Source organism: Streptomyces sp. NPDC051211, assembly GCF_040689505.1.
GTDB lineage: Bacteria > Actinomycetota > Actinomycetes > Streptomycetales > Streptomycetaceae > Streptomyces.
The window spans coordinates 1-57671 of record NZ_JBFBAV010000043.1 but is presented as its reverse complement, the minus strand read 5'-3'; the positions used below and the strand labels follow the sequence as shown (position 1 = coordinate 57671).

Annotated in this window: 48 protein-coding genes, 2 tRNA genes and 3 pseudogenes (1 of these 53 running past the window's edge); 34 read left to right on the top strand and 19 right to left on the bottom strand. The window is 73.2% G+C overall.

Going from position 1 to position 57671, the window contains the following annotated elements:
* The 8 genes from AB0447_RS29995 to AB0447_RS29960 form a co-directional block, all read left to right on the top strand.
* Positions 1 to 1052 carry the 3' portion of an arginine deiminase gene (locus AB0447_RS29995; protein ID WP_366479969.1) on the top strand. The gene continues 187 nt to the left of window position 1, outside the view, so only the last 1052 of its 1239 coding nucleotides appear in the window; the start codon falls outside the window, past its left edge; its stop codon occupies positions 1050 to 1052.
* 124 nt (positions 1053 to 1176) lie between these two features.
* The gene (gene ddaH, locus AB0447_RS29990) at positions 1177 to 2013 is read left to right on the top strand and encodes a dimethylargininase (protein WP_366479968.1); all 837 of its coding nucleotides are present in this window, start codon (positions 1177 to 1179) and stop codon (positions 2011 to 2013) included.
* A 74-nt stretch (positions 2014 to 2087) separates the two neighbouring features.
* Positions 2088 to 3425: a SidA/IucD/PvdA family monooxygenase gene (locus AB0447_RS29985; RefSeq protein WP_366479967.1), complete on the top strand. Its 1338-nt coding sequence runs from the start codon at positions 2088 to 2090 to the stop codon at positions 3423 to 3425.
* A gap of 177 nt (positions 3426 to 3602) precedes the next feature.
* Positions 3603 to 3821, top strand: a complete 219-nt coding sequence (locus AB0447_RS29980) for a hypothetical protein (protein WP_366479966.1) — start codon at positions 3603 to 3605, stop codon at positions 3819 to 3821.
* A gap of 310 nt (positions 3822 to 4131) precedes the next feature.
* A complete protein-coding gene (locus AB0447_RS29975; protein WP_366479965.1) occupies positions 4132 to 4485 on the top strand; it encodes a phosphopantetheine-binding protein in 354 nt (117 codons plus the stop codon).
* Between the two features lie 59 nt (positions 4486 to 4544).
* Positions 4545 to 5963 (top strand): class II 3-deoxy-7-phosphoheptulonate synthase, encoded by a 1419-nt coding sequence (locus AB0447_RS29970; RefSeq protein ID WP_366479964.1) that lies wholly within the window; start codon positions 4545 to 4547, stop codon positions 5961 to 5963.
* A gap of 39 nt (positions 5964 to 6002) precedes the next feature.
* Positions 6003 to 6734: a response regulator transcription factor gene (locus AB0447_RS29965; RefSeq protein ID WP_366479963.1), complete on the top strand. Its 732-nt coding sequence runs from the start codon at positions 6003 to 6005 to the stop codon at positions 6732 to 6734.
* Positions 6735 to 6981: 247 nt separating this feature from the next.
* Positions 6982 to 7689, top strand: coding sequence for an LmbU family transcriptional regulator (locus tag AB0447_RS29960; RefSeq protein ID WP_366479962.1), 708 nt, complete (start codon positions 6982 to 6984; stop codon positions 7687 to 7689).
* A gap of 51 nt (positions 7690 to 7740) precedes the next feature.
* Here the strand turns inward: AB0447_RS29960 and AB0447_RS29955 are convergent.
* Positions 7741 to 7822, bottom strand: a tRNA-Arg gene (locus tag AB0447_RS29955).
* A 146-nt stretch (positions 7823 to 7968) separates the two neighbouring features.
* On the opposite strand from AB0447_RS29955, the gene AB0447_RS29950 reads away from it, so the two are divergent.
* The 7 genes and pseudogenes from AB0447_RS29950 to AB0447_RS29920 all read left to right on the top strand — a co-directional run.
* The gene (locus AB0447_RS29950; protein ID WP_366479961.1) at positions 7969 to 8742 is read left to right on the top strand and encodes a hypothetical protein; all 774 of its coding nucleotides are present in this window, start codon (positions 7969 to 7971) and stop codon (positions 8740 to 8742) included.
* Between the two features lie 478 nt (positions 8743 to 9220).
* Positions 9221 to 9325: pseudogene (locus AB0447_RS29945) on the top strand (hypothetical protein); the annotation flags it as partial.
* 200 nt (positions 9326 to 9525) lie between these two features.
* Positions 9526 to 9864 carry a hypothetical protein gene (locus AB0447_RS29940; RefSeq protein WP_366479977.1) on the top strand — a complete coding sequence of 113 codons (339 nt, stop codon included), beginning with the start codon at positions 9526 to 9528 and terminating at the stop codon, positions 9862 to 9864.
* Entirely contained in the window at positions 9861 to 10979 is a 1119-nt protein-coding gene (locus AB0447_RS29935; RefSeq protein ID WP_366479960.1) for a hypothetical protein, read from the top strand. Before AB0447_RS29940 ends, AB0447_RS29935 begins: the two co-directional genes overlap by 4 nt.
* Positions 10960 to 11751 (top strand): 3-oxoacyl-ACP reductase FabG, encoded by a 792-nt coding sequence (fabG, locus tag AB0447_RS29930; protein WP_366479959.1) that lies wholly within the window; start codon positions 10960 to 10962, stop codon positions 11749 to 11751. Before AB0447_RS29935 ends, fabG begins: the two co-directional genes overlap by 20 nt.
* Before the next feature lie 30 nt (positions 11752 to 11781).
* Positions 11782 to 12219 (top strand): NUDIX domain-containing protein, encoded by a 438-nt coding sequence (locus tag AB0447_RS29925; RefSeq protein WP_366479958.1) that lies wholly within the window; start codon positions 11782 to 11784, stop codon positions 12217 to 12219.
* Positions 12220 to 12868: 649 nt separating this feature from the next.
* Positions 12869 to 13069 (top strand): annotated as a pseudogene (locus AB0447_RS29920) (site-specific integrase); the annotation flags it as partial.
* A 221-nt stretch (positions 13070 to 13290) separates the two neighbouring features.
* Here the strand turns inward: AB0447_RS29920 and AB0447_RS29915 are convergent.
* A tRNA-Arg gene (locus AB0447_RS29915) sits at positions 13291 to 13363 on the bottom strand.
* Between the two features lie 304 nt (positions 13364 to 13667).
* On the opposite strand from AB0447_RS29915, the gene AB0447_RS29910 reads away from it, so the two are divergent.
* The 8 genes from AB0447_RS29910 (at position 13668) to AB0447_RS29875 (ending at position 23643) form a co-directional block, all read left to right on the top strand.
* Entirely contained in the window at positions 13668 to 15323 is a 1656-nt protein-coding gene (locus AB0447_RS29910; protein ID WP_366479957.1) for a dynamin family protein, read from the top strand.
* A 5-nt stretch (positions 15324 to 15328) separates the two neighbouring features.
* Positions 15329 to 17161: a GTPase gene (locus tag AB0447_RS29905; RefSeq protein WP_366479976.1), complete on the top strand. Its 1833-nt coding sequence runs from the start codon at positions 15329 to 15331 to the stop codon at positions 17159 to 17161.
* Between the two features lie 111 nt (positions 17162 to 17272).
* The gene (locus AB0447_RS29900) at positions 17273 to 17674 is read left to right on the top strand and encodes a single-stranded DNA-binding protein (protein WP_366479956.1); all 402 of its coding nucleotides are present in this window, start codon (positions 17273 to 17275) and stop codon (positions 17672 to 17674) included.
* 158 nt (positions 17675 to 17832) lie between these two features.
* The gene (locus AB0447_RS29895; protein ID WP_366479955.1) at positions 17833 to 19035 is read left to right on the top strand and encodes a TQXA domain-containing protein; all 1203 of its coding nucleotides are present in this window, start codon (positions 17833 to 17835) and stop codon (positions 19033 to 19035) included.
* Between the two features lie 103 nt (positions 19036 to 19138).
* The gene (locus AB0447_RS29890) at positions 19139 to 20650 is read left to right on the top strand and encodes a phosphatase PAP2 family protein (protein ID WP_366479954.1); all 1512 of its coding nucleotides are present in this window, start codon (positions 19139 to 19141) and stop codon (positions 20648 to 20650) included.
* 175 nt (positions 20651 to 20825) lie between these two features.
* The gene (gene ettA, locus AB0447_RS29885) at positions 20826 to 22490 is read left to right on the top strand and encodes an energy-dependent translational throttle protein EttA (protein ID WP_366479953.1); all 1665 of its coding nucleotides are present in this window, start codon (positions 20826 to 20828) and stop codon (positions 22488 to 22490) included.
* A gap of 5 nt (positions 22491 to 22495) precedes the next feature.
* Entirely contained in the window at positions 22496 to 22945 is a 450-nt protein-coding gene (locus tag AB0447_RS29880; RefSeq protein WP_366479952.1) for a thioesterase family protein, read from the top strand.
* Positions 22942 to 23643, top strand: a complete 702-nt coding sequence (locus AB0447_RS29875) for a hypothetical protein (protein WP_366479951.1) — start codon at positions 22942 to 22944, stop codon at positions 23641 to 23643. Before AB0447_RS29880 ends, AB0447_RS29875 begins: the two co-directional genes overlap by 4 nt.
* 31 nt (positions 23644 to 23674) lie before the next feature.
* On the opposite strand, the gene AB0447_RS29870 is transcribed toward AB0447_RS29875, so the two are convergent.
* Complete coding sequence (locus tag AB0447_RS29870; RefSeq protein WP_366479950.1) at positions 23675 to 24079, bottom strand: globin; 405 nt, start codon at positions 24077 to 24079, stop codon at positions 23675 to 23677.
* Positions 24080 to 24164: 85 nt separating this feature from the next.
* Here AB0447_RS29870 and AB0447_RS29865 point away from each other — a divergent pair, with 85 nt between their 5' ends.
* Positions 24165 to 25142, top strand: coding sequence for a methyltransferase domain-containing protein (locus AB0447_RS29865; RefSeq protein ID WP_366479949.1), 978 nt, complete (start codon positions 24165 to 24167; stop codon positions 25140 to 25142).
* 9 nt (positions 25143 to 25151) lie between these two features.
* Here AB0447_RS29865 and AB0447_RS29860 read toward each other — a convergent pair whose 3' ends face one another.
* The 14 genes from AB0447_RS29860 to AB0447_RS29795 all read right to left on the bottom strand — a co-directional run bounded on the left by AB0447_RS29860 (position 25152) and on the right by AB0447_RS29795 (position 43979).
* A complete protein-coding gene (locus AB0447_RS29860) occupies positions 25152 to 26117 on the bottom strand; it encodes an FHA domain-containing protein (RefSeq protein ID WP_366479948.1) in 966 nt (321 codons plus the stop codon).
* A 45-nt stretch (positions 26118 to 26162) separates the two neighbouring features.
* Complete coding sequence (locus tag AB0447_RS29855) at positions 26163 to 27485, bottom strand: VWA domain-containing protein (RefSeq protein WP_366479947.1); 1323 nt, start codon at positions 27483 to 27485, stop codon at positions 26163 to 26165.
* 19 nt (positions 27486 to 27504) lie between these two features.
* Complete coding sequence (locus AB0447_RS29850; RefSeq protein ID WP_366479946.1) at positions 27505 to 29028, bottom strand: protein phosphatase 2C domain-containing protein; 1524 nt, start codon at positions 29026 to 29028, stop codon at positions 27505 to 27507.
* Between the two features lie 3 nt (positions 29029 to 29031).
* Positions 29032 to 32064 carry a tetratricopeptide repeat protein gene (locus AB0447_RS29845; protein WP_366479945.1) on the bottom strand — a complete coding sequence of 1011 codons (3033 nt, stop codon included), beginning with the start codon at positions 32062 to 32064 and terminating at the stop codon, positions 29032 to 29034.
* On the bottom strand, positions 32061 to 33296 hold the full coding sequence (locus AB0447_RS29840; protein ID WP_366479975.1) for a hypothetical protein: 1236 nt from the start codon (positions 33294 to 33296) through the stop codon (positions 32061 to 32063). Before AB0447_RS29840 ends, AB0447_RS29845 begins: the two co-directional genes overlap by 4 nt.
* 26 nt (positions 33297 to 33322) lie before the next feature.
* Positions 33323 to 34273 (bottom strand): glutamate ABC transporter substrate-binding protein, encoded by a 951-nt coding sequence (locus AB0447_RS29835; protein ID WP_366479974.1) that lies wholly within the window; start codon positions 34271 to 34273, stop codon positions 33323 to 33325.
* A 110-nt stretch (positions 34274 to 34383) separates the two neighbouring features.
* On the bottom strand, positions 34384 to 35694 hold the full coding sequence (locus AB0447_RS29830; RefSeq protein WP_366479973.1) for a hypothetical protein: 1311 nt from the start codon (positions 35692 to 35694) through the stop codon (positions 34384 to 34386).
* Between the two features lie 297 nt (positions 35695 to 35991).
* On the bottom strand, positions 35992 to 37011 hold the full coding sequence (locus AB0447_RS29825; RefSeq protein WP_366479944.1) for a BadF/BadG/BcrA/BcrD ATPase family protein: 1020 nt from the start codon (positions 37009 to 37011) through the stop codon (positions 35992 to 35994).
* A complete protein-coding gene (locus AB0447_RS29820; RefSeq protein WP_366479943.1) occupies positions 37002 to 38273 on the bottom strand; it encodes a 6-phospho-beta-glucosidase in 1272 nt (423 codons plus the stop codon). Before AB0447_RS29820 ends, AB0447_RS29825 begins: the two co-directional genes overlap by 10 nt.
* Before the next feature lie 6 nt (positions 38274 to 38279).
* Entirely contained in the window at positions 38280 to 39113 is an 834-nt protein-coding gene (locus AB0447_RS29815; RefSeq protein WP_366479942.1) for a carbohydrate ABC transporter permease, read from the bottom strand.
* Positions 39113 to 40063 (bottom strand): sugar ABC transporter permease, encoded by a 951-nt coding sequence (locus AB0447_RS29810; protein WP_366479941.1) that lies wholly within the window; start codon positions 40061 to 40063, stop codon positions 39113 to 39115. Before AB0447_RS29810 ends, AB0447_RS29815 begins: the two co-directional genes overlap by 1 nt.
* A gap of 9 nt (positions 40064 to 40072) precedes the next feature.
* Complete coding sequence (locus AB0447_RS29805; protein ID WP_366479940.1) at positions 40073 to 41407, bottom strand: ABC transporter substrate-binding protein; 1335 nt, start codon at positions 41405 to 41407, stop codon at positions 40073 to 40075.
* A 111-nt stretch (positions 41408 to 41518) separates the two neighbouring features.
* Positions 41519 to 42700: an ROK family transcriptional regulator gene (locus AB0447_RS29800; protein ID WP_366479972.1), complete on the bottom strand. Its 1182-nt coding sequence runs from the start codon at positions 42698 to 42700 to the stop codon at positions 41519 to 41521.
* Positions 42701 to 42878: 178 nt separating this feature from the next.
* Positions 42879 to 43979 carry a mechanosensitive ion channel domain-containing protein gene (locus tag AB0447_RS29795; protein WP_366479939.1) on the bottom strand — a complete coding sequence of 367 codons (1101 nt, stop codon included), beginning with the start codon at positions 43977 to 43979 and terminating at the stop codon, positions 42879 to 42881.
* A gap of 261 nt (positions 43980 to 44240) precedes the next feature.
* On the opposite strand from AB0447_RS29795, the gene AB0447_RS29790 reads away from it, so the two are divergent.
* Positions 44241 to 44777 (top strand): HNH endonuclease, encoded by a 537-nt coding sequence (locus tag AB0447_RS29790; protein ID WP_366479938.1) that lies wholly within the window; start codon positions 44241 to 44243, stop codon positions 44775 to 44777.
* Positions 44778 to 45078: 301 nt separating this feature from the next.
* Here the strand turns inward: AB0447_RS29790 and AB0447_RS29785 are convergent, their stop codons facing one another.
* Entirely contained in the window at positions 45079 to 48111 is a 3033-nt protein-coding gene (locus tag AB0447_RS29785) for a beta-N-acetylglucosaminidase domain-containing protein (protein ID WP_366479937.1), read from the bottom strand.
* 228 nt (positions 48112 to 48339) lie between these two features.
* Here AB0447_RS29785 and AB0447_RS29780 point away from each other — a divergent pair, with 228 nt between their 5' ends.
* The 3 genes from AB0447_RS29780 to AB0447_RS29770 are packed head-to-tail and all read left to right on the top strand — an operon-like array spanning position 48340 to position 50982.
* Entirely contained in the window at positions 48340 to 48537 is a 198-nt protein-coding gene (locus AB0447_RS29780; protein ID WP_366479936.1) for a hypothetical protein, read from the top strand.
* Between the two features lie 22 nt (positions 48538 to 48559).
* A complete protein-coding gene (malQ, locus tag AB0447_RS29775; protein ID WP_366479935.1) occupies positions 48560 to 50725 on the top strand; it encodes a 4-alpha-glucanotransferase in 2166 nt (721 codons plus the stop codon).
* A 20-nt stretch (positions 50726 to 50745) separates the two neighbouring features.
* Positions 50746 to 50982 (top strand): hypothetical protein, encoded by a 237-nt coding sequence (locus AB0447_RS29770; RefSeq protein WP_366479934.1) that lies wholly within the window; start codon positions 50746 to 50748, stop codon positions 50980 to 50982.
* Between the two features lie 133 nt (positions 50983 to 51115).
* Here the strand turns inward: AB0447_RS29770 and AB0447_RS29765 are convergent, their stop codons facing one another.
* Complete coding sequence (locus tag AB0447_RS29765) at positions 51116 to 51607, bottom strand: MarR family transcriptional regulator (protein ID WP_366479933.1); 492 nt, start codon at positions 51605 to 51607, stop codon at positions 51116 to 51118.
* 94 nt (positions 51608 to 51701) lie between these two features.
* Between AB0447_RS29765 and AB0447_RS29760 the strand changes: the two genes are divergently transcribed.
* The 6 genes and pseudogenes from AB0447_RS29760 to AB0447_RS29735 all read left to right on the top strand — a co-directional run.
* Complete coding sequence (locus AB0447_RS29760) at positions 51702 to 52970, top strand: MFS transporter (protein WP_366479932.1); 1269 nt, start codon at positions 51702 to 51704, stop codon at positions 52968 to 52970.
* A 55-nt stretch (positions 52971 to 53025) separates the two neighbouring features.
* Entirely contained in the window at positions 53026 to 53967 is a 942-nt protein-coding gene (locus tag AB0447_RS29755) for an EamA family transporter (RefSeq protein WP_366479931.1), read from the top strand.
* A 40-nt stretch (positions 53968 to 54007) separates the two neighbouring features.
* Positions 54008 to 54940, top strand: a complete 933-nt coding sequence (locus tag AB0447_RS29750) for a DMT family transporter (RefSeq protein WP_366479930.1) — start codon at positions 54008 to 54010, stop codon at positions 54938 to 54940.
* 9 nt (positions 54941 to 54949) lie between these two features.
* Positions 54950 to 55864, top strand: coding sequence for a LysR family transcriptional regulator (locus AB0447_RS29745; protein ID WP_366479929.1), 915 nt, complete (start codon positions 54950 to 54952; stop codon positions 55862 to 55864).
* 50 nt (positions 55865 to 55914) lie between these two features.
* On the top strand, positions 55915 to 57564 hold the full coding sequence (locus tag AB0447_RS29740) for an FG-GAP-like repeat-containing protein (protein ID WP_366479928.1): 1650 nt from the start codon (positions 55915 to 55917) through the stop codon (positions 57562 to 57564).
* A 14-nt stretch (positions 57565 to 57578) separates the two neighbouring features.
* A pseudogene (locus AB0447_RS29735) lies at positions 57579 to 57671 on the top strand (FAD-dependent monooxygenase); the annotation flags it as partial.

Genomic DNA, 57671 nt, shown 5'->3' with positions numbered 1-57671 from the left:
TCCACCTGCTGCACGACCTGCTCGCGGAAACCGTCAAGGACGAGCAGGCCGTCGCCTTCGTCCTGGAGCGCATCCTGGACGACCGGCAGCCCCACCTGGGCCCCGCCCTCGCCCGGTTGACCGGTCAGGTCCTGACCGCCATGGGCCCGGACGAGCTGGCCGCCCACCTCCTCGGCGGGCTGAACAAGCGGGAGCTGGTCGAGGCCCTGGGAGAGCGCCGGCCGCACGGCGTCCGCTCCCTCGGGCTGGACCTGATGTCCGACGAGGACTTCGTCCTCGCACCGCTGCCCAACTCGCTCTTCACCCGCGACACCAGCTGCTGGGTCTACGACGGAGTCTCCGTCAACCCGATGATGAAGTCCGGGCGCAAGCGCGAGACCGTCAACTACGAGGCGATCTACACCTTCCACCCCATGTTCGCGGAATCCGGCGCGCACCGCTGGATCGACGGCGAGGCGATGGCCCCGGCCGCGATCGAGGGCGGCGACGTCCTGGTCCTAGGCAACGGCACCGTCCTCATCGGACTCGGCGAGCGCACCACCCCCGCCGGCGTGGAGCACCTGGCCCGCCGGCTCTTCCGGACCGGCTCCGCGGACCGGGTGATCGCCCTGGAACTGCCCAAGGCCCGTGCGTTCATGCACCTCGACACCGTGCTGACCATGGTGGACCGGGACGCGTTCACGCTGTTCACCGGACTGGACCGGCGCCAGCTGCGGTCCTGGACGCTGACCCCGGGCAACCACCAGGTCCCGGACGTCACCGAGAACAAGGACCTCTTCGACACGATCGGCGATGCGCTCGGCCTGGCCGGAGTCCGGGTCCTGCAGACCCGGCAGAGCGCATACGCCGCCGAACGCGAGCAGTGGAACGACGGCTGCAACCTGCTGGCCGTCGCCCCCGGCACCGTCATCGCCTACGAGGTCAACGAGAACAGCAACCGGATGCTCCGGGAGAACGGCATCGAGGTGCTGGAGATCAGGGGAGACCAGCTCGGCCGCGGCCGCGGCGGCCCCCGCTGCATGAGCTGCCCCATCGAGCGCGACGCCGCCTGAGCGGCCGAAACAGCGAAAAGCCATCGATAACGAAAGAAAAAGCCCGCCCGATAGCTTCGTGAGAGAGAACGAGAGCCAGCCACCCGGCTTCACGGGAGTCCCCATACCGAGAGGAAGAATTCCCTTGTCCCAGCCCCAGACCGCCCGTCAGGCCACGCCCCGCCACTACCTGATGTGCCGTCCGACGTATTTCGACGTCAACTACGCGATCAACCCGTGGATGGACCCCGACAAGCCGGTCGACACCGACCTGGCCATCGAGCAGTGGGACAACCTGCGCCGGCTGTACCTGGAGCACGGCCACACCGTCGACCTCGTCGAACCCCTCGAAGGGCTGCCGGACATGGTCTTCGCCGCCAACGGCGCGACCGTGGTCGACGACAAGGTGCTGATCGCCAGATTCCGCCACCGGGAGCGCGCCGCCGAGGCCCCGGCCTACCACCGCTGGTACACCTCCCACGGCTACGCCGAGGTGGCCTCCGCCGAGTACGTCAACGAGGCCGAGGGCGACTACATCGTCGTCGGGCGGACCGTGCTGGCGGGCACCGGCTTCCGTACCGATCCGCGGGCCCACGCCGAGGCCGAGAAGGTCCTCGGTGTCCCGGTGGTCAGCCTCACCCTGGTCGACCCCCGCTTCTACCACCTCGACGTGGCGCTGGCCGCGCTCTCCGACACCGAGGTCATGTACTACCCCGGCGCCTTCTCCGAGGAGAGCCTCGCCGTCCTGCGCGAGCTCTACCCCGACGCGATCCTCGTCGGCGACGAGGACGCGGAGGCCTTCGGCCTCAACGCCGTATCCGACGGCCGGCACGTCTACCTGCCGGAGACCGCGACCGGACTGGCCGAGCAGCTGCGCGCCCACGGGTTCGAGCCGGTCGGCATCGACCTGTCCGAACTGCTCAAGGCGGGCGGCAGCGTCAAGTGCACCACGCAGGAGATCCGTCACCGGGCCACGGCCTGATACCGCACCCGGCCGGCGTCACGGACGCCGGAATTCCATCACCCGTCACACTTACGCCAGTGGGAGAGATATCCATGAGTGCTCGCGAACACGAGATCTACGACGTGGTCGGCATCGGCTTCGGTCCGTCCAACCTGTCCCTCGCCATCTCCCTGGAAGAGCATCGCGCGAACGTCCTCACGAACCCGATCACCTCGGCGTTCTTCGAGCGCCAGCCCCGGTTCGGATGGCACCGCAACATGCTGCTGCCGTCGGCGACGATGCAGATCTCCTTCCTCAAGGACCTCGTCACCTTCCGCAACCCCGTGTCGCGGTTCAGCTTCGTCTCCTTCCTGCACGCCTCCGGCCGGCTCGCCCAGTTCGTCAACCGGCAGGACTTCTTCCCGACCCGCGCCGAGTTCCACCAGTACCTGGAATGGGCCGAGTCGAGCCTCAGCAACGTCGTCACCTACAGTTCGGCGGTCACCGGCATCAGGCTCCCGCCGGAAGCCGTCCACGGCTCACCCGAGTACCTCCAGATCGACGTCGGCAACGAGGCCGGCGGGACCCGGACGGTCAACGCGCGCAACGTCGTCATCTCGACCGGCCTCGTCCCACGCATGCCCGACGGCATAGAACGGCACGAACGGGTCTGGCACAGCTCGGAGTTCCTCGCCAAGTACGGCCAGGCGGATCCGGGTGCGCTGAAGCGGGTGGCGGTCGTCGGCGCCGGCCAGAGCGCGGCGGAGATCACCAAGTTCCTGTACGAGCGGCTCCCGCACGCACAGGTCACCGCGATCATGCCCTCGTACGGATACTCGGTCGCCGACGACACCCCCTTCGCCAACGAGGTGTTCGACGCCGGAGCCGTCGACGAGTACTACTTCGGGACCGAGCGGGCCCGGGACGCCTTCTGGCGCTACCACAAGAACACCAACTACGGGGTGGTCGACGACTCCGTCATCCGGGAGCTCTACCAGATCCAGTACGAGGAAGAGGTACGGGACGACAAGCGGCTGCACTTCCGCAACCTGACCAAGGTCAGCTCGGTCTCGCACCACGGGTCCGAGACCCGCGTCCACCTCGTGTCCCAGCTCGAGGGCGAGCCGCCGGAGCTCGACGTCGACGCGATCGTCTTCGCCACCGGCTACGACGCCCTGGACCCCAGCCGCCTGCTCGGCGACCTCGACCGCTTCTGCCTCCGCGACGAGGCGGGACGCCACCGGGTGGAGCGCGACTACCGCCTGGTCACCACCCCGGACCTGCCCATCGGCATCTACCTCCAAGGAGGCACCGAACACACGCACGGCCTGACCTCGTCCCTGCTGTCGAACATCGCCGTTCGCAGCGGTGAGATCGCCGACTCCATCATCCAGCGACGCGCCGAGCGGGAACTCGCCCCGGCGGTCGCCCTCCAGGCGGCCGATAGCTGATCCGTTCCGTCGCAGCCGCGCCCCTCGTGGCGATCCACCTGTGCAACACGGGTCGCCGCGGGGGGCTTTCTGCTGCGGGGCACACCGCACAAGACGGAGGTTTTCCTCCATGGTGCACGCGCGCGCGGGCGCGTAATTTCGGATATACCCCCAGGCATTCAAGGAGAGGGCATCATCATGGATTCCACGGCAGGATCGGTCATCGCCGGCTCGGCGCTCCTGGCCAGCACCACCCTCGTGGTCACGAGCCTCATCTGGCTCTCCAACGGCCTCATGCGGGAACGGCGTACGGCGGACAGCACCGCCGCCAACCTGCAGCGCGAGCTGCGCACCGAGGTCGCCGAGCTGAGCAACCGGGTCGGCGCCATGCAGCGCCTCCTGGAGGGCGTCGACTAAATCCCGCCAGGGATCCCCCGCCCTCCCCGCATTCCTTCTCCCTGTCCCTTTTCCCCTGATCCTTCTCCCTTCCCGACGCACCATCCACGCTGTGAGGGACATCCGCCGGGCCACGCCCGGCGGTCCTTCTGCGCGTCACTCGACGCGCTGCCCGCGGCCTCTCCCAGCCGGCGGGCCATTACCGCAGGACTTCCACCAGAAGAAGACCGATATTCGCCTGATAAGACCGCTCCCTAATGTCTTCCCCATGAAGACGTGGAGCCGGCCGTCGGCTCAGGCAGAGACACGATCCCTGGTGGAGGCGACGTACATGAGTGACGACACGGACGAGCACGGCTACGCGGCCGGCGGCCGACAGCGGCGCGAGGCACGCGGGTGGACCGAGGGCGGCAACCGCCCCGGCACCGACAGCGAGCGCCGGCTGGCCCGCCTCTGGGCCGATGTGCTCGGGGTGCCGGTGAACCGGATCCAGCGCACCGACAACTTCTTCGAGATCGGCGGCACCTCACGGGCCGCCGCCCGTCTGGTGATCGCGCTGGACCGGCACGTCTCCATCAACGAGTTCGCCGGCACGCACACCCTGACCGACCTGGCCGGCCTGCTCGACCAGCGGCTCGGCGTCCGGAGAGCCCCCGTCACCGCCGCCGTCCCGGCCCTCGGCTGACGTCTACCTGCCATCCACTCGGTACCCGAAGCCGACTCATTCATGGGAGACAGCGGAAGATGACGACCGTAATCGAAGCAACGGCAGCGGAGCAGGTTCTGGGCGCATCCCGCGAGGGGGTGTCCGCGCCGCCCGTCGTCGACCCGAGCGACACCCGGCTCTGGACCGCCGAGCAGCGCGCCGCCGCCCAGCAGCCCGACTGGCCGGTCCACTCGGCCGTGGATGTGGTCCGGGGGCAGCTGAACGCGGCCCTGCCGCTGGTCTCCCCGAGCGAGTGCGAGACGCTCAAGCAGCGGATGGCAGCGGTGGCCCGGGGCGAAGCGTTCCTGCTCCAGGGCGGCGACTGCGCCGAGACCTTCGCCGACATCACGGCATCCGCCGTCCAGGCCAAGGTGCGCACCCTGCTGCAGATGGCGCTCGTCCTCACCTACGCGGGCAGCGTGCCGGTGGTCAAGATGGGCCGGATGGCCGGCCAGTACGCGAAGCCGCGCTCCCAGCCGACCGAGACCCGGGACGGCATCACCCTCCCCGCCTACCGCGGCGACGCCGTCAACGGCTTCGACTTCACCCGGACCCAGCGCATCCCGGACCCGGGCCGCATGCTGCGCATGTACCAGGCGGCGGCCTCCACGGTGAACCTGGTGCGGGCCTTCACCACGGGCGGCGACGCCGACCTGCACCAGGCGCACAGCTGGAACCAGGACTTCGTCCGGAACTCACCCGTGGGCGCCCGCTACGCCCGCCTGGTCGAGCAGATCGACCAGGCCCTCAACTTCATGCGCGCCTGCGGCAGCGACGAGCAGGCGATGCACGCCGTCGAGTTCTTCGTCAGCCACGAAGGGCTGCTGCTGGAGTACGAGCAGTCGCTCACCCGGGTCGACCACGCCACCGGCCGCCCGTACGCCTCCAGCGGCCACCTGCTGTGGGTCGGGGAGCGCACCCGCGACATCGACGGCCCGCACATCGACTACTTCTCCAGGATCGCCAATCCGATCGCGGTGAAGCTGGGCCCGGCCACCAGCCCGGACACGGTCATGGCCCTGATCGACAAGCTCGACCCGGAGCGCGAGCCCGGCCGGCTCACCTTCGTCGTCCGCATGGGCGCCGGCACGGTGCGCGACCGGCTCCCCGCGCTGGTCGAGCGGGCGACGGTGGAAGGCGCCACCGTGGGGTGGGTCTGCGACCCCATGCACGGCAATACCTTCCAGGCGCCGTCCGGACACAAGACGCGCCATTTCGACGACATCGTCGACGAGGTCACGGGATTCTTCGAGGTGCATCGGAGCCTCGGTACACATCCCGGCGGAATCCACCTGGAGTTCACCGGAGATGACGTCACCGAGTGCGTGGGCGGAGGAGCCCGAGTGCGTTTCGGCGACCTGACGGATCGCTATGAATCGGCTTGCGATCCGCGGCTGAACCGTACTCAGTCCCTCGAACTCGCCTTTCTCACCGCCGAAATGTACCGGCGGCGCTGACTCCCCGATCCCGGCCATGGCCAAAGGAAGTGATCAACCATGCGTCTTGTCATTGCCGAAGGCTCCGCGATCCTGCGGGCGGGCCTCGCTCACGTGCTCGGTGACCGGGGCCATGAGCTGGCGGCGGCGGTCCACGACGCCCGTGTCCTGCCCGCCCTCGTCAACAGCCACCGGCCCGACGTGGTCATCGCCAACGTCCGGCTCGCGCCGACCTGGAACGACGAGGGCGTGGACGCGGCGCTCGCCGCGCGCGACGACCACCCGGGCACCGGCGTCCTGCTCTTCTCCTCGGCGCCCGAACCGCAGCACGTGGCCCGCCTGTTCTCCGGGGACGGCGCGGGTCTGGGCTATCTCCTCCAGGACCGGATGACCGACACCGACGAGCTGATGGGCGCCCTCTCCCAGGTCGCCCGCGGCGGCACCGTCGTCGACCCCCGGATGGTGGGCGCGCTGGCGGCGGGCGCCACCGCCCGGCCGGCCGACGGGCCGGCCTCGGGGCTCGGCCTGCTCAGCGAGCGGGAGCTGGAGGTGCTGTCCCTGATGGCTCAGGGCCGTACCAACAGCGCCATAGCCGACCGGCTGATCGTTTCCGCCGGAACGGTGGAGAAGCGGGTCGCGGCGGTCTTCGACAAGCTGAACATCCCGGGCAGCCCGGGGGACAACCGCAGGGTGCTCGCCGTCCTGCGTTATCTCACCGACCGGCACGCCCAGACCAACACCATCGACTTCACCCGGGAACGCCGTCGGCGCATGCTGGAGAGGGTGGCCTAGAAACGCACTCGATCTTCTGTTGAGGGAACTTGACAAGGTATCAACACCACCCTTCACCGCATTAGGCCTGGCGGAAAATGATGTGCTCTCCAGCGCGCACATAGTCGGCTGAAATGAGGTCGTGCACGTGAACTTGGCCAACAACACCGGTGTCGGGACGACAGCCCCCCACCGTCCCGGTCCGCAGGTGTCGAGGCTGATTCCCCCGCAGCGCACCATGCGCAGAGGTCAGCCCGGAACCGAACAGGTGCTCACGACAAGAGTGGGCCTGCAACTGCCCGTCGTCTTCACCTTCGAGGAGTGGCAGCGGGCCGGCCGTCAGCTGGCCGGCGTCGTGGACTCCTCCTCGTGGTGGCTGGGCGACTGGCTGGCGTACGGCAAGGACCACTACGGCGACCGGTACCAGCAGGGCATCCAGGCCGTGGGCCTGCGCTACCAGACGCTGCGCAACTACGCCTGGATAGCCCGCCGGTTCGAGATGGGCCGACGGCGGGCCAAGCTGACGTTCCAGCACCACGCCGAGGTGGCCTCGCTGCCGGTGGAGGAGCAGGACCAGTGGCTCACCCGGGCCGAGGAGTGCAAGTGGACGACCAAGAAGCTCCGGTCCGCCCTGCGCGAGGCCCGGGGCGGCGAGGACGCCCTGCGCGACCGGCCGGCCCCGCGGCGGCAGCTCGCCGTTCCGGCGGAACGTTTCGACCACTGGCTCAAGGCGGCCGAACGGCTGGGTACCGACCTTGACGAATGGGTCCTCGCGACCCTGGACTCGGCGGCCGAACGGGTCTTCGAAGCGCTGGGCCCCGGCGTCGCGGAGCCGCTCGCCCTGGAGGCGGCGGACCGGCCGGCCCACGAGAAGCTCCCGTCGGCGGACATCGACCGCCACATGGACCAGCTGATCGACGAGGTCCGCTCCGAGGCCGCCGACCAGCGGCTCTACCAGACCGCCGAGATCCTCTGAACGAGTACGGCCACCCGGCGCGCCGGCCTGTGGGCCCGTGAGGTCACAGGCTGGTGCCCCCGGCAGGACTCGAACCTGCGGCCAAGTGCTTAGAAGGCACCTGGTGTATGCACGGGCGATATACCCCTGACCTGCACGAACGGCTGCGGCCCCCGAGCAGTCGCCGAACCGTTCCGGCGTTCTCGGGAAACCCCCGTCCGGCCCCGCGGCCTCCACCTGCGCTGTCAGTGGCTGCGGCTAGCGTCCATCCCGTATGAATTCGAGGGCGGGAGGGTGCTCGTGGGAGCCAAGACAGGCCTACTGGCGTACGGGGACGGGGACATCCCGGCCGCCCTGCGTCAGGTGACCGCAGCCGGCATCGCGGAGACGACCGAGCTCGTCGGGCGGCTGTATCCGGGCTGGGGCATGGAGGCTGCGGAGGGCGAGATTCTGGGTGAGGGCACCTACCCCGCTGACGGACTCACCTACGCCGCGAGCTTCCCGGGCGTGGACATCGTCTGTGACCGGCGCCTGATGATCGACCGTCCGTCGCAGCTGCCCGGGCACCTGGTCGCGGCGAGTGCCGGACGGAGGATGGTCCTGCACGCGATGCACAGTGTGGTGGACTGGCTCGCCTTCGCGGTCTGGGAGAATGGCCAGCTCGTCCGCTCGCTGAGCCTGTCGCCTGACAGCGGCGTCATCGAGGACATCGGCAAGCCGTTCCCCTTCGAGGCTCCGTACTGGGCCGGTGACCACCCGGTGGAGATGGACCCGGACTGGGAGGACGAGACACCGTATCCGCTGCCCTTCCACCCACTCGAACTGGGAGAAGAAGCGCTCCGCGCATTCTTCGGCTTCATCCTGGAAGGCTGGCCGGCCCCCGACGACATCGACGCGGACGAGCTCCGGCTCCACGGCTTCCGCCTCACGGAACTGGCTGGCCGGGACCTCGCGCAACGGCAGGCTGACCTGGAGGAGGCGGCTCAGCGCGTGCGCGGCACGACGTATCGCCTTGCCCCGGACGGCACCTTGATGTCTGGTGCGGTACCTCTCGGGGGCGAGCCGGAGCTGTGATGCATGATCGGGCCATGACTCTCGGATCGCCGCCCGCGTGGGGTGTTCAGTACTGGGCGTACCTGCCCTCCGAGGCCGCCGCCAGGGTGGTCGCGGATGAGCTGGCTGAGCTGCGGCACCGCCTTATCGCGGTCCGTGCCCACGATCACTTCCGGTCCGATCCGTCCAACTTCTGGTCCGGGAGACCGTCGATGGATCCCGAGTTGGAGGGATGGTGGCAGGTGTTCTCGCTGGCCGTCTACTCCGGCCACGACCGTCTCGCCTTGGATCCCTTCCTCAGGAGTGAACGGACCCGTGTCGCGGGCATGGCCCGATCGCACGGCGGCTTCGTACAAGGAGGCGCTGAGGGACACGCGGTCACACTGGAACAGTCCTTCACCCGTGTCGGCCTGCTTCATGAACGGGCCGCCGCTGAGGTGCCGCTGCCCGACCCGTTGCCGGTGGAGCCCGTACCGCCTGCCGCGGGACCGCAGTGGTCATGCTCCGGAGTCGGCCGGCCAGACGAGGTGGTCCAGGCAGCCCGCTGATCGACCTGCTGGCCGTCACCGGCAGCGGCGCCCGGGGCAAGTACCAGCACGGCTGGAGCGACCTCGACGTCTTCGTCGTAGCCGATGCGTCCTCCCTCCACGGGATGCGCCAGATCCTCGCGGAGCTGGAGGCCGAACTCGGCGGGGTCAAGCTCGGCCTGACCGTGCTGACCCGGGCCGAGTGCAGGGCCGGCGCCGTGACCTCCCGGCTCCTCCACGTCCTCGCACTCCTCGGCAGCGGAGCCCTGGTCCCGCTGTGGTCCGCCCCCGGCCTGGCCCTGCCCGCGCCCGACGCCGCCACAGACGTCGATGCGACGGCATCCAGGCAGCCATCGAGATCCGCCGCCAGCTCCTCAAGGGGGCACCCGACCTCCGCGACCTCTACAAGGTCACCGCGCTGCTCGCGAAGATCCAGCTCCGCTTCATAGGGATCGACTGCCCCTCCGACGGCGACGCCCTCACGGTGCTCCTCGACGCCAAGCGGCAGGACATGAACCTGGTCACCACCGCCCGAACCGAGCACCCCGCCGCCGAGACGCTCGCGGCCGTAGTCCTCCAGACCTGGTTGGACACGCTGCCGGGGACAGCCCGGTGAGCGCGGGCGGCCAGCTGCCCCTGGCCCCAGCGGCCACCTTCCACAAGGCGACGGCAAGCCGCGAACAGGGTGCCACCGAGGCGAAGGGATGGGCGCAGCTCGCTCCCCGCATCTCGGTTCCGGCCCTTCACGGGCAGCTCCTTCTCCCGGACAGGCAGCTCCTCGCCTACGAGGACGTCTTCGCCACCGGCCGGTGCGAGCTGCTGATGGGCGACGTCATCGCCCTGGCCGACCGGGACCCGGCCGTGCTGCCCCGCCTGGACCGCCTGGTGGAAGGCGTCTGCGCTGACCTGCGGGCGGCGGCTGAGGAGACCGGGAATCGCATGCCTCTGGCCGACTGCGTTCCGGACCTCTACCTCGACCGGATCCGCCCCGGCGGCCGGCTGGATCGCTGGTACCTGCGCCGTGACCTGCCGATCGCGCTGCCCCACACCGGTACGGTCCTCACCCTCCGGGAGCTGGCCGACTTCACCCTCACCGCCAACGGTAGGGAGCTGACGCTGAACGTCGCCGACATCATCGACAGCCTCCGCCACGCCTTGGCCCCCGACCGCCGCTGGCTGGCCGGTCTGACACAGGGCGACCCGACGGAGCCCAACATCGCCGATCCGGTGTGCTGGCTCGACTTCGGGTTCGCCGGCCGCAACACCGCCGTAGGCGAAGCCGCCAACCTGCTCTGGTACTTGATGGCCCTGGGCGGCTGGCTCGTCCCCGACTACCAACCCGACGTGTACGCCTGCACCCTCCGCCTCGCCCTCCCGCCACAGACCCGCCCCCGCATCGAACACCTGGAGCTCCACGAGAGCAGCCGCCACATCGACGTCCGGTACTCCTGGAACACCGGCCCCGGCCGCGGCGCGGCCATCACCCGAGCCCTGGACGGTCTCCGGGGTGAGGGCGGCACCGCCCTGGAGGAGATCCACGCCTTCCTCGCCCTGCGCATCCTCGGCGTCATTCCGGCAGCCCGGCTGACCGGACACGACCTCTTGCTCGTGCTGATCAAGCTCGCCGAAAGCCAGGACCCGCTCGCGACCCTCGACACGTTCTTCACCACCACGCAGGCACCTCACCCCAACCCCGGTGAACGGAGCAGCCATGTCCCTGCCCCTGCTTGAGATCCCCCTCCAGGCCCGACCCCTCCAGGGCCGAAACGCCCTCGTCACCGGCGGAGCCACCGGCATCGGCGCCGAGATCGGACGGGCCCTCGCCGCCGCCGGAGCCACCGTCGCCGTCAACCACCTCGGCCAGGACCCCGACGCCCACGCCCTCCTCGCCGCCTTCGAGCGCGACGGAAGCCTCGGCATCGCGGTGAACGCCGACCTGACCGACCCCACCGCCGTCCAGACCATGGCCGAACTCGTCCGCGCCGAGATCGGCCCCGTCGACATCCTCGTCAACAACGCCGGCTCCTACCCCCGCGTCCCCTGGCAGGACACCGACGAAGCCGCCTGGAACTACTCCCTCGACGTGAACCTCACCGCCCACTACCGCACGTGCCACGCCCTGACCCCCGGCATGATCGAACGCCGCTGGGGCCGGATCGTGAACATCGGCAGCGTCAACGCCCGCGCCGGCCGCACCAACCTCGTCGCCTACAGCACCGCCAAGGCGGGCCTCCTGGGCCTCACCCGTTCCCTGGCCCGCGAGCTCGGCCCGTACGGCATCTGCGTCAACACGGTCCTGCCCGGCGCCATCGAGGTGGAAGCGGAGACCGCTATCCCCGCGCATCACCGAGCCCGCCCGGAAGACCAGATCAACCGCCAGTGCGTCCCGCGACGCGGACGACCCGAAGACGTGGCGGCCCTGGTGGCGTTCCTCGTCGGCCCGTCGGCATCGTTCATCACTGGGCAATCCGTCCACGTCGATGGCGGCTGGCTGCTGCACTGAGACCGTCAACAAGCAAGGAGACAGAGCGAAATGATCGAACGAGTCCGAGCCGTCCTCGTCACCGCGGACGACACGATGCTGGTCATCCGCCGCACCAAGCCCGGAATCCCCGTGTACTGGGTGCTGCCCGGCGGCGGGGTCGAGGAGAGCGACGAGTCCCGCGAGGCCGCTCTCCACCGGGAGATCCACGAGGAGATCGCGGGAGAGGCCGACATCATCCGCCTCCTGCACACGATGGAGTCCGACACCGAGCGTCAGCTCTTCTACCTCGCCCGCATCGCGACGTGGTCCTTCGAGGACCGCACCGGCCCCGAGTTCAGCACCGAGGGACGCGGCGAATACGCGCTGGAAGAGATCCCGTTGACCGTGGAGGGGCTCGACAGCATCGACCTCAAGCCCGAGGAGATCGCCCACGTCTTGCGGGGCGCCATCGGCGCCGGCCCGCTCGGGGCGAGGGCTGTGGTCTAGCCGTACGGCATGCGGGCATGCCACGAGGGCCAGCGCTGAGTTGCGTTGGCCCTCGTGGCGTTGCTCAGGAGAGGTGCAAGGTGGCGGGGGAGGGGACTCGATCGAGGTCCGTTCTGCTGAGTGGCGAGCGGTGCGAGCAAGGGCGGTGAGTCTGCAGCGGCAGCGGCGTTCAGGCGGCTTCTCCTCCTACTCTGGCCTCGATCCGCCCCCGGTCGAGGCTGGAAGGACCTGCGCCCCCTGGGGCAGGTCCTCTCCTGCCCCCTCGGGGGCGGGTTTGACGGAAGCTACGCTTCCGTCCCAACTTGCTCCGTTGTTGGCTGAGGTTATGGACGTTTGCTGCTCGCCGGACAGATTGTCGCGGTTGTTCTGGTCGTGAATGTGGCGTTCTTCTCTTGGGCGGGCCGCACAGGCTGTGCGGGGCGGTGGGTGGTGTCCGGCTCGTGCAGTAGGGCTTGTTCGTGGGTGGTGGATGCTGGGTGTTCGAGGCGTGCCGCTGACACGGGGCGGTGCGGATTCCGGGGACCGGACCCCCGTCGCCGTCCCCCGTCCCCGGTCCCCGGTCCCCGTCCCGGTCCCCGTCCCGGTCCCCGGTCCCCGCGGTCCCGTCCCCGGTTCCCTCTCCGGTCCCCGTCCGTCATCGGGACCGAAGTACGCCTCGCCCGTCGGCAAGCGTGTGTACGACCTGCGGCATACCTGCCTGACGACCTGGCTGAACAATGGTGTCCCGCCGGCCCAGGTCGCCGCATGGGCGGGCAACAGCGTCCCCGTCCTGCTCTCGACCTATGCCCGGTGTGTCGCCGGCCAGCTGGGCGACCTCCAGAAGCGCGTCGAGGGCCCGCAGGAACTGCCCGCCGTCGCCCCGCAGGCGGACCGGTCGGGGCAGAACTTCGGGAAGTTTTCGGGAAGAACGGCCGTGAAGAGTCGTCCGAAGCCGGGTTCAGCCGGACTGCCACCGTCCATGCCGGGGTCGGTGCCGGGGCTTATGTCGCCGCTACGACGCTCGCGCTAAAGTGCCGCTGACCTGCACGAAAGCCCTCCGTAGGCGGAGGGCTCGGGGTGGTGGACAGGAAGTGCCCCCGGCAGGACTCGAACCTGCGGCCAAGTGCTTAGAAGGCACCTGCTCTATCCACTGAGCTACGGGGGCCGGAAGGTGACCGTGAGCCGGGTCAAGGATAGGGCTCGATTCCCCTTGTCCCGGTTGCTTCACCCGCGTGCCACGATGTGGAGGTTCGGTGAAGCGGTCCCGATAATCGCAGGCAGATACGATTCACGCATCGCTTTTGCGCCGCTGCGCCCCGGGTGTTGTGTACTCGTTATGCCCCTGCCCCAGTCGCCCCTTCTGTCCCGAGTACCCGTTCGCCGCACTGCCCGGAGTGGCGGTCGGCGCGCAGAGGGCCTATAAGCTTCAAAAAGGCTCTCAAACCGGGCATTCTTCGCATGTGGTGACCTTGGATGTTCGGCCTCAGCTGCTCGATGCCCTCTCGGCCCTGCGCGACCGGGTCGCCTCCGTGCGTCTCCCGCTGCCCCTGCCCGGCGCCCCGCGCGCCCGCCAGACCAGAGCCGAGCTGCTGGCCCAGCTCGACGACTACCTGGTACCGCGGCTGAAGTCCCCCGAGGCCCCGCTCCTCGCCGTCATCGGCGGCTCCACCGGCGCGGGGAAGTCCACCCTGGTGAACTCCCTCGTCGGACGGCAGGTCAGCGAGGCAGGGGTGCTCCGGCCCACGACCAGGACGCCCGTCCTCGTCTGCCATCCGGATGATCATCACTGGTTCGCCGGCATGCGGGTCCTCCCCGACCTCATGCGGGTGTGGGGGGACCGGTTCGACGAGGAGGGCAGCAGCCTCGCCGGCAGCGCACGCGGCGCCTCCATGGGCGGCTCCGCGGCCTCGAAGGCCGGGCGCGCCGCCCGGCGGCCCGGCGGCACCGGCCCCCGCGAACTGCGCATCGAGACCGTCGGCACCCTGCCCCGCGGCCTCGCCCTCCTCGACGCCCCCGACATCGACTCCCTCGTCGTGGAGAACCGCAACCTCGCCGCCGAACTCATCTGCGCCGCCGACGTCTGGGTCATGGTCACCACCGCCTCCCGCTACGCCGACGCCGTCCCCTGGCACCTGCTGCGCACCGCCAAGGAGTACAAGGCCACCCTGATCATCGTGCTCGACCGGGTGCCGCACCAGGTGCTCGCCGAGGTCTCCCGCCAGTACGGGGCCCTGCTCACCCGCGCCGGACTGGGCGAGGTACCCCGCTTCACCGTGCCCGAGCTGCCCGAATCCGCCGGCGGTGGCGGACTGCTGCCCGCCACCGCCGTCGCCCCGCTGGCCGCCTGGCTCATCCACCACACCCAGGACCCCGCCGCCCGGCAGCAGGCGGTCGCCCGTACTGCGACCGGAGTGCTCGACTCCCTGCGCCGCCGGATTCCCGCACTCGCCTCCGCCGTCGCCGCCCAGCACGCCGCCGCCGTACGGCTCACCGGAGCGGTCGAGGACGCGTACAGGAGGGAGGGCAAGCGGGTCCGCAACCGGCTGAACCAGGGTGCCGTCCTCGCCGGCGACGCCCTCACCCGCTGGCGCGGCTACCCCCTCGACACCACCGCCGACGAACTGCTCGACTCCCTCGCCGAAAGCCTCGCCGCCCTCCTCCAGTGCGCCGTGGCCGCCGCCGACGAACGGATCGCCGCGGCCTGGCGGCGGGAACCCGCCGCCGGAGCCGTCACCCTGCCCGCCCCCGACCGGGAGGCCGCCGAACGGATCGGAATGGCCGTCCGCCGCTGGCGGCGGGTGCTGGAAGAACTGGCCGAGGAGGAGGTCGCCCGGCTCGACCGGCAGCCCGCGCCCGACCCCGACGGGGTGGCCGCACTGCTCGTCGCCGCCCTGCTCGGCGGCAAGCGGGCCCGGGTGGCCGGCGAGAAACTCGCCGAGCGCATTGGCGCCCAGGCCGCGCTGCGACTGCGCGACCGGGGCGCCGAACTCGTCGGCGAACACCTCGACGAGGTGCTCAGGGCCGAACGCGACCGCCGCCTCGCCCCCCTCGACGCACTCGAAGTCACCCCGGAGCCGCAGGCCGAACTGATCGCCGCGCTCTCCGTACTGCAGAAGGAGAGGTGACGCGGGTGACCGCCCTCACCGAGAACACCGACGACCGCTGGGACGACCGCTGGGACGACGGGCTGATCGCCCGGCGGGTCGCCGAGGACGGGGACCAGGAGGACGACGGCACCGACGACGCACTCGTCCGCGCCGTCTCCGGCGCCGGCAACGACGGCGGAAAGACCCCCGCCGCACCGCCCCTCAGCCCCGAGGGGCTGGCCCTGCGGATGCGCCTCGACGCCCTCCGCCAGCTGGTCGGCCTCTCCCGCACCCGCCTCGACGGCAAGACCCTCGCCGAAGCCGGCCGGGTCCTGGACGAGGCCGCCGCACGGCGCGGACTGTCCCCGCAGCACACCGTCGTCGCCATCGCCGGTGCCACCGGAAGCGGCAAGTCCACACTCTTCAATTCACTCGCCGGAGTGCAGATTTCGGAGACCGGACTGCGCCGCCCGACCACCGCCGCGCCGATCGCGTGCACCTGGACGGACGGGGCGGCCGGGCTGCTGGACCGGCTGGAGATCCCCGGCCGGCTGCGCCGCCGCCCCCGGGAAGGGTCGGTCGCCGCCGAATCCCTCCAAGGGGTGGTCCTGGTGGACCTGCCCGACCTGGACTCGGCCGTCCGCGAGCACCGCGCGCACGTGGACCGGGTGCTGGCGCTGGTCGACGCCGTGGTCTGGGTGGTCGACCCGGAGAAGTACGCCGACGCCGTCCTCCACGAGCGCTACCTGCGGCCGCTCTCCGGCCACGCCGAGATCACCTTCGTCGTCCTCAACCAGATCGACCGGCTGCCCGGCGAGGCCGCCGACCTGGTCCTCGACGACCTGCGGCGGCTGCTCGACGAGGACGGCATGGCCCTCGGCGAACACGGCGAACCGGGCGCCACCGTGCTCGGGCTGTCCGCCCTCACCGGCGAGGGCGTCGGCGAGCTGCGGGAACTGCTCGGACAGTTCGCCCAGGAGCGGGGCGCCGCCACCCGGCGGATCTCCGCCGACGTGGACCGCGCCGCGGCCCGGCTGCGCTCGCTGTACGTGGCCGACGGCCACGCCGGGCCGGAGATCGGGGAAGCGGCCCGCGCCGAATTCGAGGACCGGCTGGCCGAGGCGGTCGGCGCGTACGCGGCGGGGCTCGCCGCCGAACGGGCCTGGCGGCGCAACGCCGGCAAGGCCTGCGGAACGCCCTGGCTGCGGCTGTGGCGCTGGTACGAGAGCCGGCGCGCCCCGCGGCGGCTCGGCGGCCTGGCCGCCCTGGCCGCCCTCGGCGGCCGCACCTTCGGCGCCGAACCGGAACCGCCGCCCGAGGCGGAGGTGACCGCCCGGCAGCGGGTGGAGCAGGCCGTACGCACGGTCGCCGACGAGGCCGCCGCCGGACTGCCCGAACCCTGGGCGCAGGCGGTCCGCGAGACCGCGGTGCGCGGCGCGGAACGGCTGCCGGAGGCGCTGGACGAACTGGCCGTCACGGTGGGCGTGCCCACCGGCAAGCCGCCGCGGCCCGCGTGGTGGCCGGCCGCCGTGCTGGGCCAGGCGGCCATGACCCTGCTGCAGATCTTCGGCGGGCTGTGGCTGGTCGGGCAGATCGCCGGACTGCTGGAACCGAGCCTGCTGCCGCCCGTGATGCTGATGGTGGCGGGGATCGTGGGCGGGCCGCTGGTCGAGTGGACCTGCGTGATCACGGCCCGCGGACCCGCCCGCCGGTACGGGCAGGACGCCGAGCGGCGGCTCCGGCAGGCGGCGGCCGGCTGCGGCCGGGCCCGGGTGCTGGAACCCGTCGCGGCCGAACTGCTGCGCTACCGGGAGGTGCGGGAGCAGTACGCGGTGGTCGCCGCAGGGGGGAACAGGTTGTCCACAACCCGTCAGTAATCCACAGGGCGGGGCGGGTCGGGGGCGGCCGGGCGCAGCATGGCGGTACGCGATCGCAGAAGTGTCGAGCATGCGCGGGACCCGCGCTCAACGGGGAGGGGAACGACCGGGATGAACGAGACCCTGGTGACACTGGTGGGCCATGTGGCGACACAGGTCGACTACCGGGAAACACCGAACGGAGCATCGGCGAGATTCCGCTTCGCCGTGACCCCGCGGTTCCGCGACCGGCAGAGGGAAGCCTGGGCCGACGGACCGACCAGCTTCTACACCGTGTGGGCGCGGCGCTCGCTCGCGGCCAACCTGGCCGGCTCCGTCTCGGTGGGCGAGCCCTTGGTGGTGCACGGCAGACTGCGCGTGCGGGACGAGGAGCGCGAAGGCCGGAAGTGGTTTTCGGCCGACATCGAGGCCGTGGCCATCGGTCACGACCTCACCCGAGGTACCGCGGCGTTCCGCCGGATCGTCAAGGCGGGGCCGATGCTGACGGATTCTCAGAAGGCGGCGGTGGTCTAGGTGTTCGAGGCCGCTAGGATTCCCCGGTACTCACGGGCACCAGGGTCTTTGGCCCGAAGGGGAAGACTGTGTCTATTGCCGTTCCCGCTCATTCCGCTTCCATCGCCTCGGCAGGCTCCGCCGGGGCCCTCGGGTCCACAGGGGGTGCCGAGTCCGCAGTGCCTGCCGGGGCTGCCGGGGCCGCCGGGTCCGCCGGGGCGCGGCGGCGGCCGCTGGCCGTCGCGCTGCTCGCCGCCGCCCTCGCCGCCGCACCGGGTGCCGCCTCCGCCTCCGAGGGGCCGGGCAGGTCCCGGCCCCCGGAAGGCGCGAGCGCCGTGCTCGACGGCCTGAAGACCTACGGCCAGGCCGTGCTGCGCGGCACGGACGGGGCCGTCCGGCACATCCCCGCCGGGCTGTACGAGATGCGGGTCGACGGCGGCGGAATGCTGCAGACCTACGGAGTGGGGGTGGCCGGCTTCGCGCAGCCCGAGGAGCGGTACACCGAGACCCCGTGGAGCGGCAGCCCGCTCGGCGGGAACGGCGAGGCGGGCCGGATCCGGTGGGTGCTGGAGCACTCCTACCCCCAGCTCAACGATCTCGCCGGGCTCGCGAAGGCGGCCGGGGCCCCCGCGCTCACCGCGGAGAGCGCGGCCGCCGGCACCCAGGTGGCGATCTGGCGGCTGACCGACGGGGTGAACGTGGAGGCGGCCGACCCGGCTGCGGAGAAGCTGGCCGACTACCTCCAGCGGGCGTCCCGGCGGCTGCCCGAACCGCCCGCCTCGCTGAGCCTTCAGCCCGCCGAGGCGTCCGGGCCGGCCGGCAGCCGGCTGGGACCGGTCACCGTCCGCACCCGGGCGCAGAGCGTCACCGTCGCCCCGGACGCGGCGGCGGAGCGGATGGGCGTGCGGGTACTGGGCGAGGACGGACAGCCGGTCACCACCGCCGGGAACGGCACCCGGCTGTACTTCGAGGTCCCGGCGGGCACCCCCGACGGCACCGCCTCGGTGACCGTCCAGGGGGCCACGAGGGTCCCGGTCGGCCGGGTCTTCACCAGCGGCGGGCCCAGCCAGGCCCAGATCGTGGCGGGCTCAAGCGACTCGGCGGCCGTCGCCGGGGCAGCAGCGGTCTGGCCCGCACCCACGCCCCGCGACCTGGCCGCGCAGGGCGCACCCGGCACGGCGATCGGCGCGCCCGCCGCCATGACCCCGACCGCCGAGGAACAGCCCGAGGACCACTTGGCGGCCAGCGGCAGCTCCGCGGCCACCCCGGTGATCGCCTCCCTGGCGGTCGGCCTGGTCGTCCTCGGCGGCATGGTCGTGCTGCTGCTCCGCAAGCGCCCCCTCGACGAGGACGAGCCGCCGGCCGGGGCGGACGCGCCTTAGGCCGCCCGGCCGATCGAGCCGGACCCCTCACGGGGGTCCGGGCGGCGCCCGGCGGGGCGGGCCGATTCGCGGCGCGGTCGCCGGGTAGGGGCAGCAAATGGTGATGGAACGGAACGACGGACGGAAGCGGACCGCCACGGATGCCCACGGCGGGCCGCTGACCTGGCGGGGCGCGGTCGCCCAGTGGGACCGGGCGCTCTTCGACGCGGTCGCCCGGCGGCACTGGCCGGGCGGCGACCGGGTGCTGCCCCGGCTGAGCCGGGCCGCCGACCACGGGCTGCTGTGGGGCGGGATCGGTGCGGCGCTGGCCGTGTTCGGGTCGGCCGGGGTTCGCCGGGCGGCGCTGCACGGGGCCGCCTCGCTGGCGCTGGCCTCCGCGACCGTCAACACCGTCGGCAAATGGTCCGTACGGCGGGCCCGGCCGCTGCTGGAGGGGGTGCCGGCCGTCCGGCTGCCCGCCCGCCAGCCCTGGACCACCTCCTTCCCCTCGGGGCACTCCGCCTCCGCCTTCGCCTTCCTCACCGGGCTCGCCACGGTCGCCCCCGGCTGGGGCCTGGCGGTCGCCCCGCTCGCCGCGTCGGTGGCCTTCTCCCGCGTCTACACCGGTGCGCACTACCCGACCGACGTGCTCGCCGGTTCGGCCCTCGGGGTCGGTGCGGGCCTGGTCGTACGGCGGCTCGTGCTCGACGCCGAGCGGGCCCGCACCACCCCGGGTGACGAGCACCCGGCACCGGCGCCGGCCCTGCCCGGCGGGGCCGGTCTGACCGTGGTCGTCAACACCGGATCCGGCGGGAGCGGCGGCGCGCAGGCCCTGCGCGAGGCACTCCCGGCCGCCGAGGTGGTCGAGGTCGACGGATCGGAACTGCCCGCCGTCCTCGCCGAGGCCGCCGCCCGGTCCACCGCGCTCGGCGTGTGCGGCGGCGACGGCACCGTCAACGCGGCCGCCTCCGCCGCCCTCCGCGCCGGCATCCCGCTGGCCGTGTTCCCCGGCGGCACCCTGAACCACTTCGCCCAGGACTTCGGTCTGGTCGGCCCCGAGGACACCTGCCGGGCCGTGGAGGCCGGACAGGCCGTCCGCGTCGGCGTGGGCCGTTTCACCCCCGGCCCGGACGGCTCCGCCGAGCCCGGCTACTTCCTCAACACCTTCAGCCTCGGCGTCTACCCCCAGCTGCTGGGCCGCCGGCTCCGCTGGGCCCCGCGGATCGGCGGAGGCCCCGCCGCCGTGCTGGCCGCCGTACACGTCCTGCGCACCGAGCGCCCCCTCCGGCTCCGGCTGGCCGGCCGGCCCCGCAAGGTGTGGCTCCTCTTCGCCGGAAACGGCACCTACCACGGCACCGGGCCCACCCCGCGCCGCCGCCTCAGCCTGCGCGAGCCGCACCTCGACATCCGGCTCGTCCACGGCGGCGGCCGCCCCGGCATCCGCCTCCTCGCCGCCGCCCTGGCCGGCCCGCTGACCCGCTCGCCCGCCCACGTCGCGACCCGCCTGACCACCCTCCACCTCGAGGACATCCCCCCGGGCACCCCGGTCGCCTACGACGGCGAGTACGCCCAGGCCCCCAGCGCCTGCACCCTGGAAAAACTCCCCTCCGCCCTGACCGTCTACCGCCCCCGCTGACCCCCCGCTCCCCACCTCCCGGCCGTCCCGCCGCGATCCCGTCCGCAAGGCCGCCCGGCACGGGGTTGCGGCGCCCCGGGGAGGCCCGGCGGGGCCGGACGGGTTTCCCCCGTGGGGTGGACGTCAGGCACTATGGGGTGTATCTGCCCACCATCGATCTGCCGGACGGTTTCTCTTGGCTGAGTTCATCTACACCATGCGCAAGGCGCGCAAGGCGCACGGCGACAAGGTGATCCTTGACGACGTCTTCCTGAACTTCCTGCCCGGCGCGAAGATCGGTGTGGTCGGCCCGAACGGCGCCGGCAAGTCCACCGTTCTCAAGATCATGGCGGGCCTTGAGCAGCCGTCCAACGGCGAGGCGTACCTGTCTCCCGGGTACTCCGTCGGCATCCTCATGCAGGAGCCCAAGCTCGACGAGTCCAAGACCGTCCTGGAGAACGTCGAGGACGGTGTCGGCGAGATCAAGGGCAAGCTCAACCGGTTCAACGCGATCGCCGAGGAAATGGCGACGAACTACACCGACGAGCTGATGGAGGAGATGGGCAAGCTCCAGGACGACCTGGACCACGCCAACGCGTGGGACCTCGACGCCCAGCTGGAGCAGGCCATGGACGCCCTGGGCTGCCCGCCCGGCGACTGGCCGGTCACCAACCTCTCCGGTGGTGAGAAGCGCCGCGTGGCCCTCTGCAAGCTGCTGCTGGAGGCCCCCGACCTGCTGCTCCTCGACGAGCCCACCAACCACCTCGACGCCGAGTCGGTGAACTGGCTGGAGCAGCACCTGGCCCAGTACAAGGGCGCCGTCGTGGCCGTCACCCACGACCGGTACTTCCTGGACAACGTCGCCGAGTGGATCCTCGAGCTCGACCGCGGCCGCGCCCACCCCTACGAGGGCAACTACTCCACCTACCTGGAGAAGAAGTCCGAGCGCCTCAAGGTCGAGGGCAAGAAGGACGAGAAGCGCCAGAAGCGCCTCAAGGAAGAGCTGGAGTGGGTCCGCTCCAACGCCAAGGGCCGCCAGGCCAAGTCCAAGGCCCGTCTCGCCCGCTACGAGGAGATGGCCGCCGAGGCGGACAAGATGCGGAAGCTGGACTTCGAGGAGATCCAGATCCCGCCGGGCCCGCGCCTGGGCTCCATCGTGGTCGAGGTCTCCAACCTCTCCAAGGCCTTCGGTGACAAGGTCCTCATCGACGACCTGTCCTTCACGCTGCCGCGCAACGGCATCGTCGGCATCATCGGCCCGAACGGCGCCGGCAAGACCACGCTGTTCAAGATGATCCAGGGCCTGGAGAAGCCGGACTCCGGCGAGATCAAGGTCGGCGAGACCGTCAAGATCTCGTACGTGGACCAGGGCCGCGCCAACATCGACCCCAAGAAGACCCTCTGGGCGGTCGTGTCGGACGAGCTGGACTACATCAACGTCGGCCAGGTCGAGATGCCCTCGCGGGCGTACGTGTCCGCATTCGGCTTCAAGGGCCCGGACCAGCAGAAGCCGGCCGGCGTGCTCTCCGGTGGTGAGCGCAACCGCCTGAACCTGGCGCTCACCCTCAAGCAGGGCGGCAACCTGCTGCTCCTCGACGAGCCCACCAACGACCTCGACGTCGAGACCCTGTCCTCGCTGGAGAACGCGCTCCTCGAGTTCCCGGGTGCGGCCGTGGTCGTCTCCCACGACCGCTGGTTCCTGGACCGAGTCGCCACGCACATCCTGGCGTACGAGGGCGAGTCCAAGTGGTTCTGGTTCGAGGGCAACTTCGAGTCGTACGAGAAGAACAAGGTCGAGCGCCTCGGCCCGGACGCCACCCGTCCGCACCGCGCGACCTACAAGAAGCTCACGCGAGGCTGAGCAGCGTGGCCAGACACATCTACCGGTGCCCCCTGCGCTGGTCGGACATGGACGCCTTCGGGCACGTCAACAACGTGGTCTTCCTCCGCTACCTGGAGGAAGCCCGCATCGACTTCATGTTCCGGCTGGCGCCGGGGAACGGCTCGCAGTCCTTCCAGGGCGGGTCCGTCGTGGCCCGGCACGAGATCGACTACAAGCGGCCGCTCGTGCACCGGCACGAGCCGGTCACCATCGAGTCCTGGGTGACGAAGATAGGCGCGGCGTCGCTGACCATCGCCTACGAGGTCAAGGACGCCGACGTCGTGTACGTCAGCGCGTCCACGGTCGTCGTCCCCTTCGACCTGGAGGCGCAGCGGCCCCGCCGGATCACCGAGGAGGAGCGCCGGTTCCTCCAGGAGTACGTCGACGACTCGGCGACGTCGGGGCCGTCGGCCGGCTCGGCCCGGGCCGCATGACCGGACAGCTGCGCTTCGCCGATTCCGGGGAGGCGGCGGACCTCGCCGCCTTCCTGGGCCGGCTCGTGCACTACGACCGCGCCGCCGCGGTCCGCCTCCAGGCGGGCGGCGGCGCGCTCGCCGTCTTCGGCCGCCCGCCGTCCTTCGAGGTCCTCGCGATCCGCACCGCCCGGCTCGCCGAGCCGGTCACCCTGGACCTCACCGTGTCCGCCGGTGAACTCCTGGAGTCCGTCGACGAGACCGCCGGCACCGCCGCCGTCCCGGGGCCCGTCACCGGGCCGCCCTGGGCCGGTGTCCTGCCGCCCCGCGGAGGCTGGCGCCAGGTGCCCGGACTGCCCGGACCCGACGCGATGCGCGCGGCCGTCGCCGCCGCCGTCGCCGAGTTCCGCTCCCGCGACGAGGCCCTGCCGGAGGACCGGCGCACCCGGGCCGAGCGGGACCGCATCGGCCGCGAGATCTGGTCCCGGACCCTGGGCGACACCGAACTGCCGCTGCGTGCCGTGCATGCCGCGCAGTCGCTCGGCTTCCTGAGGCCGATACGGTCCACCGTGCCGGCCCGGACCCCCGCGCCCGGCGCCCCCGAACCGGTGGCGCTGTTCGCCTCCGGGAGCTGGCTGCGCCTGCGCACCCCGTACGGGTCCGTCGCCACCCGGCGCCCCGGCGGCGGCCTGGGCTCCCTCCAGGTCCGCCCCGTCTGACCGGTACGGCCCCGGCCGGGGCGGGCAGGACCTAGTCGCCGGTGTTGATCATCGAGGCGGCCGCGTACGTCAGGTACTTCCACAGCTGCGCCTCGTGCTCCGGGGCCAGCGCCAGCTCGTCCACCGCCACCCGCATGTGCCGCAGCCACGCGTCGTGGGCCGCCCGGTCCACCTGGAACGGGGCGTGCCGCATCCGCAGCCGCGGGTGGCCCCGGTGGTTGCTGTAGGTGGTGGGCCCGCCCCAGTACTGCATCAGGAACAACGCGAACCGCTCCTCGGCCGGACCCAGGTCCTCCTCCGGGTACATCGGACGCAGCAACGGGTCTTCCGCGACCCCCTGGTAGAAACGCCGCACCAGACGGCGGAAGGTCTCCTCGCCGCCCACCTGCTCGTAAAAGGTCTGCTCCTGAAGCGTGCCCCGCGGAATCTCATTCACCCGACCATCGTCTCAGACGCCCGGACGGAGGACGGGAGTCCTAGGACCGTTCGCCTCCCCGCCCCGCGCGCAGGACAGTGGAGGCATGGGCGCACACCAGGTGCACGCCGTGCACACCGTGGACCCCGAGGCCGCGCACGCCGCGCAGGTGCGGGAGCTGACCGCGGCCGGGGTGCTGCGCGATCCGGCCTGGCGGGCGGCCTTCGCGGCGGTGCCCCGGCACGTCTTCGTCCCCTGTTACTTCACCGGCCGGGGCGCCGGCCAGGAGCGGGTCTGGGGCGAGGACCCCGATCCCGCCCAGCGGGCCCGCTGGCTGCGCGGGGTGTACACCGACACCCCGCTGGCCACCCGGCTGCGCGACGGCGAACTCGTCTCCTCCAGCAGCCAGCCCTCGCTGATGGCGAAGATGCTGGCGGCCCTCGACGTCCGGGACGGCGACAACGTGCTGGAGATCGGCGCCGGCACCGGCTACAACGCCGCCCTGCTCTGCCACCGGCTCGGCGACGAGCGGGTCACCACGGTCGACCTGGACGCGGACATCACGGAATCCGCGCGGGCGCACCTGGCGCAGCTCGGCTACCACCCCGCCGTGATCACCGGGGACGGAGCGCGCGGGGCACCGGGCCGGGCCCCGTTCGACCGGATCATCGTGACCTGCACGCTGCCGCAGATCCCGCACGCCTGGCTGGGCCAGTGCCGGCCGGGTGCGCGGATCCTGGCACCCCTGGCCACCGGGCTGATCGCGCTGCGGGTGCAGGACGCCGACTTCGCCGAGGGCCGCTTCCTGCACACCTCGGCGTACTTCGTGCCGCTGCGCGGAGCCGAGGCTGCGCCGCAGGGGGTCGGGGGCGGGCCGCCGTACGAGCTGCTGGAGAACGAGCGCTTCCAGTTCATGCTGGTGCTCACGGCGGGCGCGCTGCACCCGCGGGAGGCGCTGGACCTGTGGCGCACCGAGGGGAGGCCGGCCCGGGAGCGGTTCGGGGTGACGGTCAGCGGCGCGGGCCAGTGGTGCTGGCTGGACGATCCCCAGGGGCCGTACGTGTGGCCCCTGGGGGAGGGGTGAAGGGGGAGGTCAGCCGCGGCGGACGGTGATGGTCGTCCAGGCGCCGACGTGCACCCGGTCGCCGTCGTTCAGCGGGACCGGCACGTACGGCTGGATGGGTTCTTCGCCGCCGTTGATGGTGGTGCCGTTGGTGGAGTTCTGGTCCACCACCGCCCAGCTGCCGTCCGGCTGCTGGACCAGGACGGCGTGCTGGTGCGAGACGCCCGGGTCCTCCGGCGGCACCGACAGGTCGATGTCCGGGGACTCACCGGTGGAGGCGCGGCGACGGCCGATGGTGATCTGGCCGCCGGACAGCGGAAGGTGCTGCTCCGGCGAGTAGGCGGGCAGGTTGAGCCCGGCCGCCTCGGGGCCGCTGCGGTGCATCATCGCCATGAAGTACGAGCGGTCCGGGCCGACCGTCGCGGTCCAGGCGCCGCCCTGGGGGCCGGGGCCGCCCTGGCCCGGGTACCCCTGCTGCTGGTGCTGCTGGTGCTGCTGGTGCTGCTGCTGAGGGTGCTGCTGGTGTTGCTGCGGGGGCGGCGGAGGCTGCTGCTGGTACTGCTGCTGCGCCTGCTGGGACGGCGGCGGAAGCATCCAGTCGTCCCCGCCGCCCAGCGCCTCGGCCGGCCGGTTGACCTGGGAGGGCCGCGAGCCCTGGTAGTCGTACGGGTCCTGGGCGAACGGCGCGGGCGCCGGCGGGGCGGGGGCCGGCGGGACCGGGGCCATGGGCTGCGGGGGCGCCGCCGGGGTGTACGAACTCGCCGTACGGGTGAGGAAGTTGTACCGGCACTCCTCGCAGAACGGGGCCATGGCCTCGCGCGGGGTCCGGCACTGCGGGCACAGTTCGGCCTGGGCGGTCGCGTCGCCGCCGGAGGGCGGGTAGCCGTATCCGTAGGAGGGCGCCGCGGGCGCGCCCGCGGGGGCGGCCATGCGGTGGCCGCAGACCTCGCACCAGTCGTCGGAGACCGATTGGTGCCCGTTCGGGCAGGTCGGCATGTCGGCCCGTCCCCCTTCTCCCTGCGTCAAGACGGCAGGTCCTCGTCAGGTCTTTTTCACTCGTACGGTTTGGGTGGAACGCGTTTCGAGGGTCATCTCGTCCGCGTCCGCAACCTTTGCCTTCAGCCGCACAGTACCTGCAGCCGCATCGACGACGTCGACCACCTTCGCCAGCAGTTTGGCAGTGTCCTCGTTCCCGGACGCAACTGCCAGCTGTACGGCACGACCCAGCTTGGCCGTGGCGCCACCGGTATCACCCAGTTTGCGAGCTTCGAGTCCCTGCTGGATGGCCTGGGCCAGCTCGGCCTGCCCGGTGTAGTGGGCCACCTGGGGGTTGATCGCGGTGGAAGCGGCCAGATCGTCCGTCCACACGGCCCGGACCAGTCCCTGAGCGAGTACCGACGGCGCCTGGCCCGCCGGGTCGGGGAGCACCAGCGAGACCCGCGCGGCCAGCATCTCCCGGCCGACGCCGGCCTCCGGCACGCGGACGCACACGTGGTACTCGCGGGACTCGTCTCCCCAGGACCCGGTCGGGTAGTCCCCGGCCCGCGGCCCGGTCTCCGTACGGCGGTCCGTCAGGTCCAGCACGGTGGGGGCGACCTGCTTCACGTACCGGATCTCCGCGCCGACCGGGGTCCACAGCCGCAGGCTGACGTCCGCGACCTCCTTGCCCATGGCCTCCTCCATCATGTGCCGGAAGTCCCCGGCCAGGTGGGCCGGGTCGGCGACGATGTCGGCGGTGCCGAGCAGGGCGCTCGCGATCCCGGTGACCTCCTTCACCTCCCAGTCGGTGCCCACCCCGCGGGCGTCGCAGGTGAACCGGCCGGCGCAGGCGTCGAGGGTGGCGCGCAACCGTTCCGGCTCCTCGTGTTCGTTGCGGCCGTCGGTGAGGAGGATGCCGTGCCGGATGGCGGCGGAACTGCCCCGCAGCAGCCCGTCGGCGAGCCGCAGCCAGGTGCCGATGGCGGTGCCGCCGCCGGACCGCAGCAGTCCCAGGGCTTCCTTGGCCTGGGCGCGGGTGGCCGCGTCGGCGACCGCGAGCCGGCCCTGGCCGGGATAGACCTCCTTGGCCACGTGGGTGCCGGCGATCACCGCGAAGGAGGTGCCGTCGCGCAGGGCGTCGACGGCGGTGGCGGTGGCCTGCCGGGCCCCCTCCATCTTGGCCGGCGGGTACTCCATCGACCCGGAGCAGTCGACCATGATCACGACGGCGGCGGAGCCGGGCAGCGCCGCCCGGGTCGCGATCGCCCCGCCGGTGGAGGTGACGGTGACGATGGCGTGGACGTCCCGCCCGCCCATGGGCAGGAACTCGTTCTGGTAGACCTCTGCGGTGAACCGCGGGGCGCTCGGCTTGGCGAAGTTCGCCACGGGACGGTCTCCTTGCGGATCAGGCCTGCGGGGTGGCGGACGGGGGCACGGCGAACGGCACGACGGCCACGGTCACGTTGTCGTGACCGCCGCCGTCGAGGGCGTGTCCGACCAGCACCTGGGCGCTGTGCAGCGGGCGCGACGACGCGTCGACGGGCACCACGGAGGCCATCTCGGCGGCCGACTCGGCGTAGTTCCACAGCCCGTCGGTGCACACGATCACCACGCCCGGGTGGTCCGGCCGGAAGGACTTGGTGTGCGGCTCCAGTTCGTACGCGTCGGCGCCGAGCCAGCCGGTGATCGCGTGGGCGCGTACGTCGGCGTAGGCCTCGGCCTCGCCCATCAGTCCGGCCGCGACCATCTGGGCGGCCCAGGAGTCGTCCTCGGTGAGCCGGTGGGGGAGGGCGGCGCGGTCGTCGGGCACCCAGTAGGCCCGGCTGTCGCCGACCCAGCCGACGGTGAGCAGGCCGCCGCTGACCACCGCGCCGACCAGGGTGCAGGCCGGCGCGTTCTGGGCGCCGGGCACCTCCGGGGCGAGCGCGTTGACGGCGTTCGCCGCGGCCAGGATGGCCGAGTGCATGGCCTCCTGGGGGTGCGCGCCGCGCGGCAGGGCGTCCAGCAGGGCCTCGTTGGCGGCGGCCGCGGCGGCGGCGGAGGCGTCGTCGGGGCGGCTGGCGGAGGAGACGCCGTCGCAGACGATCGCGATGGTGGCGGCGGACCCGTCGGGCAGCGCGGTCGCGGAGACCGCGAAGGAGTCCTCGTTGCGGTGGTGCCGCAGGCCGCGGTCGCTGACGGCGGCGACGCTGCCGAGCTCCTCCTCGACGTGGTCGCGCTCGCGGGGCTGGGCGTGCCCGCAGTTCTCGCAGTAGCCGTCGGTGTCGACCCGGCCGGCCCGGCAGGCGACACAGGCCTTCCCGCCCGGGGCGGGGGCCGCGGGGGCGGGGGCGGGGGCCGGCGAGGCCGCCGGCTCGGCCGGGGCGGGCGTGTCGTAGCGGCCGTGCTCGCCGTGGCCGGCCGCCTCGCCGTGATCGGCGCCACCGGCGGAGGCCCCGTGGGCGTCGTGCCTGGCGTGCCCGCCGGCACCGGCGGCAGCGCCGTCGTACGGTCCGGGCACGCCCGGGGTGTTGTGCCGGGCGGCGGCCCCGTACGGGTCCTGCGACGGGCCGTCGTACCGGGTGGGCCGGTGCTGCTCCCAGCCGTCCGGGGCGGTGGCCTCGGTGCCGGGCCGGCCGGCCGAATCACCGGCCGCCTGCGGCACCGCCGCCGCGGCACCCGCCATGCCCTCCCAGCCGGGCGCGGGCAGGCCGGGGGCCGGCGCGGCCGATCCGAAGGCTCCCGCCGGGCCGAACCCGCCCGGCGCGGGCGCCGGCGCCGTCGGCGCGTAGCCCTGTGCCGGGGGCTGCACGGACACGGCCAGGGTGGGACGGTCGGCCTGTGGCGGCGGGGAGGACAGGTCGTGTCCGCAGCGGCCGCAGAAGAGGTCGCCCTCTTCCAACGGCTCCGCGCAGCTGGGGCAGCCCGACGGCTGTTGCATCCGCTCCATCACTCACACCCACGTCCGGGGACGGAAACGGTTTGCCCGTTCCACCAGTTCGATCCGCTCCTCGCCCCGCTGCGCCAGCCGGGCCAGGACGCGGTAGGAGCGTTCCAGGCCGAAGCGCAGCCCCCGCTCGTCGAGTTGACTGCCGAGCAGCGAGGTCCGACCGGGGTCCGCACCCCGGCTACCCGACAGTACCCAGTCCAGGGCCGAGCCCAGAACCTCGGTCGACAGCCGTTCGTGCCGTTCCGGGCTCAGGCCGAACCGCCGCAGGGCTTCCACCTGCCCGGCGGCGGCCGACAGATCGGCCAGCAGCGGCTCCACAGGGGACCGTTCGCGCAGACGTGCCCGTACCGCCGCGACCCGCGCAGCGGTGTAGTGGATCGAGGACTCCGGTACGGATTCCAGCGTGCGCACCGCTCCGGACCGGTCCCCGGTGGCCAGCTGCACCCGGGCCAGCCCGAAGGCGGCGCTGACGAACCCCGGGTCGGTGAGCCAGACCAGCCGGTAGTACTCGGCGGCGTTGTCCAGCTGGCCCAGGATCTCCGCGCACAGGCCGAGCGCCAGCTTGGGCGCGGGCTCGCCCGGGAAGGCGTCGTAGACCGCGTCGAAGGACAGCGCGGCGACCTCGTTGTCGCCGGTGGCGAGCGAGGTGATGCCGCGCGCCCAGACCACCCGCCAGTCGTCCGGGTGCCGGGCCTCCAGCTCGGCCAGCGCCGGGCCGGCCACGGCCAGTTCACCCAGCTCCAGCCGCGCCCGCAGCTCCCGCAGCCGCAGTTCCGCGGAGTCGGCGGGCGCGGAGCCGAGGGCGCCGAGCAGATCGCCGGGTGCGGAGGCGAGCAGGCCGGCGAGGAACCCGGCGTTGGGGTCGGTGGAGTCCACCAGCGGCACGGGCAGCGCGAGCGCGGTGTCCCTGGCGTCCAGCGTGGCGAGCCGGGCGAGTCCCTCCGGCCCGGCCTCCCCCTGCCGGGGCGCGGGCACCCGGGCGGTCCCGGCCGGTGCGGCCGGGAGCGGTGCCGGTGCCGCGGCCGGCGCCGGCCCGCCCGCCACGTGCGTGGCGGTCGTCCCGATCCCGACAACGGCCCCACCGGCCGGACCGGCCCCGGCTGCCGCGACGGGCACCCCGCCGGGCGGTGTACCGACCGGCAGGCCGTGGCTGTTGGGCCCGGGCACCGGCACCCCGCCGGGCGGCGTGCCGACGGGCAGGCCGTGGCCGTTGGGCCCGGGCACCGGCACCCCGCCGGGCGGCGTACCGACGGGCAGGCCGTGGCTGTTGGGCCCGGGCACCGGCACTCCGCCCGGCGGCGTGCCGGCCGGCAGGCCGTGGCCGTTGGGCATCGGAACACCGTTCGCCGGGGCACCGGCCCACGGGCCTGCCTGCGGCGGCACCGCGCCGCCCGCCGCCGGGCCGTGGCCCGGCCCGGCAGACCCGGGCGCGCCCAAGGCAGGCCCGCCGGCCGAGGGCACGGCCGGGCCCACCGCACGGCCCCGGCCCCGGCCCCGGCTGCGGCCCGAGGCGGGGCGGGCGCCCAGGTGGGAGACCTCGCGGTCCGGGGAGTCCGCGAACAGCAGCGTGTCCGGGACGCGGAGTTCCGGGCCGAACAGCGTGGACAGGTGCGGGCGGGGCCGGCCGCTCTGGAGCGCGACCACCTCGCGGAGCACCCCCGTCAGCTGGTCCGCCATCTCCTGCGCGGAGGCGAACCGCCGGTCCGGATCCGGGTCGGTGGCCCGTACCAGCAGCCGGTAGAAGGACTCGTACCGGCGGAACACCTCGATGTGCTCCGGATCCGGCAGCGAGTCCGCGAACACGTTCGTGTAGCCCTGGAAGTCGAAGGTGAGGACGGCCAGCGTCCTCGCCACCGTGTACAGGTCGGACGCCACCGACGGCCCGACCTCCGCCACCTCCGGCGCCTGGTAGCCGACCGTGCCGTAGATGGCCGACTCCTCGTCGTCCATCCGCCGCACCGCGCCCATGTCGATCAGCTTCAGCTGATCGGCCTGCTGGATCGCGTTGTCCACCTTGAAGTCGCAGTACAGCAGGTTGCGGCTGTGCAGGTGCCCCAGCGCCTCCAGCGCCTCGATGCCGTAGGCGCAGGCCTGTTCCACCGGCAGCGGATCCCGCCGCCCGTCCGGCCGGCGCCGCTCGTTCGCGATCTCCTTCAGCGATTTCCCGCCGACGTACTCCATGACGATGTACCCGTCCAGCGAGCCCGTCCGCTGGTCCAGGTGCTCCACGAAGTTGTAGATCCGCACGATGTTGGAGTGCTCGATCTCCGCGAGGAACCGCCGCTCCGAGATCGCCGCCGCCATCGCGTCCTGGTCCCCGGTGTCCAGCAGGCCCTTCAGGACCACCCACCGGTCCGACACCGCCCGGTCCACCGCGAGGTACACCCAGCCCAGACCGCCGTGCGCCAGGCAGCCCGCCACCTCGTACTGGCCGTGGACCACGTCACCGCCGCGCAGCTTCGGCACGAAGGAGTACGGGTGGCCGCACTTGGTGCAGAAGCCCTCGGTCCGGCCCGGCCGGTCGCCGCGCGAACGCCCCACCGGCGCCCCGCAGTCCGACCGCGAGCAGAACCGCTTCCGCTCCGGCACCTCCGGATTCTCCAGCACCGCCGCCGAAGGATCCGGACGCGGAACATCCGGTACGGTCACCAGCCCGGCCCCCAGCCGGTTCCGCCCCGACGCCGCGGACGCGGAGCCCGAACTGCGCACCGACACCGACCGCGTGGACACGGTCCCCGACAGCGCACGCGAAAGCCGCCCCGACACCGACCGCCGCGAGGACGACGACCGCGAGGACCGCGCCGAGGCCCGCGAGGACGAAGCCGACCGGGCCGAGCCCGAGGACCGCGCCGACGGCCCCGACCCCGCAGACCCGCCGCGCGCCGCACTCGTCATCCCGGTCGGCGGCGACACCACCTCCGAGGCCGCCGCCTCCGGCGCGATCCCGCAGGTGTCGCAGTACAGCTCCCCGCCGCCCATGTCCTCGTACGCACCGGGGCAGTCGGGCCGCCGGCACGCAGTCCCGGCCAGGCTCATCTCGTGTCCTCTCTCGGCGTCAGGGCTTCGGCCGTCGCCTGCTGGTAGCGCAGCACCGCCTGCTCGGCGGCCCGCAGGTCACAGGGCGCGCTCCACAGCATCCGCCGGGCCGTGTCGTACCGCTCGGTCAGCAGCGGGTCCTCCGCCATCCCGTGCCGGGCCACCTTCGCCCGGTACGCGTCCAGCCGGCCGCGCAGCTCCGCCCGCACCGCCAGCGGCGCGGTCACCGCCGTCAACGAGGCGCGGGCCCGGCGCAGTTCGTCCTCCGCCCGCTCCTCCAACGACTCCAGCAGCGGGGACAGCCGGTGCCACTGCGCGTTGCGCCGGTAGTCGGCGGCCGCCGCCAGCTGCTCCTGGAGCGCGATGGGCGGGCCGCTGACCGCCGGGACCTCGGAGGCGGCGATCTTCGCCAGCACCTCGCCGCGCGCGGTCCGCGCCTCGGCCAGGGTCCGGTCCGCCCGCGACAGCACGTCCCGCAGGCTGATCAGCCGCTGCTCGGAGTCCTGCCGCACGTCCAGGACCGCCTCCACCTCCCGCCGTACGTCCTCCAGCGCCAGCGCCGCCCGGTCGTACCGGACGGTGTCCGGGCGGCCGCCGCCCGGCGCCGAACTGCCCGACGAGGGCACCCAGAAGGCCAGCGGATCGGCGATCACCTCCGCGCGCAGCGCGGTCAGCTCCGCCGTGATCTCCGCCAGGTCGTCGCCCGCCGGATGCTCGCCCGGCCGCACCCCCACCGAGTGCGCCAGCGACCGGGTCCGGTGCAGTTCGGCGGCCAGCAGGTCGATCCGGGCGGGCAGCGCCGACCACACCGCGTCGGCCGCCACCACCACGTCCAGCGAGCTCGCGTACAACTCGTTCATCCGCGCCACCAGCTCGGCCAGCGACAGCCGCTCCGCGAGCCGGTTGCTCTCCACCGTGCCGCCCGCGATCAGCACCCCCGGGCCGCGCAGCCGCTCGGTGAGCTCGATCAGCTCCTCGCGGTTCGGCCACCGGCGCCGGTCCCGGATCTCCCGGGCGGCGGACAGGGCCCCGCTGTACGCGTCGAAGTACGTCCACAGCCGGCCGATCGCCGCGTCCGCGGCCGCCCACCGCTCCTTGGTGACGCCGGTCAGCCCGGCCCCCTCCAGCAGCCGTCGGCCGGCATGGTCCTGGAGCGCCAGCAGCGAGCTCTCCACCGCCTCGTGCTCCGCGCCCAGCCGGGCCAGCGCACGGTCGACCTCGTCCCGGTCCATCACCGCCTCCGTTCCGGTCACCCCGCTCAGTCCCGGTACTTCGGTGCCGGGGGCGCGCCGACGCCGCGCAGGTCGGCCTTCAGATGCCGGTCGTACGAGGTCATCCAGGGACTGCTCCCGCCGCCCGCCCGGTAGTTCTCCAGCACCTTGTTGACCCGGCGTACCAGATCGGTCGCGTCCCGGTTCATCGCCACCCCGTAGAACTCCTTGGTGAACGGACTGCCCACCAGCTCCACCGAGGGGTCCTGGGCGGCCTGCCCGGCCGCCAGCGCGTTGTCCGTGACGATCCCCTCGACCTCGCCCAGCTGGAGCCGCACCAGGCAGTCCAGCTGGTTGGGCACGCTCACCGGGACCGAACCGTACGACTCGTTCTTCAGCGCCGCCTCCGCCGTGGACCCGGCCGCGGTACAGATCCGCTTCCCCTTCAGCGTGCCGTCGTACCCGGTGATCCCGGAGTTCTTCGGGGCCAGCACCTGCTGCCCGGCCTCGAAGTAGGCGGTGGAGAACGCCACCTCCTCCAGCCGCTTGCAGTTGATGGTCATGGTCCGCACCACGATGTCGACGCGGCCCTCCTTCAGTGCCGGGACGCGCTGGCTGGTGGGAATGGCCCGGTAGATCACCGCGTCCGGGTCGCCCAGGATGTCCTGCGCGATCGCCCGCACCAGATCGATGTCGAACCCGGTCAGCTGACCGGTCGCCGGATCCCGGTACCCCCACCGGAAACTGTTCTGGTCCACACCCGCGACCAGCTTCTTCGCCGCCTTGATCCGCTGGATCGCCGCGCCGTCCAGGCCGTTCGGGCGCAGGCTCGCCTCCGGGTCCCGGCAGGTGTCCGCACCCGGCAGCGCCGGGGCCACCGCGGGCAGCCGGGCCGACCGGCCGGCCGTCTGCCCGGCGGGCGGCCCGCCGGCGCCCGGGGCGCCGTGGGCCAGCGGCAGCAGCACCGCCGCGGCCGTCACCGCACAGGCCCCGGCCATGGCGGTCACCCCGCCCCAGCCGCGCAGCCGGCTCCGGTGCCCTCGCCCGGCCGGGCGCACGACCTCGCCGCCGTCGCCCTCGCTCCCGTACCGCCCCGTGCGCATCCGCATCACCTGTACTCCGAAAGCCTGCGCCCGATACCGAGCAGCGCCGCCACCGCGCCCACGACCGCCAGGGCCGCCGCACCCGTCACCAGCCCGCCCAGCGCGGCCAGACCGCCCCGGGCCGCCTCGGTGAACTCCCGCTGCTCGTGGGCGACCGCCTGCTCCAGGCTGGCGTCCACGGTGTCGAACGAGGCCCCGCTGCTGGTCCGGTCCCAGGACACCCTGTTCTTGTCGAGGCCGCCGATGACCTGGGGCAGCGCCAGCTCGTAATCGCCCTTCACATCGCTCTCACGGGCCGCCGCGTGCCGCTCCCGCCACTGCTTCACGCCCTGTGCCGCCTGCTCGACCGGGGTGCGGCCCGCGCCGTCGTCGGCCAGCCGCAGGGCCGCCGTCAGGCCCGCGTCCAGATCCTTCATGTTCCGCACGTGGTCCACGTCGTACCGGTCGGACTTGCCGTCCTCGGCGAGGACGGCACCCCGCGAGATCAGGGTCAGGTTCTCGTTCGCCCGCGCCTGCAGCGAGGCGATCCGGGCGTCGTTGAGCACCTTCAGCGACTCCTGGCCGTGCGCCCGCGCCTCGTCCAGCCCCGACCGGGCCATGGTGTGGCCGAGCGCCAGCCACAGCAGCACCACCGTCGAGGCCGCGGTCGCCGCCAGCAGCCCGTGGTTGAACACCCGGTTGGTCCGCCGGTAGTTGCGCCGCTGCGCCCACACCAGGGCCGCCAGGGCCAGCACGCCGGTGCCCAGCGAGGCCAGCGGCCAGGACCGGGCCGCGTCGTGGTCCGCGTACAGCCGGCGGGTCTCCGCCTCGTACAGCCGCTGCGCGGCGGGCAGCAGCTGGCTGCTCATCTGCTCGTTGGCGTACCGCAGATAGGCCCCGCCGAGCGGCAGACCCTGCCGGTTGGTGGCGCGGGCCTGCTCGATCAGCCCGGTGTAGCGCGGCAGCTGCTCGCCGAGCAGCGCGATCTCGCGCCGGGACTCGGCTCCGGCACCGGCGTGCGCGGCTGCCTTCACCAGCAGCCGGGAGGCGTTCGCGATGTCCTTCTCGTACCGCTCGCGGACCGCCCGCGACTCCTGCCCGCCCGCGAGGAACCCGCCGGCCGAGGTGGTGTCGGCGTCGGCGAGGGAACGGTAGATGCTGGCCGCGTCCGCGCTCAGCGGCTGACTGCGGTGCACCACGTCGTCGGCCGCCGCGGTCCGGTCCGCGATCTGCCAGGCCGTCACCGCGCCGAAGGCCACCACCAGCACGGCCAGCACGGCCCCGATGATGCGCAGCCGCCCGGGCTCGGTCGTGGCGGCCCCGCGGACCCGGTCCACGCCCTCCGCCCACGCGGTGCGGCGCGGCCGCGGCGGGGGCGCGGCGGTGCCGCCCTCCGGCGCGGGCGCGCTGGTGATCGTGGCCACCTGACCTCCCCCTGGTCGCGGACTACTGCTGTCGTCGCAGCAGTATGGCCGTACCGACGGCCGTGCACAGCATCAGGTGGCGGATCGTGGCCGATCGTGGCGGATCTCCGTCGATCCGCCCCCGCCGCCCTTCACCGGCAAATACGTCCGCACGAGCGCCGCGGTTCCGCCCCGCGGTCGGCCCCGCGGTTCCGCTTCGTGGTTCCCCCTTCACACCGGGACGCGCGACCCCTCCGGGAACTGGGTGCGGAGCCTCTCGTACGCCGCCGGCGCCGAACCGACCGCGTCCAGCCCCAGCAGGGCCGCGCCGAGCACCGGCGGTGCCAGGACCACCGAGATCCGGGCGAGCGGGGCCCGTTCGGCGAGGCCCGCCGCGATCCGGTCGTTGAGCTGCGGATGCCGGGCGGCCAGCACACCGCCCCCCAGCACCACCGGAACCTCCTCGTCCAGCAGGTCCAGCCGGTCCAGCGCCACCGACGCCATGGCCACGATCTCGTCGGCCTGCCGGTGCACCAGCGACAGCGCCACCAGGTCCCCGGCGGCCGCCACCGCGAACAGCACCGGCGCCAGCTCGTGCCGCCGCCCGCCCGGGATGCGGCCCAGGTGCAGCGCCTCGATCAGCGCGTACACCGAATCGAGGCCGAAGTGCGCCGGCAGCGCACGGGCCAGCTCCGTCGCCTCCCCCCGCCCGTCCTCGGCCCGGGCCGCCCACCACAGGGCCTCCTCGGCCAGTCCGCCCCCGCCGCCCCAGTCGCCGGAGATCCGGCCGACCGCGGGGAAGCGCGCGGTCCGGCCGTCCGGGGTCATCCCGACGCAGTTGATGCCCGCCCCGCACACCACGGCGACGCCGCGGGGCTCGGTGCCCGTGGGCAGCCCGGCCCGCAGCAGCGCGAAGGTGTCGTTGTGCACCGCTGTCACCCGGCCCCAGTTCCGGCGCCGGATCTCCCGGGCCAGCTGCCGCTCCTCCACCGGGAAGTCGGCGTTGGCCAGGCAGGCCGACACGTGCTCGGCCCAGGGCGCGGCCCGGTCCCCGTCCCGCATCCCGGCGGCGGCCAGCGCCTCGGCCAGCACGTCGACGGCCTGCGCCGGCCCCGTCCGGGACGGCTGGAAGCCGCCGGCCCGCCCGGAGCACAGCACCGACCCGTCCGCATCCAGGAGCGAGACGTCCGTCTTGCTGTTGCCCGCGTCGATCGCCAGGACCGCCGCTTGCCGGGGACGGGTCACGCCCATGCCAGGTGCTCCTTGTTGTGCGCGAGCAGCCGGTCCGTGAGGCCCTCGGCCCGGTCGAACTGCCCCACCAGTGGGTGCGCGAGCAGCGCCCTGAACACCCGCTCCCGCCCCCCGCGCAGCGCCGCGTCCAGCGCCAGGTCCTCGTACGCCGACACGTGCGCGATCAGCCCCGCGTACAGGGGGTCGAGCGGCGGCACGGCCAGAGGCACCGGACCGGACCCGTCACCGCCGCGGACCTCGGCCTGCACCTCGATGACGGCGTCGTCGGCGAGGAACGGCAGGGTGCCCCGGTTCAGGGTGTTGACGACCTGCACGGGGGAGCCGCCGCCGAGCAGGGCCGCGGCCAGGTCCACGGCCGCCTCCGAGTAGAAGGCCCCGCCGCGCCGGGCCAGCAGCTCCGGCTTCTCGTCCAGCGCCGGATCGCCGTACATGTCCAGCAGCTGCCGCTCCATCGCGGCGACCTCGGCGGCCCGCGAGGGCTTCTCGCCCAGCTCCCGGACCACCTCGTCGTGCGCGTAGAAGTACCGCAGGTAGTACGAGGGGACGACGCCGAGCCGGTCCAGCACGGTCCGCGGCAGGTGCAGGTCGGCGGCGAGGGCGTCGGCGTGCCCGGCCAGCAGCTCCGGCAGCAGGTCCGCGCCGCCCGGCCCGCCCCGGCGGACGCCCAGCTCCCAGGTGAGGTGGTTCAGCCCGACGTGGTCCAGGTGCAGTTCGGCGGGCGCCAGGTCCAGCAGCTTCGCGAACTTCCGCTGGAAGCCGATGGCCACGTTGCACAGGCCGACCGCCTTGTGGCCGGCCTGCAGCAGGGCGCGGGTGACGATGCCGACCGGGTTGGTGAAGTCGATGATCCAGGCGTCCGGGCTGGCCCGCCGGACCCGTTCGGCGATGTCCAGCACCACCGGCACGGTGCGCAGCGCCTTCGCCAGGCCCCCGGCGCCGGTGGTCTCCTGCCCCACGCAGCCGCACTCCAGCGGCCAGGTCTCGTCCTGCTGCCGGGCCGCCTGCCCGCCCACCCGCAGCTGAAGCAGCACGGCATCGGCACCGGCCACCCCGGCCTCCAGGTCGGAGGTGGTGGTGACGACCCCCGGACGCCCCTGCCTGGCGAAGATCCGCCGGGCCAGTCCGCCGACCAGCCGCAGGCGCTCGGCGGCCGGATCGACGAGGACGAGCTCACCGACCGGCAGGGTGTCGCGCAGCCGCGCGAAACCGTCGACCAGCTCGGGCGTGTAGGTGGAACCGCCGCCCACCACTGCGAGTTTCATGAATGCCTAACCCTTCACTCCGGTCAGGGTGACGCCTTCCACGAACGCCTTCTGGGCGAAGAAGAAGAGGACGATCACCGGGGCCATGACCAGCACCGTGGCGGCCATGGTGAGGTTCCAGTCGGTGTGGTGCGCTCCTTTGAAGGACTCCAGGCCGTAGCTGAGGGTCCATGCGGCGGGGTTGTCGGAGGCGTAGATCTGCGGGCCGAAGTAGTCGTTCCAGAGGCAGAAGAACGAGAACAGGGCGACCGCGGCGATGCCCGGCCGGGCCATCGGCAGGACCACCCGGAGCAGGGTGCGGAACTCGCCGCAGCCGTCGACCCGGGCCGCGTCGAGGTACTCGTCGGGGATGGTCAGCAGGAACTGGCGGAGCAGGAAGACGGAGAAGGCGTCGCCGAAGGCCAGCGGGATGATCAGCGGCCACAGGGTGCCGGACAGGTCCAGCTGCTTCGCCCAGAAGAGGTACATGGGGATGACGACCACCTGCGGCGGCAGCATCATCGTGGCGATCACCAGCAGCAGGGAGATCCGCTGCCCGCGGAACCGGAACTTGGCCAGGGCGTACGCCACCGGGACGGAGGAGGCCACGGTCAGCAGGGTGCCCAGTCCCGCGTACAGGAGGGTGTTGCGCCACCAGGTCAGGAAGCCGGGGGTGTTCCACACCTCGGCGTAGTTCTCCCACACCCAGGTGTCCGGCACCAGGTCCCGGGTGAGGGCCTGCTGATCGGTCATCAGGGAGGTGAGCAGGACGAACACGAACGGCAGGACGAAGAAGAGGGCCGCGGCCACCCCGAGGGAGTGGACGGCGATCCAGCGGAGCACGGCCTTGCGGTGGAGCACTACCGCCCACCTCCGATCAGGCCGCCGCGGCGGCGCATCAGCAGGGCCGTGAAGGCCATGCAGAGGGCGAACAGGACCAGGGCGAGCACGCAGGCGGTGCCGTAGTCGAAGCGCTGGAAGCCGACGTTGTAGACGATCTGCGGCAGGGTCAGGGTGGACTTGTCGGGGTAGCCGGGTTCGAACTGCTGGCCCGAGCCGCCGATCACGCCGGCCGCCACCTTCCCCGCGACCAGCGGCTGGGTGTAGTACTGCATGGCCTGGATCACGCCGGTGACCACCGCGAACAGGATGATCGGCGAGATGTTCGGCAGCGTGATGTGGCGGAACCGCTGCCAGGAGCCGGCGCCGTCCAGCTCGGCCGCCTCGTACTGCTCCTTCGGTACGTCGAGCAGCGCCGCCATGAAGATCACCATCAGGTCGCCGACCCCCCACACGGCCAGTACGGTCAGCGCGGGCTTGGACCAGCCGGCATCGGTGAACCAGCCGGGCTGCGGCAGCCCCATCCCGTCGAGCAGGGCGTTGACCGGGCCGGTGCCGGGGTTCAGCAGGAACACGAAGGAGAGGGTGGCGGCCACCGGCGGGGCCAGATAGGGCAGGTAGAACAGGGTCCGGAAGACCCCCCTGCCGGTCTTGAGCTTCGTGACCAGGAGGCCCACGCCGAGGCCGAAGACGACCCGGCAGGCCACCATCACCACGACCAGCCACAGCGTGTTCCGCATCGCCGGCCAGAACAGCGGGTACTGGCTGAAGACATACGTCCAGTTGTCCAGCCCGTTGAAGACGGGCGGCCGGAAGCCGTCGTACTTCATGAAGGAGAAGTAGACGGTGGACAGGAGCGGGTAGGCGAAGAAGACGCCGAACCCGATCAGCCAGGGCGACATGAACGCCGCGGTCCGCAGGGCGGACCGGCGGCGCTTCGCCCGCAGTGTGTGCGTGTGCGTCGAGGGCATCGGCTCGGGCTACTTCGCCTTCGCGATGTCCGTGTCGATCTGCGCGTCCGCCTTGGCGAGGGCCGCCGGCAGGTCGGCGACAGCACCCTTCTCGTGCGCGTAGCCCAGGTCCTGGAAGGTCAGCTGGTAGGTGCCGCCGTCCGCCTGCGGCGGGGTGGTGGAGGACTTGGGGTGCTTGGCGATCTCCAGGAACGTCTTGAAGTTCTCGTCCACCCGGAGCTTCGGCGAGGCCAGCGCCTCGATCGTGGACGGCACGTTGTGGATGGCGTTGGCGAAGGCCACCACCGCCTCGGTGTCGGTGGTCATGTACTTCACCAGCTCCCAGGCCGCGTTCTGTTTCGTGCTGACCGAGGCGATGCCCATGATCGTGCCGGAGACGTAGCCCTTGCCGTAGTCGGCGGCCTGCTCGTCGGGGACCGGTAGCGGCGCGGTGCCGATCTCGAACGCCACCCCGGCGTCCTCGGCCATGGAGGGCCGCCACTCGCCGTCGATCTGCATGGCGACCTGCCCCTTGTGGAAGGGGTGTTCGGCACCCCACTCGTCACCGAAGGAGGCCCGGAACCTCTCCAGCTTCTCGTACCCGCCCAGCTTGGCCACCAGGTCCTTCTGCGCGGTCAGCATCTTGGCGAACGCCGGGTCCCGGGCGAGGTTCGACTTGCCGTCCGGGGTGAAGTAGGTGGGGCTCCACTGCGCTGCCAGCCGCATCGGGGTGGTCTCGTAGCCGTGGAAGGTCGGCATCAGCCCGACCTGCTCGTAACCGTCCCCCTTGGGCTTGGTGAGCTTCTGCGCGACCTCGGTGAACTCGCTCCAGGTCCTGGGCGGGGCGGTGATGCCGGCCGCCTTGAAGGCATCCTTGTTGTAGACCAGCCCGTAGGCGTCGTTCAGCAGCGGCAGGGTGCACTGGTTGCCCTCGAACCGGGTGTAGTTCAGCAGGGACTGCGGGAACACCTTCGCCGTGTCGATCTTCGACTTGGCCAGGAAGGGGTTCAGGTCGGTGAAGGCGCCGGAGTTGCAGAACTTGCCCACGCTGTCGGTGGTGAAGGAGGACACCACGTCCGGTGCCTTGTCGCCGCCCGCCCGCAGCGCCTGGTTGATCTTGTCGTCGGTCATGTTGCCGGTGACCTTGACCTTGATGTTGGGGTGGGCCGCCTCGAACCGCCGGATGTTCTCCTCGATGGCCTTGACCTCGCTCGGTGCGGACCAGCCGTGCCAGAAGGTGAGCGTGACGTCCGCGGCCGGGTCGTCGTCGGCCTTGTTCCCGGCCGAGCCGGTACAGGCGGTGGCGAGCACGGATATCGCGGCGGCCAGGGCCGCGGCGGCGGTCGGGCGGGAGATTCTGGGCATGGCGGTGTCACTCTCTGCGCGGGGATCTTCCTGAGGGGTGCAGGGGAAACGCGGTGGAGCGGTTCAGCGGTCCGGCCGTGGAGCGGTTCAGCGGTCCGGCCGTGGAGCGGTTCAGCGGCGCGTGGTGTCGAACACCTCGTCGCGGGTGGCGGCCAGGGCGCTCTCCAGCGCCCCGCGGAGCACGGGCAGTTCCCGCACCTCGCCGGTGACCAGGCGGGGCCGGGAGGGGGCGAGGTCGGCGAGTTCGGCGGTGAGCAGTTCGTGCAGCGGCTCGCCGCCGGCGCCGATCACGGCGCCGGACAGCACCACGATCTCCGGGTCGAGTACGGCGACCAGGGAGGCGAGGCCGGTGGCGAGGGCGGTGGCGTAGGACCGGAGGAGCTTCAGGTGGGCGCCCTCCGGCCGGGCGGCGGCCCGGCTCAGCAGGGCCACGGCGGCCGCGACCTCGGCACCGTACGCGGAGGACTCCTCGGCCGGCTCCGGTGCTTCGATGCCGAGCTCGGCCGCGAGCACCGGAACCACCTGTACGCCGGCCAGCTCCTGGTAGCCGCCCGAGTTGACCCGGGTGACCTGCCGGACCAGCGGGTGGCCGGTGACCGGCAGGAAGCCGACCTCGCCGGCGCCGCCGGTCCAGCCGCGGTGCAGCCGGCCGCCGAGCACCAGGGCGGCGCCCAGACCGTCCTCGTTCCACAGCAGTACGAAGTCCTCGTGGCCGCGGGCGGCGCCCAGGCGCTGCTCGGCGACCGCGGCGAGGTTGACGTCGTTCTCGTACTCCACGGGCATCGGCAGGGCGGCCGCCAGCTCGTCGAGCAGGGTGGGGGAGTGCCAGCCGGGGAGGTGGCTGGCGTAGCGGAGGGCGCCGGTGTGCGGGTCGAAGGCGCCGGGGGTGGCGATGACCAGCCGGTGGATGTGGGAGGTCTCCAGTCCGGCGGCCCGCACGGCTCCGTCGAGGGCGCGGGTGACCTGGTCGACGACCCGGCCGGCCCGGCCCGGGGTGGGCAGCTCGAAGGTGCCGGCGACCTCCCCGGCGAGGTCGGCGACGGCGGCCCGGATCCGGTCGGGGGTGACGTCGAGCCCGGCCACGTGGGCGGCCGCGGCGTTCAGCGCGTACAGCTGGGCATTGGGGCCGGGGCGGCCGCTCGCCGTGCCGGTGGCGATCACCAGCCCGGCGGCCTCCAGCCGGGCCAGCAGCTGGGAGGCGGTGGGCTTGGACAGGCCGGTCAGCCGGCCGATCCTGGTGCGGGAGAGCGGGCCGTGGGCCAGCAGGAGCTCGAGCGCGGCCCGGTCGTTCATGGCGCGCAGCAGGCTGGGGGTTCCGGGGGTGATGCTGGCCAAGGGACCGGGCTTTCTCTCGTACCGGCGTACCGGAGTGAACTGTTAGGGAAGTTTCCTATCAGCGCTCGGGGCGTGTCAATGCCGCTGCCCCGCAGACCTGGAGGTCTGCGGGGCAGCGGTTGCCGGTGTTCGGGGGCTACTTGGTCAAGCGCGGCCGGTCCAGGGCCGGCTGCGGGACCGGCTGCGGGATCGGGGTGGCCGCCAGGGACTGCGGGGAGGTGGGGTTGGCCAGCGCCGACGGCGGGGCCACGGTCGCCGCCAGGTCCGGGGCCGCAGCCTCCTCCTCGTCCCCGGCGGGCAGGCCGCCGACGATCCGGATCCCGGCCGCGTCGAAGGCCTCCTTGATCCGCCAGCGCAGCTCGCGCTGCACGGCGAACTGCTTGCCCGGCATGGTCTTCGCGGAAATGTTCACGGTCATCGAGGCCAGCAGCACCTCGCCCAGGCCGAGTACCTCCACGGGGCCCCACAGGTGCTCGTCCCAGGGGTCCTCCTTCGCCATGGTGTCGGCGACCCCCTGGATGATCTCCTTGACCCTCTTCAGGTCCTCGGTCGGCCTGACCTGCACGTCGACCATCGCGGTCGCCCAGCCCTGGCTGAGGTTGCCGATCCGCTTGATCTCGCCGTTGCGCACGTACCAGACCTCGCCGTTGTCGCCGCGCAGCTTGGTCACCCGCAGGCCGACCTCGACCACCTCGCCGGACGCCACCCCCGCGTCGATCTTGTCGCCGACCCCGTACTGGTCCTCCATGATCATGAACACGCCGGACAGGAAGTCCGTCACCAGGTTCCGGGCGCCGAAACCGATCGCCACACCGGCCACACCGGCACTCGCCAGCAGCGGCGCCAGATCGATCTTCAGGGCGGCCAGCACCATCAGCGCGGCCGTACCCAGGATCAGGAAGGAAGCAACCGAACGGAGGACCGAGCCGATCGCCTCCGAGCGCTGCCGCCGCCGCTCGGCGTTCACCAGCAGCCCGCCCAGCGCCGTGCCCTCCACGGCCTCCGCACTGGTGTTCATCCGGTTTATCAGCTTGGTCAGCGCCTTGCGGACCACCGAGCGGACCACCGCCGCGATCACGACGATCAGCAGGATCCGCAGGCCGACGCTCAGCCAGGTGGCCCAGTTCTCCTCGAGGAAGCTCGCGGCGTTGGTGACGCTTTCCTGAGCCTCTTGGACGCTGGTCGGCGCGTCCGGGACGTCGGCTGCCAGGGGTAGCAGAGTGGCGGGCCAGGGCACGACAGGAACCTCCAGGTGTAGCGACCTGCCCGAGGAAAGGGGTGTACGGGCAGGCCTTCCACACTAACGGGGCATCGGCTCCACTCTGTTGCCATGTTCGAGGGAGAGACCAGACTCACCTGGGGAAGTACCAGGTGTGGTTGAAAACACTTCCGACCCGTTACGGGCACGTGGTGGCGCTTCGGCCAGCCGTGAGGAGAGACTGAGAGCAGATCGTCCCGGCGCGAGCCACGCGCCGCCGGCGTACAAGGAGGCATCCGCGTGCCACACGTCCTGGTCCTCAATGCGTCGTACGAGCCCCTCGGCGTCGTACCGCTCCGCCGCGCGCTCGTCCTCGTCCTGGAGAACAAGGCCGTCTCCCTGGAGGAATCCGGCGCCTTCCTGCACAGCGCGACACGGGCCGTCCCCGCTCCCAGCGTGGTCAGGCTCAAGCGCTTCGTGCGGGTCCCCTACCGGGGGCCCGTTCCACTCACCCGGCGAGCACTGTTCGCCCGGGACGGCGGCCGCTGCATGTACTGCGGCGGCGTCGCCACCAGCGTCGACCACGTCATCCCGCGCAGCCGGGGCGGCCAGCACGTATGGGACAACGTCGTCGCCGCGTGCCGCCGCTGCAACCACGTCAAGGCCGACCGCCACCTGGTCGACCTCGGCTGGCGCCTCCGCCACCAGCCGGCCCCGCCGTCCGGCCTGGCCTGGCGCATCATCGGCACCGGCCACCGCGACCCGCGTTGGATGCCCTACCTCCAGCCGTACGGCGCCGACGACGCCCTGGACCGCATCGGAGCCGCCGCCTCCTGACCGCAACGCCGGCGGAGCCGGGATGCCGCGCAGCGGCATTTCCGGCCCGCCGGCGTTTTGGGCGCCCCCGACCCCCCGGCGGGGCCGGAGCCCCACCCGGCCCCGCCGGCGTTTGAGGCGCGGGGTGTGGGGCAAGGCCCCGCGTGCTCGGGCGAAGCCCCGCTTGCGAAGGGTTGGTGGCCGGCCGCGGCGCCGTCGCCGGGGGCCGGCCCCCGGACCTCCGCGCCTCAAACGCCGGCGGGGCTGGAATTGCCGCCCCGCGGCAACCCAGCCCGCGGCGGGTACTGCCGGCCTCGCCGGGCTACGGCACCACCGCGTACATCTCCGCGGACCACAGCGAACACCCGTACTCCGTCGCCCGCGCATCGCACACGACCCGCACGAACCGCGTGTCCGCCGCATCCATCCGGACCGGCTCCCGGCCCGGCCCCGCCCCGGCCACCGTCGCCGACGTGCGCCACGTCACCCCGTCCGCCGAGGTCTCCACCCGGTACGCCGACGGGTACGCGTCCTGCCAGTGCAGGACCACCTGCCCCAGCCGCACCGGCGCCGCCAGTTCCGCCTGCCACCACGCCCCGTCCTCCGCCGGCGAGGACCAGCGGGTCGTGGCGAGGCCGTCCACGGCCGCCGAGGCCGGGAAGTCCGGGGTCTCGTCACCCGAGGAGCTCACACCGGCCGTCCGGGCCAGGTCCGGCCCGCCGGTGCGCGGGAACGCCCGCACCGTCAGGGTGCGGGACTCCCCGCCGAAGCTGACCGGGACCTCGTACACCCCCGCCGGCGTGCCCTCCGGAACCGTCACCTCGACCGGGACGGCCACCGCCGTCCCCCGCGGCACCGTCGTCTCCGCCGGCACCTCCACCTTGATGCCCTCCGGCGGCTTGGCCGACAGCGAGCCGCGCACCTCACCGGGCCGCAGCGCGGAGAGCTCCGCCGCCACCCGCTGCGGCCGGCCGCCGATCTCCGCGTCCGCCCGCCCGCCGCCGCCCAACTCGAACCGGGCCTGCGGCCCGTCCGCGAACCACGGCACCAGCCCGCGCACCGCCGGCGCCTCGCCGGCCCACACCAGCCGGACCGCGTCCGCCCGCAGGCCGGCCGCGTCCGCCTGGGTCCAGCCGGAGCCAGCCGCCTCGCCGAGCTTGCGCCAGCCCTCACCGGGCACGTGCGCCTCCACCGAGGCCCCGCGGACCTGTGGGGTCAGCGGGTCCGTCATCACCGTGACGGCGGACACCGGGCGCGGCCGGTCCAGCCGCAGCGTCCAGGAGCCGGCCTCCTTGCTGACCGGGCCCGCCGCCGGCCGGCCCGCGCCCGTCCAGGTGTCCGCCTCGGCCGCCGCCTTCGCCAGGAACGGGTCCAGTACGCCCTTGCCGACGGTCGCCCCCGGCCCGGCCGTCGCCGCCGTACGGGCCTGACCCAGCGCCAGGTACGCCCGCCAGGCCGCCGCACCGTCCCCGTGCGCCTGGGCCCGCAGCGTGTCCACGGCCAGCTCGCCGGCCGTCCCGTACTGCGCCAGCCGGTCCAGCCAGGGGCCGGCCTCCAGGGCGAGCTGCTCACCCAGCCGCTCCCGGGCCTGCCGCATCACGGTGAAGGCCGCCCGCAGCCGGTCCGCGGCCCGGTCCAGGGCCGCCCGGTCGCCGGAGGCCCGGGCCCGCCAGAACTCGTCCATCAGCGGCCGCAGGTACGCGGACTCGGGCTGGCCCAGCGCCGAGGACGCGGTGTTCCCGGCGAGCGCCGTCAGCCCTTCGCGGGCCCGCGCGTCCCCGCCGGCCAGCTCGGCGACGGCCGCCTCCCAGGACGCCCCGGCCCGGTACCCGCGCGGATTCCACGCGAAATCGGCCGCGGTGAACAGCGGGATCCGGGACAGGGTGCCCTGCTGGGCCGCATTGGCCAGCAGCCCCGCCGAACCGTTGGCCACGGCCGGCTCGCGGCCGGCGTACGCGCCCAGGTAGATCCGGCCCGGCTCCCAGTCGTTGACCGGGTAGTTGTCCATGGTGACCAGCGGATGCCCGAAGGCCGCGCGGGCCCCGGCCAGTTCCTTGCCGGTGATGGTGCGCGGCAGCACGCCGACGCCCGTCCAGGCCACCTCGACCCGGCCGTCCAGGGCGGCGGCCAGCGCGCTGCGGTAGGCGGTGGCGCCCTCCTGGTAGTACTCGGTGGGCATCAGCGACAGCGGGGCCGCGCCCGGGTGCTGCCGGGCCAGCCCGGCCGCGAGCTCACCGGCGACCTCGGCGTGCGCCCGTGCCGCCGCCTCCGGGCCCTTGCCGTACCGCTGCCGGTCCGCCGCACAGCCCCACTCCGTGTAGCTCACGTCCTGGAACTGCAGCTGGAAGGCGCGGAAGCCCAGCTCCCACATCGCCTCCAGCTTGCGCAGCAGCGCCCTGCGGTCGCCCGCCGAGGACAGGCACATGGACTGACCCGGAGCCACCGCCCAGCCGAGGGTCACCCGGTTCGCGGCCGCCCGGGAGGCCAGCGCCGCGAACTCCTCGCGCTGCGCGGCCGGGTAGTCCTCGCGCCAGCGGGCCTGCCGGAACACGTCGTCGCCGGGCGCGAGGAGATACCGGTTCTGCTTGGTGCGGCCCATGAAGTCCAGCTGCGCCAGCCGCTGTTCCAAGCTCCACGGCTCCCCGTAGAACCCTTCGGTGATGCCGCGCACCGGGGCGGCCGGCCAGTCCCGGACCACCGCGCCGGGAATCTTCCCCGGGGTGGCCGCGAGGAGCTGACGCAGGGTCTGGGCGGCGTGGAACAGCCCGTCCTCGCCGACTCCGGCCAAGGCCACCGTGTCCCGCCCGCCGTCCCGGCCGACCGCCAGCCGGTAACCGCCGGCGGGCAGTTCCTCGGCCGGGCCGGCACCGAGCGCCCGCAGGGCCGCCTCGGCGTCCGCGCCCTGGACCCGGAAGACGGTGCCGCGCGCGGGCAGCGGCGCGTACGCGTCCTGTTCGCGCAGGGTCCGCACTCCGGCGGCGCGCAGCGCGGTGCGGATCACCTCGACGGCGTGCGGATCGGCCCCGGGCGGCAGTACCAGTACGGCCTCGGCGCCGAGCGGGACTTCGCGGGACCGGTCGGCGGTCAGGGACTGCGGGCGCGGCCAGACGGCGGGGCCCTGCGGGGCGCCGACCGGATCGGCGGCGGGGCCGCTGGCCAGGCCGGTCGCCGGAGCCGTTGCCGGACCGGTCGCCGGGCCGGTCGCCGGGGCGGCGGGGTCGGTGTCCGGGGCCGTCGGGGAGGGCGGGGAAGGGTCGGCGAAGGCCGCCGGTGGTCCGGCGGTGGCGCCGCCGAGCAGGGTGCCGACCACGGCAACCGCCACGGCCGTGGCCCGCTTCCTCCCGCTGAGCTGCACGCTGTCTCCTCGTTCCGAGTCGGCCCCCCCGCTCGTACGAATGAGCCCGAGCCCACCACCCGTGCGGCTCAAGTGTCAATGCACGCGAGTGTTCTGACCGTTATGCCCCAGGAATGTGTGGCACCGGGATGGGTAGGGCTGCGGTGTTCTGCGTTCCGCGGCGCGAACCCGTGCTGTGCCGGCGCCGCGCAACCCCGCACCCGAGGATCCGCACGAAGGAGTGCCCCGATGCCTGCCCGCCCCCGTTCCAAACGCCCCGCCGCCCCGCTGCACTTCCGGCTCCCCCGGCAGGCCGCCGGCCCCCTCACCAGCGAACCCCCGCTCGCCGACACCGCCCACGCCCCGCTGACCAGCGAACCCCCGCTCACCGACGAGGCCCCGCTGACGAGCGAGCCCACCACGCCCGCCGCCGCGGCGGGCTTCTAGCGGACGACAAGGACCCGACCCCATGGACGACCTCGCCCGGCTCGCCGCCCTCTACGGCGTCGCCACCTCCTACCGGCCGGCCGAGGACGTCACCGTCCGGGTGCCCGAGCGGACCGTCCGGGAGGTGCTCGGGCTCCTCGGGGCGGTCGCCGACACGGCCGAGGACGTCACCGTTCGGCTGGCCGAGGCCGTACGGGAGGCCGCGGCCCGGCTGCTGCCCCCGACCCTGGTCCACTGGGAGGGCGGTGCGGCGGCGGCCGCCCTCGCGGAGCTGCCGCCGGGCACCCGGCTGCGGGTGGAACCGGAGGACCGGGACGACCGGGTCGGCCGGGTCGGCCGGGACGACCGGGACGACCGGGACGACCGGGTCGGCCGGGCCGGCCGGGAGGCCCCCGAGCCCGTCGAGTGGGCGGCCGCCCCCGGTACGCCGCTGCCGCCCGGACTCCCGTACGGAGTGCACCGGATCACCGCCGCGGCCCCCGACGGCCGCACCGGCGCGGCCACCCTGATCGTCGCCCCGGACCGGGCCCCGGCCGCGCCCGGCCGCACGTACGGGCTGCTCGTCCAGCTGTACTCGCTGCTGTCCGAACGGTCCTGGGGCATGGGCGACCTCGGCGACCTGGCGGCGCTGGCCCGCTGGGCCGGCCGCACCCACGGGGCCGGGTTCATCCAGGTCAACCCGCTGCACGCGGCCGTGCCGGGCACCCCGACCGACCCGTCCCCGTACCGGCCCTCCTCCCGCCGCTTCCCCGACCCGGTGCACCTGCGCATCGAGGACGTCCCCGAGTACGCCGACTGCCCGGACCGGGACGTGCTGTCCTGCCTGGCCCAGCAGGGCGCGGAGCTGAACCGGCAGGTGCTGGAGAAGGGTGCGCTGATCGACCGCGACGCGGTCTGGGCGCTGAAACGGGCCGCGCTGGAACGCCTGTACGCCGTCCCGCGCAGCCCGCGGCGCGAGGCCGAGTACGCCCGGTTCCGTGCCGCCGGGGGCCCCGCCCTGGACCGGCACGCCCAATGGGCCGCGCTGGCCGAGCGGTACGGCCCCGACCGGTCCGGGTGGCCGGCGCACCCCGAGGCCGACGGGGAAGTTGAGGAAGCCGGGGAAGCCGGGCCCGGCAGTGCGGAATTCCACCGCTGGCTGGCCTGGTTGACCGACACCCAGCTGGTCGCGGCCCAGCAGGCGGCCCTGGACGCCGGAATGACGGTCGGTCTGGTCCACGACCTGGCGGTCGGAGTGCACCCGGAGGGCGCGGACGTCTGGGCCGAGCCCGGCCTGTACGCCGGGCACACGACGGTCGGCGCCCCGCCCGACGCCTTCAACGCCCGCGGCCAGGACTGGAGCCTGCCCCCGTGGCGGCCGGACCGGCTGGCCGAGGCCGCGTACGGCCCCTACCGGCAGCTGCTGCGCTCCGTGTTCCGGTACGCCGGCGCGCTCCGCATCGACCATGTGATGGGCCTGTTCCGGCTCTGGTGGATCCCGGAGGGCAGCCCGCCCGCGGAGGGCACGTACGTCGGCTACGACGGCGAGGCGATGCTCGCGATCCTGGTGCTGGAGGCGCACCGGGCGGGTGCGCTGGTGATCGGGGAGGACCTGGGGACGGTCGAGCCCGGGGTCCGCGAGGCGCTGGCCCGGCGCGGGGTGCTCGGCACCTCGGTGCTGTGGTTCGAGCGGGACTGGACGGGCGGCGGACGCCCGCTGGACCCGGCGGCCTGGCGGGCCGACTGCCTGGCCACCGCCACCACCCACGATCTGCCGCCCTCCGCCGCCAAGCTGGCCGGGGAACACGTGGAACTGCGGGACCGGCTGGGCCTGCTGACCCGCCCGGCGGCCGAGGAGCGGGCGGCGGACGCCGCCGACACCGCCGAGTGGCTGGGCGTACTGGCCGGGCTCGGCCTGGACACCAAGACCGAGGAGGAGGCCGTGCACGCCCTGTACGCGTTCCTGCTCGGCACGCCGGCCCGGCTGGTCGGGGTGTGGCTGCCGGACGCGGTGGGGGACCGGCGGCCGCAGAACCTGCCGGGGACCTGGGACCAGTACCCGAACTGGCGGCTGCCGGTCGCGGACGGCTCCGGGCGGCCGGTGACGCTGGAGCGGCTGGCGGCCTCGCCCCGCGCGCAGGCCCTGCTCAGGGCGGTGCGGGAGCAGGCGGAGCCCCGTACGGCACCCCCGGGCGCGCGGCTCGTTTAGGTGTTCGCTACGTTTGCACCGTGGACAAGAAGAACGCTCTGCGCGCCGGCGCCGTCACGGCCGGAACGACGCTGATGATGCTGCTGATGACGTCTCCCGCGCTCGCGCTGACGCGTGACGACGGTGACGACCCGGGTCCGGGCCTGAGCATTGCCGACACGCTCGGCCTGTACGTGGCCGCGCCGATCGTGCTGTTCCTGGTCATCGCGGGTCTCGTGATGGTCGGCGACAAGTCGCGCAAGCAGGAGTCCAAGTAGGTTTCCGACGGCTGGGCCGGTCCGGGCGGCACTGCCGCGCGGGCCGGCCCGTCCGCGTGCCCGGCCCGTCCGCCTGCCCTGTTCCCGTCCGGGTGGTGCGGCTCCCGGACCCGGGCCCGCACCACCCGGATGCTCAGACCCCGGCCAGCAGTTTCCGCAGCAGGCCGCTGAGCGTCTCGGCCTCCTCCTCGGTCAGTCCGGACAGTGCCGCCCGCTGCACCTCCAGGCCGGCCACGACCGCCTCGTCGACCAGCGCGAGGCCCTTCTCGGTGATGGTGACCTGAAGTCCCCGCCGGTCGTGCGGATCGGGCTTGCGGCAGAGCAGCCCGGCCTTCTCCAGCTTGTCCAGCCGTCCCGTCATCCCGCCCGTGGTGAGCATCAGCGTCGCCGAGAGCTGGCGGGGCGAGAGCGTGTACGGCTCCCCGGACCGGCGCAGGGTGGCGACGACGTCGAACTCGCCCCGTGAGATCCCGTACCGGGCGTAGGTGCGTTCGATTGCGTCGCCCATGGCCCGGCCGATCCGGTAGATCCGGCCGAAGACCCCCATCGGGGCGACGTCCAGTTCCGGGCGTACCGCGTTCCACTGGGCGGTGATCGCGTCCACCGCGTCCGCGTCCTTGTTCATGTCTCCCAGTATCCCAGAAATTCGCTTGCCAGAAAGTAGCTTAGCGATAAGCTACTTGCGAGCGATCTACTTCAGGGGTTCAGGGGGAACTGTGATGGCGCGTATCGAGGGAGAACGGTCCCTGCTCGTCGGAGCCGGGGTCAGCGCGGTCGGGATCGGCATGTACGTTCCGTTCACCCTGGTCTTCTTCCACCACGTCACCGGCCTCTCCTTCGCCGTGGTCGGCATGGTCCTCACCGCCACCGGCCTGACCGGCCTCGCCTTCATGCCGCTGGCCGGCTCGGCCGTCGACCGGTTCGGCGCCAAGCGGGCCAACCTGGTCCTCTACGCCGTCCGGGCCGTCGGCTTCGCGCTCTACCCGCTCGCGACCTCGCTGCCCGCCTTCGCGGCCGTCACCCTGATCACCGCGCTGGCCGACCGGTCCTTCCCGGTGGTCCAGCAGTCCCTGATCGGCGAGGTCGCGCACGGCTCCGCCCGGGACCGGCTCCAGGCCTCCCTGCGGGCCCTGCAGAACGCCGGCATGGGCGCCGGAGCCCTGCTGGTCTCCGGGGTCCTCGCCCTGTGGGGCACCGACGGCTTCACCTGGACCGCCCTCGGCAACTCCCTGGCCTTCGCCCTCGCAGGACTGCTCGTCAGCCGGGTTCGCCCGGTGCGGGACGGCGCGACCGGCTCCGCCAAGCGGCCGCCCGCCGGATACCGGATGGTGCTGCGCGACCGCCCCTTCCTGGGCCTGACCGCCGCCAACTTCCTGACCGCGCTCGGCTACTCCGCCCTCTCCGTGCTCTTCCCGCTGTACATCGCCACCTGGCTGCACGGCCCCGACTCGCTGACCGGCGCCGCCTTCACCGTCAACACCGCCCTGTGCGCCGGGATCGGCGTGCTCGTCGCGGGCCGGGTGCGCCGCTCCGGCGCCCGCCGCACCCGTTCGGCGGCCCTCGGCTCCCTGCTCTTCGCCGCCGCCTTCGCCGGCCAGATCGTGCTCGGCACCGTCCGCCCCGGCCAGACCGGTCTGCTGATCGCCCTGCTCGCCATCGTGGTCGTCTACACCGTCGGCGAGCTGATCCACAGCCCCTCCGGCGGGGCCCTGTCGGTCTCCGCCGCCCCCGAGCCGGTGCGCGGCCGCTACCTGGCCACCTACCAGCTCTCCTACTCGCTGGCCACCGCCCTCGCCCCGTCCCTGTTCACCGCCCTCCTCTCCGTCGACGGCCGGCTGCCCTGGGCGCTGCTCACCGTCGCCGCCCTCGGCGCCGCCCTGGCGCTGATCCGGCTCGAGCCGCACCTGCCCGCCGAGGCCGTGCACGCCGAGCCGCCCGCCCCGGCGGCGGCCGACGGCCCGCGCAGCCCCGCCCCTGCCGCCGTTTGAGTCTCCCCGCCGAGGCTTGCCACCTGATCTTCCTCACCATCGGAGGAGCCGCGCCGTGAACCGCACCGCCACCATCGCCCTGACCGCGCTCGCGCCCGTCTCCTGGGGCTCGACCTACTTCGTCACCACGGAACTGCTGCCGCCCGACCGGCCCCTGTTCACCGGGGTCATGCGAGCCCTCCCCGCCGGACTGCTGCTGGTCGCGGCCTCCCGCACGCTGCCCAAGGGCGCCTGGTGGTGGAAGTCCGCCGTGCTGGGCGCCCTCAACATCGGCGCCTTCTTCCCCCTGCTGTTCCTCGCCGCCTACCGGCTGCCCGGCGGAGTCGCCGCCGTACTCGGCGCCTTCGGCCCGCTGCTGGTCATCGGGCTGGCCGCGCTGCTGCTCGGCGAGAAGGCGAGCAGCCGCTCGCTGCTCGCCGCCATCGCCGCGGCGTTCGGCGTCGGCATGGTGGTGCTGAAGGCCGGGGCCGCGCTCGACCTGGTCGGCGTCCTGGCCGGCGTCGCCTCCACCGCGTCGATGGCCGCCGGCATCGTGATGACCAAGCGCTGGGGGCGCCCCGAAGGGGTCGGCCCGCTGGCCCTGGCCGGCTGGCAGCTCACCGCCGGCGGCCTGCTGATCCTGCCGGTCGCCGCCCTGCTGGAAGGCGCCCCGCCCGCCCTCGACGGCCGGGCCTACCTCGGCTTCGGCTACATGATGCTGCTCAACACCGGGGCCGCGTACTGGCTCTGGTTCCGCGGCATCGGCCGGCTCAGCGCCACCTCGGTGACCCTGCTCGGTCCGCTCTCCCCGCTCACCGCCGCCGTGATCGGCTGGGCCGCGCTCGGCCAGGCGCTCTCGCCGGTGCAGCTGGCGGGTATGGCGATCGCCTTCGCCGCGACCGTGGTGGGTCAGCTGCCGCCCAAGCCGCCCCGGTCGGCCAAAGAATCGTTCAGTAAAACTAAACAGATCGATCAAAAGTTTTCGATGGACCTGACCAATGACGAGGTGCGACGGTAGGTCCCTCACACCGCTCCAACCACCCGAGGGGGAGATAGCCGTGGCCGTCCTGGACCGCGTCCGTACCGCTCCGCACCAGCCGGAGACCCGCACCGCGCAGGCGAAGAAGGGAGCCGCCGGCCTCGGCGTCCTGCTCGCCCTCGTGGCCACGGTCGTCTGGTCCGGCAGCTTCGTCGCGACCCGGGGCATGGCCGACAGCGTCCCGCCCGTGCAGGCCGTCTTCTGGCGCTGGATCATCGCGATCGCCGCCGTCGCCCCGCTCGCCGCCCGGGAGGCCTGGCGGCAGCGGGACCTGATCCGCCGCCACCTCGGCTACGTCTCGCTCGCCTCGTTCTTCGGCATCGCCCTCTACAACACCCTCGTCCACCAGGCCGGACTGACCACTTCCGCCTCCAACATGGGCATGATCATGGCGGCCTCGCCAGTCGTCATGGCCGGCTTCGCCCGTCTCGGCGGCCAGAAGCTCGGCGCCGTCCGCACCTTCGGGATGCTGCTCGCCGCCTTCGGAGTGCTCCTGCTCGTCGGCAAGGGTTCGCTCACCATGGACTTCGCCGCCGGCGACCTGTGGATGTTCGGCGCCGCCCTGTCCTTCGCCTCGTACAGCGCGCTCCTCAAGCGCAAGCCCGCCGAACTCTCCGGCCTCACCTTCCTCCTCACCACCTTCGTCCTCGGCGCCCTGATGCTCGCCCCCGCCTACGCCGTCTCGGTCGCCGTCCAGGGCGGCTTCCAGGTCTCCGCCGGCACCGTCGGCCCGCTGCTCTACGTCGGCGTGTTCTCCTCGGCCGTCGCCTTCTTCGCCTGGAACAAGGCCGTCTCGATGATCGGCGCGGCCCGGGCCGGCGTCGTCTACTACCTGCAGCCCGTCTGCGTGGCCCTGCTCTCCTTCCTGCTCCTCGGGGAACAGACCGGCCCCGCCCAGCTCCTGTGCATGGCGCTGATCCTCGGCGGCGTCGCGCTGGGCGCCCGCCGGTAGGTTCTCCCCGTGACCGCCACGACCGAATGGGACATCAAGAAACTCCGCATCCTGCGCACGCTCAACGAGCAGGGCACGGTGACCGCGACGGCCGAGGCGCTGATGATGACGCCCTCGGCCGTTTCGCAGCAGCTGACCAACCTGGCCAAGCAGCTCGGCGTCCCCCTGCTGGAAGCCCAGGGCCGCCGGGTCCGCCTCACCGGCGCCGCACACCTGGTCCTGCGGCACGCCGAAGCCGTCTTCGCCCAACTGGAGCGGGCCGACGCGGAACTGGCCGGCTACCTGGCCGGGGAGGCCGGCGAGGTCCGGGTCGGCGCCTTCTCCACCGCCGTCCCCGCCCTGGTGGTCCCGGCCGTCGCCGCCCTCCGGCTGACCCACCCCGGCGTGGAGGTCCGCGTACGGGAGACCGACGCGGGGGAGGCGTACGAGCTGCTCTCGGCCGGCGCGGTGGACCTGGCCCTCTCCCTGGCGGCCCACGCCCCCACCGCCCGCGACCCCCGCTTCACCCGGATCCCCCTGCTCGCCGACCCGCTGGACGTGGCCCTGCCCCCGGACCACCCGCTCGCCACGGCCCCCGACCTGCACCTGGCGGACCTGTCCTCGGAGCCCTGGATCTACGGCGGCTCCGGCCCCTGGTCGGAGATCACCCGCACGGCGTGCGAGGCGGCCGGCTTCGTCCCGGAACAGGCCCACTCGGCGGCGGGCTGGACCGCGATCCTCGCCCTGGTCGAAGCGGGCATGGGCGTCGCCCTCATCCCCCGCATGGCGGCGAGCCGCGCCACCGGCGTCACCATCCGCGCCCTCCCGCACGACCGCCCGATCCGCCACGTCATCGCCGCGACCCGCCGCGGCGCCGATGCCGCCCCGGCGGTGGCCCGGGTCCTGGAGGCCCTGCGGGCCTTGGCGGAAACCCGCCCCGGATAGGCTGACCAGCTCATTCGTCATCTGAACGAGGGGGGAGCCGGATGAGGCCCATGCCACGGGAACGGAAGCGCTGGGGGACGGGGGCGGCCGGCGGGCTGGCTCTGCTGGCCGGACTGCTGTCCGGCGGAGCCACCCCGGTCGTCGCGGCCGAGGAACCGGTCCGGGTCCGGACCATCACGTACAACGCGTGCGCCGTCTCCACATGCCGGAACACCGTCGACACCGCCGACCAGTGGGCGGAGAAGTTCCGTGCCCGCGCCGCCTCCGAAGCCGGTCCCGCCGATGTGATCGCGTTCCAGGAGCTGTGCGACGGCCAGTACGAGGCGCTGAAGCAGAAGCTGGTCGGCTACGTCCCGGTGCGGGCCGCGGACAGCTTGGCGGACAACCGCTGCACCGCACGCTGGGGCGGGACGAACGGCTTCGGCCAGGCGTTGTTCGTCAAGGGCGAGGCGCCGTTCACCGCGTACTCGGCGGTGGTGAACGGTGCCGACGCGGGTGCCTCCGAGAAGCGCCGGGTGCTGTGCGCCAAGGGCCCCGTCGGCGGCCGGACCACGCTCGCCTGCGGCACGCACCTGGAGAAGACCCTGGCCGAGTACGGCAACTGGACGCCCGAGGTCATGCGCAACATCGCGGCCTGGGCCGCGGACGACCCGGTCATCCTCACCGGCGACTTCAACGCCGTTCCCTCCAACTCGGCCCTCGACCCGGTGGAAAGGGGCCTGTGCGGGGCCGGCCCGTTCGCAGAAGCCGACCGTGCCGGCAACAGGACGGCGTGGGGCGCGGAGGGCAGGTACCAGAACAAGTTCGACCACGCCTTCTTCGGCAGCCGGGACTTCAAGGTCATCGGCGCCAAGGTCGCCGACATCGACCTCACCCCGGTGGAGGACCACAAGCTGCTGTGGGCGGAGGCCGAGCCGGTGGACCGCACGCCCGCCGCGGTCTCCGGCGGCTTCGACGGCGACCGGTGCCCCGACCTGCTCGCCATCCGCAAGGACGGGCAGCTGCGGTCCTACCCGGGTGCGTACGGGGGCGCCTTCGGGCCGTCCACGACCCTCGGCGGGGACTGGACCGACGCCCTGGTCAGCCACCGTGGCGACTGGACCGGTGACGGGCACGAAGACGCCGTCGCACGGATCGGGGACGGCCTGCGGGTGTACCCCGGCGACGGCAAGGGCGGCCTCGGTGCCCCCCTGGCCATGGGCAACCGTCCGGAAAACTGGGGTACCACGACCCCGGTGAGCGTCGGCGACCTCGACAAGGACGGCAACCCGGACATCGTGGCCGTGGGCGCGAGCGGCGGACTGTACCTGCACCGGGGCGCGGCCGGCCCGCAGCCCGCCCTGCCCCACCCGGCCGTCCAGCTGGCTGCCACCGGCTGGAAGGGACTGACCCTCATCGCGCCCGGAGACGTCAACGGTGACGGCCGGGCGGACCTGTGGGCGATGGGGCCCGGCGGGCTGACGCAGTACCTCGCCACCGCCGACGGGAAGCTGGACGCCGGGTCCGTCCTCGACGCGGGCCTGACCCTCCCGGCAGGGGAACATGCCGTGTCCGTGGGCGACGGCGATCTGGACGGCCGCCCCGACCTCTGGACCACCCAGGCCGGGGACCTCGTGTTCCGGGCCGCCACCGGGACCGGCTTCGCCGCACCCGTCAAGGTCGGGACCGGCGGCTGGGGCTACGTCCACGACCTCGGCTGACGCTAGGGACGGCCCCGGACGGGGTGCAGCAGCTGCGCGCCGCCTACCTGGTGGGCGCCGACGGCGGGCAGAGCAGCGTCCGCAAGGCCGCCGGCTTCGACTTCCCC

Coding starts and splice junctions, on each gene's coding strand:
- AB0447_RS29980 (WP_366479966.1), top strand. CDS start 3,603: ATGGATTCCACGGCAGGATCGGTCATCGCCGGCTCGGCGCTCCTGGCC.
- AB0447_RS29780 (WP_366479936.1), top strand. CDS start 48,340: ATGCCTGCCCGCCCCCGTTCCAAACGCCCCGCCGCCCCGCTGCACTTC.
- AB0447_RS29760 (WP_366479932.1), top strand. CDS start 51,702: ATGGCGCGTATCGAGGGAGAACGGTCCCTGCTCGTCGGAGCCGGGGTC.
- AB0447_RS29840 (WP_366479975.1), bottom strand. CDS start 33,296: ATGGACCGGGACGAGGTCGACCGTGCGCTGGCCCGGCTGGGCGCGGAG.
- AB0447_RS29740 (WP_366479928.1), top strand. CDS start 55,915: ATGCCACGGGAACGGAAGCGCTGGGGGACGGGGGCGGCCGGCGGGCTG.
- AB0447_RS29985 (WP_366479967.1), top strand. CDS start 2,088: ATGAGTGCTCGCGAACACGAGATCTACGACGTGGTCGGCATCGGCTTC.
- AB0447_RS29810 (WP_366479941.1), bottom strand. CDS start 40,063: ATGCCCTCGACGCACACGCACACACTGCGGGCGAAGCGCCGCCGGTCC.
- AB0447_RS29850 (WP_366479946.1), bottom strand. CDS start 29,028: ATGGAGCGGATGCAACAGCCGTCGGGCTGCCCCAGCTGCGCGGAGCCG.
- AB0447_RS29800 (WP_366479972.1), bottom strand. CDS start 42,700: ATGAACGACCGGGCCGCGCTCGAGCTCCTGCTGGCCCACGGCCCGCTC.
- AB0447_RS29820 (WP_366479943.1), bottom strand. CDS start 38,273: ATGAAACTCGCAGTGGTGGGCGGCGGTTCCACCTACACGCCCGAGCTG.
- AB0447_RS29900 (WP_366479956.1), top strand. CDS start 17,273: ATGAACGAGACCCTGGTGACACTGGTGGGCCATGTGGCGACACAGGTC.
- AB0447_RS29765 (WP_366479933.1), bottom strand. CDS start 51,607: ATGAACAAGGACGCGGACGCGGTGGACGCGATCACCGCCCAGTGGAAC.
- AB0447_RS29865 (WP_366479949.1), top strand. CDS start 24,165: ATGGGCGCACACCAGGTGCACGCCGTGCACACCGTGGACCCCGAGGCC.
- AB0447_RS29825 (WP_366479944.1), bottom strand. CDS start 37,011: ATGGGCGTGACCCGTCCCCGGCAAGCGGCGGTCCTGGCGATCGACGCG.
- AB0447_RS29875 (WP_366479951.1), top strand. CDS start 22,942: ATGACCGGACAGCTGCGCTTCGCCGATTCCGGGGAGGCGGCGGACCTC.
- AB0447_RS29965 (WP_366479963.1), top strand. CDS start 6,003: ATGCGTCTTGTCATTGCCGAAGGCTCCGCGATCCTGCGGGCGGGCCTC.
- AB0447_RS29845 (WP_366479945.1), bottom strand. CDS start 32,064: ATGAGCCTGGCCGGGACTGCGTGCCGGCGGCCCGACTGCCCCGGTGCG.
- AB0447_RS29835 (WP_366479974.1), bottom strand. CDS start 34,273: ATGGCCGGGGCCTGTGCGGTGACGGCCGCGGCGGTGCTGCTGCCGCTG.
- AB0447_RS29805 (WP_366479940.1), bottom strand. CDS start 41,407: ATGCCCAGAATCTCCCGCCCGACCGCCGCCGCGGCCCTGGCCGCCGCG.
- AB0447_RS29890 (WP_366479954.1), top strand. CDS start 19,139: ATGGAACGGAACGACGGACGGAAGCGGACCGCCACGGATGCCCACGGC.
- AB0447_RS29970 (WP_366479964.1), top strand. CDS start 4,545: ATGACGACCGTAATCGAAGCAACGGCAGCGGAGCAGGTTCTGGGCGCA.
- fabG (WP_366479959.1), top strand. CDS start 10,960: ATGTCCCTGCCCCTGCTTGAGATCCCCCTCCAGGCCCGACCCCTCCAG.
- AB0447_RS29860 (WP_366479948.1), bottom strand. CDS start 26,117: ATGCCGACCTGCCCGAACGGGCACCAATCGGTCTCCGACGACTGGTGC.
- AB0447_RS29975 (WP_366479965.1), top strand. CDS start 4,132: ATGAGTGACGACACGGACGAGCACGGCTACGCGGCCGGCGGCCGACAG.
- malQ (WP_366479935.1), top strand. CDS start 48,560: ATGGACGACCTCGCCCGGCTCGCCGCCCTCTACGGCGTCGCCACCTCC.
- AB0447_RS29925 (WP_366479958.1), top strand. CDS start 11,782: ATGATCGAACGAGTCCGAGCCGTCCTCGTCACCGCGGACGACACGATG.